Here is a 56,069-nt window from a genome sequence, read left to right as displayed (position 1 = left end):
TCCTCACCAGGATGATCGGCGCGCTGGAGGAGAGCGCCCGCGCCGACCTGTGCGAGGCCGTCCTGGAGGCGTTCCGTGCGGCCCGGACCCGGATCCAGGATGATCAGTATCGGCCGACCCCCTTCGACGTGATGACGCGTACCGCCGCCTACACGGCCAACCTGCTGGTGATCGCCCTGATCTGCCGTCCGGAGGGTCTCGGTGACATCGACGTCCGGTCCACGGTCCGGCTCTGGCGGGGCGGGCTGGACAGCACCGCGCAGACCAGCCTCTTCGCCCGCCTCGAGCGCACGGGCGACCGCGTCCGCGTCGTCGATCCCCGGCCGGTGCGCAAGCACATGGCGTCCGAGGCCGAACTCGTCGGTGACCTGCTGGCGGAGGCGGTGATCGCGGCGGGCGAGGCGACGATGCTCTCCGCGAACCTGGCCACCCGGGAGAGGCCGGAGCGGACGGCGTTCCAGCGCGACTTCCACATCCTGGTGACCCGGCTGTTCGCGTGGCGTTGGCTGATCCGGACCGACGAGAGCCTCATCCCCTTCGACGAGCGGCTCTACCACGACCTGCTGGCCTGTCTCGACGGCCAGTTCGGTGGGGTCCCGTGGCCGGCGAGCGGCACCCTTCTCAGCAACGCACTGCTGCACGACGCGTCCGCCCTCCCCACGGCCGTCACCGATCGGCTGATCCGGGAGGTCCTGATCCCGTTGGCGGTGCTGGACCGGGCCTTCAGCGTGGATCCCGCTCTGCTCGCGCTCACCCATCCGTGGCTGATGGTGCGGATCCCCCAGCTGAGGAACGTGGTGGTCGACACCAACGCGCCGGAGTTGTTGCACGAGGTCGCGGTCTTCAACCGGGCCAAGGACCCGGCGCTGATGGATCCGATCATCGAGGCCCTCTCCGTCCTCGGCGGGAAGCGCGCGATCGCCGAGCCCATTCCCTATGCGACGCCGTCCATGATCGCTGGTTTCCGCGGCATGCCCGGTCTGATGGCGGGCATCCTCGGCAAGCTCGCCGACTTCGGCGAGATCAGCTGGCAGCGGATCCGGCCGGTCGATCTCCTGGCGTCGATCGACGATTCCGGGCTGGATCCCTCCCTGGGTCTGCGGCGCTCCGCGTTCGAGATGGCGGCGGGCGGCATGAACGACGCGCTCTCCTCCTACACCGCCTACTGGGGGAGGAGGGCGCTCAGCAGCGAGGACGCGGCCGCGATGGTGCGACTGCGGCAGCTGCTCGCGGGAGGCTGACGGTGCCCTCGACGTGCATGGCGTGCCAGAGGCAGAACATCGCGACCACCGGCGTTCCGCACGGGCCGGTGACCGGGCGGCAGCCGCCGTACGTGCGCGTGCAGGGTCATCGGGTCGGGCACGTACTTCGACGAGGCGGCGCGTGGCCTCCCGGCGGTGCCGGTGAAGGTGTACTTCGGGGCTCGGCACCGCCTTCACCGTCCTCCTGCCATTGTCACCGTGCATTGTCGAGCCCTCTAAAGAGTGCTTTTCCCGGCGTTCAGATAAAGGGCGAGAAGCCGCCGTCCGCGGCTCACGTGATTGCGTACGGTGTGCAGCGGGACGTCCAATTGCCCGGCGATCTCCTCATATGATCTCTGATCCCATTCCCGCAGGCGCAGGGCGGTCCGGTAGTGCTCCGGCAGCAGGCGCATCGCGTTCTCGATATCCACCCGGGTGGCCGCGATCGAGCTCATCCGGCGCAGTTCCCCGCCGGGCGGTGACGGCTCGGGCTCGCCGCCGCGGCTCTTGCGGCGCAGCAGCTCCAGCGCCGCGTTCACGGCCACACGCTGCAACCACGCCGTGAACGCGGCCCGGCCCCGGAACGTGTGGATGCCCCGGCTCACCGCGATCAGGGTCTCCTGGGCGGCGTCCTCGACGTCCGCCGGGTCGGCCAGCACCCGCCGCAGGGCCGGGTGCGCCAGGCGGCTCACGCTGATCTCGGTGAGCAGCCGCCGTAACGCCGGTGCCGATCCGGCGGCGGCGTCGGCGGCCCAATTCTCGATCTCCTCCGGCGATTCCGTCACGCTGTAACGTCCCCTATTCTTTCAGTTACCGGGAGAACGGCGGATCATCGTGCAGGATATCGAGACCATCGGCAGATATCGCATCGTCCGCCCGTTGGGGGAGGGCGCATTCGCGACGGTGTTCCTCGCGATCGACGAGGAGCTGGAGAGCCAGGTCGCGATCAAGGTGCTCGCCCCGAAGTGGAACCTGGACGCCGGGGTCCGCGAGCGCTTCCTCGACGAGGCCCGGCTGCTGCGCCGGCTCGCCGGTGAGCGGCTGGTCCGGGTGCACGACATCGGCCAGCTCGCCGACGGCCGCCCGTACTTCGTCATGGAGTACGCCGATCGGGCTACGCTCCGCGCCCGGCTGGACCATCTGTCCGAAACCGGTCAGACCGTCCCGTTCCCCGCGGCGGTCGCGGTGGCCCGGCAGGTCGCGCTCGCCCTGGTCGAGGTGCACGAGGCCGGGGTGGTGCACCGCGACATCAAGCCGGAGAACATCCTGCTGCGCACCGGCGGCCCGGCGACCCGCGACACCACCGCCGAACCGGTGCTCTGGAGCGGCGAACGGCTCGTGCTCGGCGACTTCGGCCTGGCCAAGGACCTGACCCGGGCGCTCACCGGGCACAGCCTGGCGGTCGGCACCCCCGGATACATGGCGCCCGAGCAGGCCGCCGCCACCGCGGTCAGCCAGGCCGCCGACGTGTACGCGTGCAGCGCCCTGCTCTTCCGGATGCTGGTCGGCTTCCCGCCCGCCGCGGACTCGGCCGGAGTGCTCGCCGACAGCGCGGCCGGCCCGGCCGTCCAGGACGTGATCCGCTCCGGCCTCGACCCGGCCCCGGCGGCGCGGCAGCCGACCGCGCGGCGCTGGCTGCGCTGCCTCGACGAGGCGCTCGCCCGGGACACCGGCGGCCGGCCGCGCCGCCGCCTGCGGCCCGCCCTGCTCGCGGCGGTGGCCGGCCTGGGTGTGCTGGGCGGCGCGGGCGGGTGGCTCGCGACCCGGCCTGCTCAGGACCGGCCGGCGGCCCCCGTCGCGTACGAGAAGATCTTCGATGACAGCCGGAAGCTCTCCCTCGAAGTGCCCGGCACCTGGACGCAGCACCTCGGCAACGGATGGCATCCCGATCAGGACCCCTACTACCGGGAGCAGGGGGTGGGTCCCGGGCTGAACGCCTCGCCGAACGTCAACGACTGGTTCTCCTCGGCGGCGGTGCCGGGGATGTTCGCGGGCGTCTCCAGCCGGGTGGTGAGCGAGGCCGGATTCACGCCGGAGCTGCTGGAACGCGGGTTCGGGCCGAGCGGCTGCACGCGGGAGAGCCGGGGCGCGGCGACCCTGCCGAGGCTGGGGCTGACCGGGCTCGAGGGCTCCTGGATCTGCGGTGCGGGGGTCCGCTGGCGGTACGCGTACCTCTGGCCCGCCGACCACCGCTACCTGATGGTGCTGGAGATCAAGGAGGTGAGCGCGGCGGACGCGACGGCGTGGCAGCACATCCGGGACACCGTGACCGTGCACGGCACCCTGTAGGTTGCTCGGGTGGCGACTCTTGACGAGGTGGGTAAGCGGGACGGCTGGCGCTGCTGGGTCTGCGACGAGCCGGTCGACGCCGGCATGTCGGTGAACGACCCGCGCGGCCCCAGCGTCGACAGCCGTACGGCGGACCGGAAGGCCAAGGTGGCCGAGCGGCTCGCGCACCGCGCCTGCAACACCCGCAAGGGCGCGGTCAAGGTGGTCATCGCCTGGCCGGACCGTCTCCGGGTGATCGAACCGGCCCCGCTGACCGCGGTCGCCGAGCGCCTCGAGCGCAAGGGCGGCCGCGAACTGGTGGCCCGCTGCGCGACGAAGAGGGACGCGCAGGAGGCCGCGGACTGGCTGATCGACCGTTTCTCCCGGCTGCTGCCCGGCCTCCCGGTGACCGCGAGCGTCGACGCGGGCGGCGGCCAGTTCCTCGTCGCGCTCTCCACGGGCCGCCGGTAGGAGGTGTCCCGGGGACCGCGCCTCGCGTTCGCGTGACCCACCGGACACGGCCCCGGTCGCCGATCACCGTGGGCGGGGTGATTCGGGAGGCGGGGACCGGGCAAAAAGCGCCTGGGAAGTCCCCGGAGATAAAGGACAATGAGAGCATGAGCCCAGCCGACAGCGAGCGCAGCAGCGCACTGCTCCAGGCGGCGGACGCTGCCCGGTTCGCCCCCTCGATCCACAACACCCAGCCCTGGCGGTGGGTCGTGCACCCCGACCGGCTGGAGCTGTACTCGGTGACCGAGCGCCAGCTGCAGGCCCAGGACCCGGACGGCCGGATGCTGCTGATCAGCTGCGGCACCGCCCTGCACCACGCCCAGGTCGCGCTGAACGCCGGCGGCTGGACGTACACGCTCGACCGCCCGGCCGTTGTGCCACTGGCCGGGATCCGGCTCGACGGCCGCAAGGACGCCGACGCCGACGCGGTCCGGCTCGCCCGGTCGCTCCAGGTCCGGCACACCGATCGGCGTACGGTGGCCGACGAGCCGGTCGCGCGCGACGTCCTCGACCGGCTGGCCGCCGCGACCGAGACCGGCGGCGCCCGGCTCCACCTGCTCAGCCGGGAACAGGTCATCGACCTCGCGGTCGCCGTCGAGCACGCCGAGAAGACGCACGCCGCCGACGAGCGCATCCAGACCGAGACCGCCTCGTGGACCGGGGGCGGCCGCCCGCCCGGCGCCGGCATCCCCGCCGAGAGCCTCCCGGCGGACCTCCCCGCGACCACGGTCGCCGAGCGTGACTTCGGCACCGCCGGCACGCTGAACGCCGGTGCGGGGCACGACGGGGCGGCGACGTACGCGCTGCTCTACGGCGAGAGCGACGAACCGTCCGCGTGGCTGCGCGCCGGCGAGGCCCTGAGCAGCCTCTGGATCACCGCGACTGAGCTGAACGTGGGGTTGCTCCCGCTGAGCAGCCCGGCCGAGGTCCCGGCGACACGCCAGGACCTGCGGCGACTGCTCGGCGGGATCGGGACGCCGTACCTCGCGGTCCGCCTGGGCAACATCGACCCGGCGGACGCTCCGGCGGCCCGCACCCCGCGCCTGCCGGTCGACCAGGTCATCGAGGTCGTCGGCTGACCTGCTCCCCGATCCGGGAAAGGGGTGGCCCGCGGCTAAGGCCCGCTGCGACGCTGTCCCGATGAACACACCATCGACGGTGATCGAGGCTCGGGAGCGGGCGCGGCGGGCCGGGTTCGGCATGTCCTCGGAGGAGGAGGTGGGCCGCCTTCTCGCGGTACTCGCCGGGGCGGTCCGCCCGTCCGGCCGCATCCTCGAGATCGGCACCGGCAGCGGGGCGGGCCTGGCCTGGATCGTGTCCGGACTGGGCGCCCGCACCGACGCCGAGGTGCACAGCGTCGAGCTCGACCCGGCGATCCACGCCCTGGCCGCCTCCGCCACCTGGCCGTCCTGGACGACCCTGCACGCCGGCGACGTGCTGACGCTGCTCCCCACGCTGGGCACCTTCGACCTGATCTTCGCCGACGCCCCGGGCGGCAAGTGGACGGGCCTGACGGCGACGATCGCCGCCCTGACCCCGGGCGGCCTGCTGCTGGTCGACGACATGACCCCACCCCACTGGGCCGACGACAACCATCAGACCCAGACCCTCCGGGTACGCGACACCCTGCTCACCCACCCGTCCCTGACGTCGGTCGAGCTCGCCTGTTCCACCGGCTTGATCCTCAGCACCCGCCGTTGACATCGGCTGTTCCACCGGCCTGATCCTCAGCACCCGCCGTCGACATCGGCTGTTCCACCGGCCTGATCCTCAGCACCCGCCTTCGACGGCCTCCCGGCCGACACCGAGCGGCGTCCGACCGTCTCCGACATCCCCTGCCTCCGCTGGCATCCCCCGACCCCGCTGGCATCCCCTGACTCCGCTGGTCAATTCCGGTCGGGGCGGGCCCTGTTCCGCCGGGCTTGATCGACATTCCGCGATCGACCGCGGCTGATCTTCGTGGCTGGTGCTCACGGGTGTCTCGGCGGGCTTGAGAGACCCGTGAGCACCAGCTTTCCCGGCGTGGCTGGCGTTCAGGGGTCTCTCGGAGCGCTTGAGACACCCCGGAGCGCCAGCCGGCCGGGCTGAGACACCCCGGATCGCCAGCCGGCCGGGCTGAGACACCCCGGATCGCCAGCCGGCCGGGCTGAGACACCCCGGATCGCCAGCCGGCCGGCCCGCGCTCGCCAGCCGGCCGGCCCGCGCTCGCCAGCCGGCCGGCCCGCGCTCGCCAGCAGGCCGGCCCGCGGGTACCGCCGGTTCGGAATTGACCAGCAGGGTCACGGGTGTGTGGCGGGTGCTGATACGGCCCGCAGCGCCAGCCGGGGTGGGGAGCCGGGTTACGGGAGGGGGCCGTAGCGGCGGGTGGCGGTGGGGTCTGCGTGGGCTGTTTCGGACAGGGTGGGAGCGAAGAGGACGCGGAAATCGGACGCGGCGGTGGGGGAGGTGGGGTCCAACGGCGGGGGCGGGGTCGAACGGTCCGAGGAGGACCACGCTTCCCACTCAGGGGAGGGGGCGGGGATGGGCGTACGGGAAGAGAGGAAGGCGAAAGCGGAACGCAGAGCGGAAGCAGACTCCGGGCCGATGTGGTCCGCGTCGCGGACCAGGTGGTAATCGTGCGGGATGTCCAGGTCCCAGAGGGTGCGGTGCAGGTGTTCGGTGCCGTCGTGCATGTTGAAGACGTCGTGGTCGCCGCAGCGGAGCATGATCGGGAGGCCGGCGGCGCGGATGGCGGCGGCGTTCGAGCGGGCGCGGTGGGCGACGCTCTCGGCGGGCCAGCCGGCGGCCTCCATCTCGGTGGCCAACTGGGCGAGAACGGACATGGTGTTGCGCGGGCGGAGGTCGGTGTAGGACATCGCCGGGAGGAGGGCGGGAGAGACCGCGGCGACGGCGGTGAAGCGGGACGGGTCGGCGAACGCGATCTTCAGGGCGCCGTAGCCGCCCATCGACGCGCCGAGCAGGGCGATGCCGGACGGGTCGGCGTGGTACTCGGCGGTCAGCAGGGCCGGGAACTCGTCGGCGATCAACCGTTCCCAAGCGCCGAGGTAGAAGCCGCCGACCGTGGGCGTGGACGCGCAGGCGATCAGCGAGCGCGGGAGTGACGTCGCGAGGGGCCGCATCATCCCCAGGACGGCGGCGGAGGAGTTCGCGCCGTGCAGGACCAGGACGAGCGGCAGCCGCTCGTCCGGCGTCCAGCCGTCCGGGGTGATCACGTCATACGGGACGTCGGCGCCGATGAGTTTGCTGGCGAAGCTGAGCATGCGCCCACGCTAACCAGGCGGGCAACCCATTATCGGGCGGCGGCGAGACCCCTCCGCAGGGCGTCGATCATCGAGGCGCGGAAGGCGGTCATCGACGGGACCTTGCCGTCGAAGAGCGTGTCCGCCCCGTGGTACATCCCGGGCACCACCAGCAGCTCACAGGGTACGCCGGCCTCGCTGAGCCGGTCCGCGTACGCCACGTCCTCGGCGTGGAACAGGTCGATGTCGCCGACCCCGACCCAGGCCGGCGGCAGGCCGCTGAGATCGTCGCGGCGGGCCGGCGCGGCGTAGGGGCGCGGCTCGTCCGGCCCGGGGGTGTGCCCGAGGTACGCCGTCCACCCGTACCGGTTCGACACCGGCGACCAGGCCACCGCCCCGGTGCCCGCGTGGTCGTGGCGCAGCACGGTCCGGTCGTCCAGCATCGGGTAGAGCATCAGCTGGAAGCAGATCGGCGGCCCGCCCCGGTCCAGCGCCATCTGGGAGAGCGCTGCGGTCAGCCCGCCACCCGCGCTGTCCCCGCCGACCGCGAGGCGCCCCGGGTCGATGCCCAGCTCCTCGGTGTGGTCGTGGAGCCAGCTCAGCGCGGTCCAGCAGTCCTCCAGCCCGGCCGGGAACGGGTGTTCCGGGGCGAGCCGGTAGTCCACGCTGACCACCACGATCCCCAGCTCCCTGGCGAACCGGCTGGCCAGCTCGTGGTACGCGACCGGCTGCCCGAGCACGAACCCGCCGCCGTGGATCCAGAGCAGCGCGCCGGACGGCTTCGACCGGCGGGACGGCTGGTAGACGTACACGTCGACGGGCGGGTGCTCGCCGCGCGCGGCGAGGGTCCCCTTGGCGACCGCGACACCGGGTGCGATCCGGGTCCGGCCGGCCGGGACGCGCCGGAGCAGTCGCAGGGTACGCGGGCCGCCCAGATGCACCGGCACGAGGAGCAGCGGGCTGCGCAGCTCGGGGGCGACCGACCGCAGCGCCCGCAGACGGCGGGTCGCGGCGCGGACGGTCATCCCACCCAGCAGCAGGGAAGCGGCCAGAACCAGGGTCTTCTTCCTCACCCCGACAGTCTCTGCCGTTCCGGGGTACTCAGATGGCGGAATCGGAAAGCGGGCCCACATTCAGGACGGTGATCGCGGCGGTGCCCGCCTCGTCGGACGCGGCCAGGTCGACGGTCGCCTCGATGCCCCAGTCGTGGTCCTCGTTCGGGTCCTCGAAGACCTGGCGTACGGTCCAGACCGTCTGGCCCGCGTCGATCTGCAGGAAGGCGGGACCGCGCGCCGCCGGGCCGGTGCCGAGCGTCTCGTACTCGTCGAAGTAGTCGTCGATCGCGTCCTGCCAGCGCTCCGCGGTCCAGCCGTTCTCGCCGTCCAGTTCGCCGAGCTCGTCATAGCGGCCCAGCGCGGCCAGCTCGACCCGGCGGAACATCGCGTTGCGGACCAGCACCCGGAAGGCCCGCAGGTTCCGGGTGACCGCCGGCGGCTTGTCGTCGATCCGCACCTCGGCCGGATCGGCACCGGGGTTGCGCAGCCGCTCCCACTCGTCGAGCAGGCTGGAGTCGACCTGGCGGACCAGCTCGCCGAGCCATTCGATCAGGTCGGTGAGCTCCTCGGTCCGGGCGTCCTCGGGCACGGTCTGCCGCAGCGCCCGGTACGCGTCCGCGAGGTAGCGCAGGACCAGGCCCTCGGAGCGGGAGAGGCCGTAGAAGGAGACGTACTCGGTGAAGGTCATCGCCCGCTCGTACATGTCGCGGACGACGGCCTTGGGCTTGAGCTCGTAGTCGGCGACCCACGGGTGGCCCTGCCGGTACGTCTCGTACGCCGCGTCCAGCAGCTCCTTGAGCGGCTGCGGCCAGGTGACGTTCTCCAGCAGCTCCATCCGCTGGTCGTACTCGATGCCCTCGGCCTTCATCGCGTTGACGGCCTCGCCGCGGGCCTTCTGCCGCTGCGCCGACAGCACCTGCCGCGGGTCCTCCAGCGTGGACTCGATCACCGAGACGACGTCGAGAGGATACTCCGGCGTCTCCTTGTCGAGCAGTTCGAGCGAGGCCAGCGCGAAGGGTGACAGCGCCTGATTCAGCGCGAAGTCGAGCTGCAGATCCTCGACAAGGCGATAGACCCCTTCCCGGGTACGCTCGATGACGCCCCCGGCGAGCAGCGCCCGCGCGATCGCGATCGCCCGGCGGATGTGGCGGCGCTGGGCGGCGGGCTCCTCGTGGTTGTCGGTGAGCAGGTGGCGCATCGCCGCGAACGGGTCGCCACCGCGAGCCAGCACGTTGAGCAGCATCGCGTGGGTGACCTGGAACGACGAGGTCAACGGTTCCGGTTCGGCCTCGACGAGCCGGTCGTAGGTCGGCCGGCCCCACCCGATCTGACCCTCCGGGGGCTTCTTGCGGACGACCTTGCGCCGCTTCTTCGGGTCGTCGCCCGCCTTCGCCAGGGCTCGTTCGTTGTCGATGACGTGCTCGGGCGCCTGCACGATCACGGTGCCGATGGTGTCGAACCCGGCGCGGCCCGCCCGGCCGGCGATCTGGTGGAACTCGCGGGCCTTGAGCAGCCGGGTCTTCACGCCGTCGTACTTGGACAGACCGGTGAAGAGCACGGTGCGGATCGGCACGTTGATGCCGACGCCGAGGGTGTCCGTGCCACAGATGACCTTGAGGAGACCGGCCTGGGCGAGCGTCTCCACGAGCCGGCGGTACTTCGGCAGCATGCCCGCGTGGTGCACGCCGATGCCGTGCCGGACCAGCCGGGAGAGCGTACGCCCGAACCCCGCGGTGAACCGGAAGTTCCCCAGCGCCGCCGCGATCTTGTCCTTCTCCTCGCGGGTGCACATGTTGATGCTCATCAGCGACTGGGCCCGTTCCAGGGCGGCCGCCTGGGTGAAGTGCACGATGTACACGGGGGCCTGCCGGGTGTTCAGCAGCTCCTCGATCGTCTCGTGCAGGGGCGTCATCGCGTACTCGAAGAGCAGCGGGACCGGGCGCTCGGCGTTGCTGACCACGGAGGTCTCCCGGCCGGTGCGCCGGGAGAGGTCGTCGACGAAGCGCGTGGTGTCGCCGAGTGTGGCGGACATCAGCAGGAACTGCGCCTGCGGCAGCTCGATCAGCGGCACCTGCCACGCCCAGCCGCGGTCCGGCTCGGCGTAGAAGTGGAACTCGTCCATGACGACCTGGCCGACGTCGGCGTCCCGGCCCTCGCGCAGCGCCAGGTTCGCCAGGATCTCGGCGGTGCAGCAGATGATCGGCGCGTCCGGGTTGACGCTGGCGTCGCCGGTCAGCATGCCGACGTTGTGCGCGCCGAAGGTGGCGCAGAGGGCGAAGAACTTCTCGCTGACCAGGGCCTTGATCGGCGCGGTGTAGAAGGTGGTCCGCTCCGAGGCGAGCGCCGCGAAGTGCGCGCCGACCGCGACCAGGCTCTTACCCGACCCGGTCGGGGTGTTGAGGATGACGTTCGAGCCCATCGCGATCTCGAGCAGCGCCTCCTCCTGATGCGGGTAGAGCGTCAGGCCCTGCTCCGTCACCCAGCCCTGGAAGGCATCGAAGACGGCGTCGGGTTCGGAGGTGCCGGGGAGGCGATCGGTCAAAGTCATGATCCCGCAAGTCTGTCAGCTCGGCCCGAAGACGGCGAACAGGGTACCGGCGATCCCGCCGGTCAGCGTGACGACTCCGGCCACGACGGCGATGGTCGCGATGATCCTGGTGCTCATCCCGGCAACCCTGCCGCGTCCCGGTTGCGGTCCGGGGTGCCGACGGGTTGCATCGACGAGGTTAGGGTAGCCTAAGCTTCATCCTCGTGAAGCAGCGTACGCAGGAGTTCCTCGTCCTTCGGGTTCAGGTTGCTCACGAACCGGCGCAGGACCGAGGCCCGGTCCGCCTCCACCTCGAGCAGCCGGTGCATCCGGTCGGCCACCAGTCCGGCCGGGCCGGCCGGCGCGCCGTACCGGAATGCCCGCCCGTCCCGGTGTCGCACGGCCGAGCCTTTCTCGTACAGTCTGGTCAAGGTGGTGACTACCGTGCTGTATGAGAGCTCTCCGGAGGGATCAAGCAGCTCGCGGACCTCTCCCGGGGTCAGCGGGCGGCCCGACTCCCCGAGGACCGTCATGACTTCCTTCTCCAGCTGGCCGGGTCGGCGGCGGCCGGGCGGCTGTGTGTTCACGCTCAGACCTTAAGGCAAAAAATGTTCGACCATTTCCTCTGGTCCGTGATCGTCGTCCCGCCCCTGGTGGTGCTGGCCGTCCGGCTCGTCGCCGACCGCCTGCCCCCGGCCCGCGCCGCCGTGGTGATCGCCTGGTCGGCAGCCACGGTCGCCATCACCAGCACCGTCAACCTCTTCCTGCTCGCCGCGCACGCGCTCGCCCAGGTCCCGGCCGTCGGCCACCTCTTCGGCTGGTCCGCCTCGGTGGTCGCCGCCGACACCGCCGGCGTCGAGTGGGTGCCATGGCTCAGCCTGGCCTTCTTCGGGTACGCCGTGGTCTCGGTGGCGTGGCGCTGGCGCCGGCAGAACGAGATCCTCGCCCTGGTCCCGGACTCCGGCCCCGGCGGCGTGGTGCTGCTCGCCGACCCGGCCGCGCGGGCGTTCGCCGTCCCCGGCGACCCCGGCCACGTGGTGGTCACCACGGGCATGCGCGAGCTGCTCACCGACGACCAGTACGCCGCCCTGCTGGCCCACGAGAACGCCCACCTCGACGAGCGTCACCACCGGCTGGCCCGCGTCGCCGAACTCGCCGTCGCCGCCCACCCGGCCCTGTGGTGGGTCGGCCGCCACGTCGACTACCTGATCGAGCGCGCCGCCGACGAGCGGGCGGCCGACGCCCTGGGCAGCCGGCGTACGGTCGCCCACGCGATCGGGGTGGCGGCGCTGGCCGGCGCCGGCGCCCGCACCCCCTCCGCGCTGCACGCCGCCGTCCCGGGCTGGGTCGTCCCGAAGCGGGTGGCCCACCTGCTCAAGCCCCGCCAGGCGGCCCCGGCCTTCCTGATCGCGCTGCCGGCCTTCGTCGCCCTGACCTCGGTGATCTGGACGGGCGAGGCCACCCTGGACCTGGTCGAGCTCCTCCAGTCCGCCTGGAACTGATCCTCCGGTCCCGCACCACGGCGATGTCGGTGATCCGACCCGGCGCAGAGATCGATCTGGGTGATCATGGACCGTCCTCTGAGGATATTCTGTGAATGTGAATACGATTCGTATTTTTAGCGCGATGGGCGCCGGACTGCTCACCGTCACCCTCGCCGGATGCTCGACCGGGACCGGGACCGGGAGCACGGCCACGGACGGGCCGGCCTCGGCACCGGCGACCGCGTCGGCCGACCCGGGAACGACCGCGGACGGGGGCAGCGGGATCCCCGGGCTCAGCGGGATCCCGGCCGAGGCCCTGCTGCAGCCGGACGACGTGCGCGGCGCCACCGCCGAGCCGCTGGAGCAGGGCGAGTTCGCACACGTACGGCCACTGCGCCCGTGCGGCACCGCGAAGTACCCCAGCGACGGCACCCGCACCGACGCGGTGGCGATGCGGTACACCGTTCCCGGCAGTGAGCAGGGCAGCACCCCGTCGACGGTGGTGGAGTTCGTCGGCAGACATCAGGCCGGCGGGGCCGCCGCCCAGTTCACCGAGATCGGTGCGGCCCTCACGAAGTGCCCGGGCGGGCTGGGCGAGGACCAGAAGAGGTGGACGATCGTCGAATCCGGCGACCACTCGGTGCTGGTGAAGATCGAGCAGAGGTTCAGCTACGCCGAGGAGGCCCCGGCCACGGTCGCCCACTACGCGGCCCTGTCGAGGGTGAACGACGCGGTGGTCGTCGTCGCCGACCTGGGCTGGGAGAACATGGACGGCTCGGAGAAGCTGGTCCGCGACCTGATCGTCACGGCGGAGCAGCGGGCGGCCGTCATCAAGTGACCTGACGACGACGGGGTGGCGGCAGGGCCGCGGTCGGGGTGGCGAACAGGCCGCGGCGGGGTGAAAATCGTCGGGTGATCGGAGAGATACGGGTGTCGGATCGGGGCGCGGGGCCCTACGGCATCACCGCCGGTCCGGACGGTGCGCTGTGGTTGTCGCTGGTTCACGGTGGGCGGATCGCCCGCCTGACGCCGTCCGGTGACGTCACCGTTCACCCGCTGGACTCGCCGGACTGCGGACCCTCCGTGATCACGCCGGGCCCGGACGGGGCACTGTGGTTCACCCGGAACCGCGACCATCGCATCGGCCGGATCACGGTCGACGGCGCCGCCTCGTCCTTCGCCACACCGACGCCGGGGAGCGGGCCGTTCGGGATCGCGCCCGGCGCCGACGGCGCCCTGTGGTTCACCGAGATGACCGCCGACGCCATCGGCCGGATCGCCACCGACGGGTCGATCGAGGAGTTCCCGCTACCGGTCCGGGGCGCCTTCCCCTCCATGATCACTCTCGGTCCGGACCGGGCGATGTGGTTCACCGCGAATCAGGCTGACGCGATCGGCCGGATCAGCCCCGAGGGCATCGTGACGCTTCACCCCCTGCCCACCGCCAAGGCCGGACCGGTCGGGATCACCGCCAGCGGGGACGCCCTCTGGTTCGTCGAGATCAGCGCCGGCCAGATCGGCCGGATCACCCCCGACGGCGAGATCCACGAGTTCCCGCTCCCCGATCGCGGGGCGCGACCACACGCGATCGTCGCCGCCCCACCCGGCGGCTGCTGGTTCACCGAATGGGCCACCAACCGTATCGCGCACATCACCCCGGACGGCGAGTTCACCCACCACGACCTGCCCTCACCCGCCAGCGAGCCCCACGGCATCACCATCGCCCCGAACGGCGTCGTCTGGACAGCCCTGGAGATCGGCACAGTAGCTCACCTTCACCCATGACCTGCCCGGCGCCTCGGTCCGCGCCGAACACCCCATCCCCGTCGCCCCACCCTGGCCGTCGCCGCTGCCGTCGCCCGACCCTGGCCGTCGCCGCTGCCGTCGCTCCACCCTGGCCGTCGCCCTACCCTGGCCGTCGCCCCACCCCATCGCCGTCGCTCCACCCCACCCCCGCCGTTGCCGTTGCTCACCGGCCGACCCGAGCTGGCACGTAGGCACGGATCCCGGCACCAGGTGGCGAGGGTCCCGCGGGTTGTCGCTCACGTGCGTAACCACCCCGTCCGCCTCGGCCTTGCGGCGGGCCTGGTTGTTCGCCATCGAGGGCGGATAAGCCGACCACCCTTCGCCAGCCACTGCTCATCATGTCGGACGTCGTCGTGTTAGCCGACGCATTCATTTGACGGGCCAGAGTTGCGAATTAATTGCATGCCCAATGGTCCGGAATTTTCACCAACGGAAATTCGGGGATGATCGACAATTGGCGGATCTGATGCGGGTCGCGGGAGAATTTCGGCATGCGACAGCTTCAGTTTTTCTCCCCGGCTCAGGTGGCCGTCATGCGAGACCGCACGAAGCGTCGCAACTATTCGCCCGAGGCGGAGGAATTCCGTCGTGAGCACGCGCGGCACCGCTCGTGGGGATTGACACAACGGCACGCCCGGAAGCTGCAGCGCCTTCACGGCCATGTCCCTGACGATGCGGAGCTGATCGCGGCATGGCAGGAGCGCACCGCCGCGGCTTCCACGCCTGAAGCACCTGAGGCACCTGAGACGCCTGAGGCACCTGAGACGCCTGAGGTGTCCGGGGTGTCCGGGGTGTCTGGGGTGTCTGGGGCATCCGGGGCGTCTGAGCTGGTCCTACCCACACCTGGGATGGCGAAAAGCCGAGCAGTGGGACCCCAGCCTGCCGATGACGGACCTGCCGACCACGCGCCAGCGCCGTGCGACCCCGCCGAGCCCGAGCGGAGGGAGCCCGAATCGGCCGAGGGCGGCCCCGTCGCCCCACAGGATTCTGCGGTCGACGAGGTGGCCGAGGTAGCCGAGCGCGAAACCGGCGCCTGCGACGACGTTTTGTTTCCGGACGGAAATCAGGAGTTGCGCGCAACGGGATATGGCAAAGCGCACGGAGGAAATTGCCGAAAGGCGCGAAGAGCGCACCGAAAGTGCCCCAGCGGCGGCGACTATAACCGTGGCGTAGCCATCTGTAATTCGCGTACTCATGCGGATATGGAGGCGTCCCGGATCAGAGGTTCCCCGCACCGGGTTGGCGACCGCGTCGTGCAGGTATCCAGTGTGGTGCAGGTATCCAGTGTGGTGCAGGTAGTCAGTGCGGTGCAGGTATCCAGTCTGGGCTGGCGCCCGCGCACGGAACCCGGACGCCTTGGCGAGCACGGACGCCGGCCGAGCGCCGGGCCTGCGCGAGCCGGACCGAGCTGGCGGTCAGGGGCGGCGGGCCGGGGCCGGGCCGAGTGGGAGGGTGGGTTGCCTGGCGGAGGGCGTACGGGGAGAGGAAGCGGAAGGAAAACGGTGTGCGGGAGCGGGGGCGGTTTTGAATACTGGCCGGATGAGTGAGAGCCGGATGATCCGTGTGACCGTGCGGGGGGCCTTCGACGGGCTGAGCGACGCGCAGCGGGCGGAGTTGATCGCTGATGGTGGGGATGACCTGATGGCGGTGGAGTACACGGAGGCCGGGCATCTCAGCTATGACCTGGCGGCGCGGCCGTTCTTCACGTTCCGGTTCGGGGAGGAGGTGACCGATGAGCGGGAGATTCCGGATGTCACGGCACGTGCCGAACTCAAGGCCGAGACGTGGATGACGGAGCGGGGGTACGGCTTCAAGAAGCTGACCTCGCAGACCGTGGACATGTCGGAGGTGCCGCTCGGCAAGCGTGGGCGCAGGCTCTAGCGCGGTGCAGGCTCTAGCGCGGTGCAGGCTCTAACGTGGTGCAGGCTCTAGCGAGGGCGCTCCCGGACGTGGCGGTGGTGACCGTCGGGGTCGGAGACCAGGGGGTATCCGGCGCGGCGGGCCACGCCGCAGGAGGCCTCGTTGCCCGCGCGGTGGAGCAGGGCCAGGCTCTCCATGCCGAAGCGGGTGAATGCCCAGGTGGTGAGCTTCGCCAGTGCGCGGGAGGCGACGCCCTGACCGCGAGCGGGTGCGGCGGTCCAGTAGGCGACCTCGGCGGCCGGGAGCTTCAGCGCGACGTTGGCGATCGCGTGGCCGTCGCGGATCACCGCGAAGCTGTACCGCGTGCCGGCGGCCCGGTTCGCGTGCTGGGTCGCGATCCAGGCCAGGGCCGTCTCCTCGGTGGCGGCGGGCAGGCGGGTCCAGCTCAGCACGTCGGGGTCGGTGAGCGCGGCGGCGAGGTCGGTCGCGTCGGTGTCCGCCCACGGCCGGAGCAGCAGACTCATGATTCGACTCTACGACGATCGATGCCTGACGGATGTCATGGCGCGGAGATGACGCCCGGCTCATGGTCCGGCAACCCTCGGTTGCGAGGATTCTTTCATGACGCTAACCGCTTCACCCGATCTCACGGCCACTGGCACGGGGCAACTGGCCGTGAACCTGGACGGCGTGGTCAAGAGGTTCGGCACGGTCACCGCCGTGGACGGCCTCGACCTGCGCATCCGCCCCGGAGAGGTGGTAGCCCTGCTGGGGCCGAACGGCGCCGGCAAGACGACCACGGTCGACATGGTCCTCGGCCTGTCCAAGCCCAGCTCGGGCTCGGTGCAGGTCTACGGACGGCCGCCGCAGGAGGCGGTGGCGCTCGGCCTGGTATCGGCGGTCATGCAGACCGGGGGGCTGCTCAAGGACTACACGGTCGAGGAGACCGCCCGGCTGACCGCGGTGCTGTTCGGCCGCCCGCGATCGGTGGTCAAGGAGGTACTGGAACGCGCCGGGATCGCCGACATCGGGGACCGGCTGGTCGGCAAGTGCTCGGGCGGGCAGCAGCAGCGGCTGCGGTTCGCGATGGCGTTGCTGCCCGACCCGGAGCTGCTGATCCTGGACGAGCCGACCACCGGCATGGACGTCGGTGGGCGGCGCGAGTTCTGGGAGGCGATCCGCCAGGACGCGGAGCGTGGCCGTACGGTCATCTTCGCCACGCACTACCTGGAGGAGGCCGACGCCTACGCCGACCGGGTGGTGCTGGTCCGCCGCGGCCGGATCGTCGCGGACGGCACGGCAGCCGAGGTCAAGGCCCTGGCCGCCGGGCGTACGGTCCGCGCCACCCTGCCCGGCGCCGACCTCGACGCACTGAACCGGATCGAGGGCGTGGAGTCCGCCGAGGTCCGCGGCGACAGTGTGTACCTGCACGGCCGTGACTCCGACGCGATCGCCCGTCACCTGCTCACCCGGACCGACGCCCGGGACCTCGAGATCACCTCCCGGAACCTCGAAGACGCCTTCCTCACCCTTACGGCGGACGCATGACCACCCTCGCGCACGACAGGACCCTGCCCAAGTTCGGCGGTTTCAGCGCGGGGATGCTCGCGCTCGAGCTCCGGCGGCTGATGCGCAACAAGCGCACGGTGATCTTCACGCTGATCATGCCGGCCGCCCTCTTCCTGCTCTTCGGATCGAGCGGCGACTACAAGACCCAGCGGATCGGTGACGGCAACGTGACCGGCTACATCATGGTCAGCATGGCCGTGTACGGCGCGATGCTCGCCACCACCTCGGGCGGCGCGATGGTCTCCATCGAGCGGGCCGCGGGCTGGAGTCGTCAGCTCCGGTTGACGCCGCTCAAGCCGATCGCGTACATCGCCGTCAAACTGATCGTGGCGATGCTGATCGGCGCGGTGAGCGTGGCCGTGGCGTTCGTGGTCGGCGCGATCAGCGGTGCCGAACTGCCGGCCCACGCGTGGATCGGCTGTGCCGTGCTGGCCTGGGTCTGCGCCCTGGTGTTCGCCGCGTTCGGCCTGTTCATGGGCTACCTGCTGCCGAGCGAGAACGTCATGCAGATCCTCGGTCCGGTGCTGGGCATCCTCTCCTTCGCCGGTGGCCTCTTCGTCCCGGTCGACCAGCTCGGCCACACCTTCGCCACGATCGCCAAGTTCACCCCGGTGTACGGCGTCGGCGAGATCGCCCGGTACCCGCTCACCCAGGACGGCGACCTGGCCCTCGCGATCCTCAACGTGGTCGTCTGGACCGCGCTCTTCTCGGCCGGCGCGATGTGGCGCTTCCGCCGGGACACGGCGCGCGTCTAGCCGGTAGGTACCGTGTCCGACATGGTGACCCTCGCAGTGCCCGGCCGTGGTTTCCGCCACGGCTGGGTATTCGGCGCGGTCTGGCTCTTCTACCTCGGCGAGAACCTCGAGGCGATCCTGCGGCATCCGGCCGGGCCGTGGCGCGACATCGGGCTCGCGGCTCTGGTCGGATTCGTCGCGGTGTACCTGGCGACGACCGGGTCGATGCGGCAGATGCGACTCGTCGGGCCGACCCGGCAGAGCCTGATCCGCGTCTGGATCGGCATCTTCCTCATGCTCCTCCTCGGCGCGCTGCAGTACCCCGCCGCCGGGCAGCACATGCTCACCTGCGGCGTGTACATCGGCGCCACCGCGATGATCGGGTTGCCGATCCGCCAGGGCACGATCGTCGCCGCGGTGATGGCCGCCTCGATCGAGCTCGCCGTACGCTTCGTCCCCGGCTGGCACGCCAGCGGCCACGGGTACGCGCTCGCGGTCGTCCTGGCCGGCGTCGCCACCTGGGGCATCCGGCTCGCCTTCGACCGACAGGGCCGTCTGGTCCGGGCGCAGCACGAGCTGGCCGAACTCGCGGTCGCCGACGAGCGGGCCAGGATCGCCGCCGACCTGCACGACATCCTCGGCCATTCGCTGACCGTGGTCGCGGTCAAGGCGGAGCTGGCCCAGCGCCTCCTCGACGTGGACGTGGAGCGTACCCGTACCGAATTGAATGATCTTGAAAAGCTCGCCCGGGATGCGCTCGCCGACGTCCGCGCCACCGCGCTCGGCATGCGCGGCATCTCGCTGCCCGGCGAGATCGCCGCGGCCCGGGCCGCCCTCGCGGCCGCCAACGTCCGGGCCGACCTGCCCGGCGCCGCCGACGACATCCCGACCCGCAACCGGGAGCTCTTCGCGTGGACGATCCGCGAGGCGGTCACCAACATCGTCCGGCACAGCCGGGCCCGCCACGCCGAGGTGCGCCTGCGCCCGGACAGCGTCGAGATCCTCGACGACGGGCAGGGCCCGCCGGACGACACGAACACCGGCCAGGGGCTGGCCGGACTGCGTCGCAGGGCCGATGAGCTGGGCGCGCACCTGGTCGCCGGCGAGCGGGGGGATCGGCCGGGATTCCGAGTACGAGTGGAGGTCCCCTCATGATCAAAATTTTGCTCGCCGACGACCAGGCCCTGGTCCGCGGCGCGATGGCCGCCCTGCTGGACCTGGAGGCGGACATCAAGGTGGTGGCCGAGGTCGGCCGCGGCGACGAGGTGGTGGCCGCGGCGCTGGCCCACGAGGTCGACGTGGCGCTGCTCGACGTGCAGATGCCCGGCCTGGACGGGATCACCGCGGCACGTCACCTGCACGAGGCGATGCCCGGGTGCCGGGTGCTGATGGTGACCACGTTCGGCCGGGCCGGCTACCTGCGCCAGGCGATGGCCGCCGGGGCGAGCGGCTTCGTCGTCAAGGACACCCCGGCCCGGCAACTCGCCGACGCGGTCCGCCGGGTGCACCAGGGCCTGCGGGTGGTCGACCCGGCCCTCGCGGCGCAGAGCCTGGCACACGGGGACTCCCCGCTGACCGACCGCGAGTCCGACGTGCTGCGCGCCGCCCAGGACGGCGGCACGGTCGCCGACATAGCCCGTGAGCTGCGCCTTTCCGACGGTACGGTCCGCAACCACCTCTCCTCGGCGATCGGCAAGACGGGCGCACGCACCCGCGCCGAGGCGGTCCGCCTGGCAGTCGACAACGGCTGGCTGATCACCTGAGCCGGACGTGAGCCCGCACTTGGGCCCTGCGCCTGGGCCGCATGTGAGCCCGCACTTGGGCCGGGTGTGAGTCTGCGCCTGCGCCGAACGTGAGTATGCGCCTGAGCCGGACGTGAGCCCGCACTCGAGCTGCACGTCAGCTCGTACTTGAGAACAAATGCGGAGTGCAACCGAGCGGCAACCGAACGAAACCGGTTCTTGCACCCGTAGCCGCGAAAAGTCTCCCCTGCACGCCACACAGGGGGGATACCGCAATGACCGTTCAGACGACGCCCAAGTCCGTCACTCGTGAGCCCATCACCCGTGAGTCCGTCACTCGTGAGCCTGTCGCCCGTGAGTCCGCCGCCCGTGATTCGGCCACCCGCGAGTCCGCCGCCCGTGATTCGGTCGCGCGTGAGTCCGCCTCCCGTGATTCGGTCACCCGCGAGCCCGCCGCCCGTGAGTCCGTCACCCGCGAGCAGGAAGCGTTGATTCGCGACAACATGGCGCTGGTCGGGCACATGGTCCGCGAGATGCTCTTCAAGGTCCCCCCGCACGTCCACCGCGACGACCTGGCCTCCGCGGGCTACGCTGCCCTGGTCACCGCCGCCCAGTCCTTCGACGACTCGCGCGGCATCCCGTTCGGCCGTTTCGCCGCCGTCCGCGTCCGCGGCGCCCTCCTCGACGAGCTGCGCAGCATGGACTGGGCGAGCCGCTCGGTCCGCGCCCGCGCCCGCCGAGCCGAGGTGGCCCGCGAGGAGCTGACCGCCCAGCTCGGCCGCACCCCCACGGTCGAGGAGTTGGCCGAACTGCTCGGCGTCGCGGTCGGCGAGCTGAGCAACGTCGACGACGACGTCCAGCGCGCCGCCGTACTCTCCCTGCAGGGCTTCACCGCCGGCGCCGCCGAGGACATGGTCACCGAGACCGCGATGAACCCCGAGGAGATGCTCCTGCACCGCGAGCGCCTGGGCTACCTCCACGACGCGGTCACCGTCCTGCCCGAGCGCCTCCGCTACGTCGTCGAAGCCTCCTTCCTGCAGGAACGCCCCCTCTCCGAGGTCGCCGCCTCCCTCGGCGTGACCGAGTCCCGCGTCTCCCAGCTGCGCACCGAGGCCCTGGCCCTACTCCGCGACGGCTTGATCACCCACATGGACCAGACCGGCGCCCCCGACCCGAAGGACGGCTGCGTGGCCCGCCGCCGCGCCGCCTACACGGCGCAGATCGCCGCCCGCTCCACGATGGCCTCCCGTTTGGCCGCCACCGACGCCCACGGCATGCGCCTGGCCGCTTGACCAAACCCGGCACGGACCAGAACAAGCCGGCACAACTGGCATGACGCCTTGCGGAACCTTGCCCGAACCGGCGTATTTCAGGGAATCCCGGGACAGGCCTGCTGAGCCCACGGATTTGCCTGGCGAATATGCCGTCGTGCGAAAGTCGGGTACCGTTCGGAATGCGCCAATCGCTGCAACTTGACGATCGCTTCTCGTCGGCAAAGGAGGATCGCGCCCGCTGCGCCGGTGTAAAGGAATTCTGATTCCCGATGCCCCTGCGCCCGCATGGTTAAACGACTTGTAGATAGCTATGCGCAGGTTGCATTCGACGTCGTCGCGGTGGTCGGTTTCGCGCTCTATCGTCTCGTCGACCGCGGGGTCCCGCTGGGCGCCGGAGCCATCCTCGGCCGATTCGGGCTTGGTCGGCTCGGCTGATTCGGGCTTGGTCGGGTCGGGCGATTCGGGCTTGGTCGGCTCGGGCGCGGCGGGGTCGCACGGCGCTGGTGCGTGGTCGGCAGGTCCGTCATCGGCAGGCGGGGGTCCCACGGCTCGGCTTTTCGTCATCCCTGGTGTGGGCATAATCAGGTCGGACGCCCCGGACGCCCCGGACGCCCCGGACGCCCCGGACGCCCCGGACGCCCCGGACGCCCCGGACGCCCCGGACGCCCCGGACGCCCCGGACGCCCCGGACGCCTCAGCCGTGGAAGCCGCGGCGGTGCGCTCCTGCCATGTCGCGATCAGCTCCGCATCGTCAGGGACATGGCCGTGAAGGCGCTGCAGCTTCCGGGCGTGCCGTTGTGTCAATCCCCACGAGCGGTGCCGCGCGTGCTCACGACGGAATTCCTCCGCCTCGGGCGAATAGTTGCGACGCTTCGTGCGGTCTCGCATGACGGCCACCTGAGCCGGGGAGAAAAACTGAAGCTGTCGCATGCCGAAATTCTCCTGCGGCTCGCATCAGATCTGCCAGCAGTCGATCTTCCTTGAATTTCCGTTAGTGAAAATTCCGGACCATCGGGCGTGCAATTAGTTTGCAACTCTGGCCCGTCAAATGAATGCGTCGGCTAATGCGATGGCAAGCGACCCGAGGTGCAAATACCGTCCGCACGTGAGCGTCGGACCGAGGGGAGCCCTTGGTAGTCGGGGCCCGCTCATCCCCACGCTGGTCGAGAGGGTCGGCCCCGCGCGGAGGTGCCGGCTCGCCACCTCGGCCTGGACGCTGGCCGGTGGCCGGTGGCCGGTGGCCGGATAGGCGGCGGTGGGCGGCGGCGGTGGTGGGTGTAGGTGGGCAGCGGGTGGTGGCGGTGGTGGGTGTAGGTGGGCAGCGGGTGGTGGGGGCAAGTGGCAAGTGGGCGCTCATGGGGGTGTGGGCCGAGGTGGCCGTGAGTGCCGGCCAGGGGCGGGGGGTCACGGGGTTTCGTCGAGGCGGGTGAGGGCCCAGCGGGCCCAGGAGATGGTGGCCTCGTTCTGGTGGATGCCCAGTTCCAAGGCTAGGCGGCCATAGCGCAGACCGCCCCGAGGGTGGGTGGTGTCGGCGTCGGCGGCGGCTGCCCAGGTGCGCAGCTCGTCGAGGGAGATGAGGGCCTCGGAGAGGTGTTTCTCCAGCTGGGCGCGGGCCTCGGGTGGGTCCAGGGCGGAGATCAGCATGATGCGGAGCATGCGTTCGTCGCGGACGGCGTGGGGCTTCGGCTCGGAGAGTAGCCATGTGCGCAGGGCGGTGCGTCCGGAATCTGTCAGTGCGTACGTCCGGCGGCCACGCGGGCCCTCCTCGGCGACCTCGATCAGGCCCTCGGTGGCCAGCCGGTTCAGCTCCGGGTAGATGTGGCTCTGCTGTGCTGACCAGGCGAAACGGCGGAGCGAACGGTCGAAACGGCCGGTCAGGGTGTAACCGCTGGCCGGGCCGTCCTCCAGCAGGCCGAGCAGGGCGTAGCGCAGTGACATCGTCTGATACCTCCAATTGGACAGGTACCATTGTAGGTATGGATGTCGAGGTGCTCATCGCCGGGGCCGGGCCCACCGGTCTCGTGCTCGCCATTGACCTGCTGCGACGCGGTGTCAGCTGCCGGATCGTCGATCGCCTGCCGGAGCCCGCCGCGGGGTCCCGGGGGTTCACCCTCAAGCCGCACACGCTGGGGCTGCTCGACGGGCTCGGGGTGGCCGACCGGATCCGGGCCGCGGGCAGCTCGGACGGGCGCAGCCGGATCCACATCGGGCCCCGGAAGCTGTGCGACCTCGCGGTGCCGCCCGACCCCGATCCGGCGCGCAACGCGGTCGGTCTGCCGGAGTTCCGCACCGAGCGGATCCTCCGGGAGCGGCTGGCCGAGCTCGGTGGGCGGGTCGAGTTCGGGGCCGGGCTGGTGGATTTCAAGGATGAAACCGGCGCAAGCGGTGACGACGATGGAGACCAAGCGGTCACCGCGACACTGGCCGACGGCTCGACCTGCACCGCGCGGTTCCTGGTCGGTGCGGACGGCGGGGGCAGCACGGTCCGGGGTACGCTCGGTGTCGCGTTCGAGGGGCGTACCGACGAGGACACCCGGGCCCTGATCATGGACGTGCCGATCGCGGGGCTGGACCGCGCGGCCGGTACGCATCTGTGGTTCCTGGAGCGCGGGATGGTGGCGGCCAGGCCCATTCCGCACGACGACCACTGGCAGCTCTCGATGGGCGGCGGTCCCGCGTCCCGGGGCGGGGACGTGCAGCGGGCGCTGACCGAGGCGACCGGGCGGACCGACATCCGGGTCGGCACGCCCCGGTGGCAGTCGATCTGGCGGTACAACGTCCGGCTCGCCGCGGCGTACCGGAAGGGAAGTGTCTTTCTCTGTGGTGATGCCGCCCATGTGCACAGTCCGTTCGGCGGGCACGGGATGAACACCGGGATCCAGGACGCGATCAACCTCGGCTGGAAGCTGGAGCTCGTGCTGCGCGGGTACGCGAGCCGGGCGCTGCTGGAGACCTATGAGAGCGAGCGGCGGCCGGTCGGCGAGGCCATTCTCGCGGACAGCGACCGGCAGAAGTCTTCGCTGCTCCCGCCGCGTCTCCTGCGCCCGCTGATGCGTTTCGTGCTGCCGCGCCTGCTGACCCGCAACGCGATCCGCGACCGGGCGACATATCCGAAATATACGGGCAGCCCGCTCACCGCTACGAGCGGCGAAGTCACGCCGAGCAGCAGGGTCACGCCGAGCGGCAAGGTCGCGCCGACCGGTGAAGTCGCGCCGAGCGGCAAGCTTGTGCCGAGCGGCGAGGTCGTGCCGAGCGGTGAAATCGCGCCCGCGCTTCCCGACGCCCACGACGGCCGCCTCTTCACGGCGCTGACGTTCGGGCCGTCGGTGCCAGAGCTGGGCCCGTTGACCGATTTTACCCAGGTGATTCGATCCGACGATCTTGCTTTGGCGTACGCCGCGGCTCCCGGCGCCGTGGTCCTCATCCGCCCCGACGGCTACCTCGCCCTGACCACGAACGACCCCGCCGCGATCGAGTCCTACGCCACCGTTCTGTGCGGTCCCGGCCGACCCTAGGCGCGGCCGGATGCCGCCCGGTGGGGACGACCGAGAAAGCGGCGGGCACAGCGGGACAGTGGTTTCGAGGGCGGACCAATTCCGGGACCAATCGAGGAGGCGGGGCGGGCAGGGCCGTGCCTAGGGTGGTGGTGTCGCCTTGACCAGGTGGCGTCCCATGCTGGTGCGTCGGGGGCACGACCGTCCGAAGTGCGTGTGCAGGAATTGTGTCTGCGGTACGACGGAACGGAAACGGTCATGACCAGTCAGAGGCTTGCTCAGGTGGCCAGCTCGCCGGTGCGCGATCTCCTCGCGTTGATCGAGCGGCCGGAGGTGATCTCCTTCGCCGGTGGGCTGCCGGCGCCCGAGCTCTTCGACGTCGACGGGTGGCGGAGCGCGTTCGACGAGGTGCTCGGATCGAACCGGGCGCGGCGGGCGCTGCAGTACGCGCCGACCGAGGGGGATCAGCGGCTGCGGGAGCTGCTGGCGGTGCGCAGCTCCGGGCGCGGGCTGCCGGCGAGCGCCGGCGACCTGCTGATCACCACCGGGTCCCAGCAGGCGCTGACGCTGGTCGCGAGCGCGCTGCTGGACCCCGGGGCGGTGGTCGCGGTCGAGGAGCCGACCTACCTCGCGGCGCTGCAGTGCTTCGCGATGGCCGGAGCGCGGGTGGTCACGCTGCCCGGAGGCGACCCCCTCGCAGGGGGAGCGGCCGGGGACGACCGCGCGGCAGGGAGAGCGGCCGGGGACGACCCCGCGGCCGGGGGAGCGGCAGGGGGCGAGGCCTGGGAAACGGCCTGGGAAGAGGTGATCGCGCGGGAGCGGCCGGCGCTGATCTACCTGGTGCCGACGTTCGCGAACCCGACCGGGCGCACCATGGACGCCGGGCGGCGGGCCCGGGTCGCGGCGCTCGCCGAGCGGTACGGCACCTGGGTGGTCGAGGACGATCCCTACGGTGAGCTGCGGTATCGCGGGGAGGCCGTGGCGCCGATGGCGGCGGCGAGCGACCGGGTGATCTACCTGGGCAGCCTGTCGAAGATCGGGGCGCCGGGACTGCGGCTGGGGTGGCTGCGCGCGCCGGCCGAGCTGCGCGGCGCGCTGGTGGTCGCCAAGCAGGCCGCCGACCTGCACACCTCGACCATCGATCAGGCGGCGGCGGCGACCTATCTGGCACAGCGGGATCTCGACGCGCACGTGCGGATGCTGTGCGGCGAGTACCGGGTGCGGCGGGACACCATGCTGGCGGAGCTGGCCGGGATCCTGCCGGAGGGCAGCACCTGGACCGAGCCGGACGGCGGGATGTTCGCCTGGGTGCGGTTGCCCGGCGAGGTCGACACGGCGGATCTGCTGCGCGAGGCCCTGGAGTACGACGTGGCGTTCGTGCCGGGGGCGCCGTTCTACGCGGGCGAGCCGGACCGGGCCACCATGCGGCTCTCGTTCACCACCACCGGACCGGAAGTGATCACCGAGGGGCTGCGCCGGCTCGGGAAGGCCCTGAGCTGATCCGGTTGCGGTGCGGCCGGGTCCGGGGCATGGTTGGTCCCGGACCCGATGCCGAGCGCGAGGAGCACGAACCGCACATGTGAGAGCTATGCCGACCCCAGGAACGATGTCGGTGTCAGCGAAACGTGTGGAGGCCCCCGTGCAACATCACCTCAAAGCCGCTCATCTCGGGCAGACCTACGACGGTGAGCTGCTCTTCGGCGAGTTCGACCTGGTGCTGCGGGACGGTGACCGGATCGGGGTCGTCGGCCCCAACGGCGCCGGCAAGAGCACCCTGCTGCGCGTGCTCGCCGGAGAGCTCGCCCCGAGCCGCGGCGGTCTTTCGGTCGACGCGGGGACGCGCGTCGCGTACGTACCGCAGGAATTGCCTGATCAGACCGGAAGCGTGGCGGCCTTCCTGAGCGGTGGGCTCGGTGAGCTGGCGGAGGTGACCGCGGCCATGCGCGCGCTGGAGGCGCGGCTGGCCGCGGGCGAAGAGGTGCTGGACGGGTATGCGGCGGTGCAGGAGCGGTGGACGGCCCTCGAAGGGTGGACCGCCGAGACGCGGCTGACCGAGATTCGTCAGCGGCTGGACATCGATCATCTGCCGGACGACCTTCCGGTGCGGTCGGTGAGCGGTGGCGAGCAGGCCCGGCTGCTGCTCGCGCGTGCCCTGCTGGACGCGCCCGACCTGCTGCTCCTCGACGAGCCGACGAACCATCTGGACGCGGAGGGCACCGCGTGGCTGCGCGCGTGGCTGCGGGACTTCCCCGGCGGCGTGCTTGCGGTGAGTCACGACCGGGACTTCCTGGACGCGTTCGCGACGCGGATCATCGAGCTGGACGGCATCGACGAACGGCCGCAGGACTACCCAGGGTGTGGTTACACGGCGTACCGGGAGGAGAAGCAGCGGCGCTGGGAACGGCTGCTGCTCGACTACGAGGCGCAGGAGAAGGACCGGGTTCGCTGGGAGGCCGACATCGAGCGGACCAAGGGCTTCGCGCGCGGCGTGGAGGACACGGTGCGTTCCGGCGCAACCGCCCCTCACCTGCGGAGAGTCTCCCGGCTGGTGGCCCGCAAGGCGAAGGTCCGGGAGCGGCGTCTGCGGCGGCAGATGGCGTCCACGTCGTGGATCGCCCGGCCGCGGACCCGTCCGCCGCTGACCCTCGCCTTCCCCGGCGACGACGGCGGGAAAGGCGAGATCCTGCTTGAGGTACGCCACCTGGCTGTCACTCATGGTGAGCGTCGCCTGCTCGAGAACGTCGATCTCGACGTGGCGCGCGGTGACCGGATTCTGATCACGGGGCGTAACGGATCCGGTAAGACCACCCTGCTGCGGGCGATCGCCGAGCGTCATCCCGAGGTGGCCGTGCTGCCGCAGACCGACGACGGGCTGCGCGACGACACCACGGTGATGGGCTTCTTCCGGGGCCGGGTGCCGGTCTACGTGGACGACGCGGAGCGGCTGCTGGCCGGGCACCAGTTCGAGGCCGACCAGTGGGACGCCCGGATGCGCGAGCTCTCCGCCGGTGAGCTGCGCCGGCTGCTGCTCGCGGTGCTGGTCAACAGCCCGGCGCGGGTGCTGCTGCTGGACGAGCCGACCAACTTCCTCGACTTCGCGGCGCTCGACGTGATCGAGGAGGCGCTGCGGCGCTATCGGGGGACGCTGCTCTTCGTCAGCCACGATCGTTACTTCGCCCGTGCGATCGGCAACACCCGGCACTGGCATGTCGCAGACGGCTACGTGGCAGAAGACTGAGACGATGGGCGTATGTCGTACACCTCGTTCACCGAGGCGTGGCTGGCGCGCTTCTCCGGGCACACCCGGGAGGCGTACCGGCGGGACGTGGCCTCGTGGATGTCCTGGTGCTCCGGCCGGCGACTCGACCCGTCGGGCGCGTCGCCGGGGGACGTCAACGCGTACGCGAAGGATCTGGAGACCCGCCCGATGGCCGCCTCCACCGTGGCGCGCAAGCTCTCCGGCCTCTCCAGCTGGTATGACCACCTGGTCGAGCGGGACGTCGTGGCGGCCAACCCGGTCTCCGGTGCGGACCGGCCGTACGTCGACCGGGAGCACTCGGCGACCGTGGGCCTCAGCCCGGACGAGGTCGGCGCGCTGCTCGCCGCCGCCGAACGCCAGGACGGCCCGGCCGCCGTCCGGCACCGCGCCGTGCTGACCCTGCTGACCGACCTCGGGCTGCGCGTCGGCGAGCTGGTCGGGCTGGACCACGACGACCTGGGCTGGGAACGCGGGCGCCGGACCCTCCGGTTCGCCGGCCGGGGTGGCCGGCCGCGGTGCCGGGCGCTGACCGCCGGGGCGGGTGCCGCGCTGGACCGCTACCTCGCGGTCCGCGGCGACGGCAGGGGCCCGCTCTTCGAGACCGCGACCGGCGCCCGGCTCGACCGGCACGCGGTCTTCCGTCTGGTCCGCCGGCTGGCCGCGGAGGCGGGCATACCGGCCGCCGAGCGGCTGTCGCCGAACTCGCTGCGGCACGCCTTCGCGACCACCGCGCGTGCCGGTGGGATGCCGCTGGCGGACGTCCAGGACGCCATGGGACACGCCGATCCGCGGACCACCCGGCGCTATGAGCCCCATCCGGGACCGCCGTCGCTCCGCGTGACTCGTCCCCCTATGCTCTGACCCGGTCAGGTAGGGATCGGCAAGGGCGGGGACAGGGTTGAACATCTTCGAAGCGGTGTTGCTCGGCGCGGTTGAGGGAGTCACCGAGTTCCTGCCGGTCTCCAGCACCGGTCACCTGACGATCCTGGAGAAGCTGCTCGGCTACCGGATCGACGATCCGGACATCACCGCGTTCACCGTGATCATCCAGTCCGGCGCGGTCCTCGCCACCGTCATCTTTCTGATGAAGGACATCCTGCGGATCGTTCCGGCGTTCTTCAAGGGCCTGGTCAACAAGGAGGCCCGGCAGCACCAGGACTTCCGGTTCGGCTGGTCGGTGATCCTCGGCTCGATCCCGATCGTGATCATCGCGCTGCTCTTCAAGGACACCATCGAGACCACGCTGCGTAGTCTCTGGTTCGTCTCCGGCGCGCTGATCCTCTGGAGCGGCGTGATGGCCTTCGCCGACCACGCCGCCACCCAGGTCCGCCACGAGGAGGACGTGACGTGGAAGGACACGCTGATCATCGGCTTCGTCCAGTGCATGGCCCTGATCCCGGGCATCTCCCGCTCCGGTTCCACCATGTCGGCCGGCCTGCTGCGCGACTTCGACCGGGTCACCGTCACCAAACTGTCGTTCTTCCTCTCCATCCCGGCCCTGATGGGCGCGTCGATCCTGCAGGGCTATGAGGAGTACGACCGGATCGCGGGCGGCGTCGGCTGGACGAACACGCTGGTCGCGACCGGGGTCAGCTTCGTGGTCGCGTACTTCTCGGTGACCTGGCTGCTGAAGTTCGTGGCCAAGCACTCGTACAGCATCTTCATCTTCTACCGGCTGGTCCTCGGCGCCCTGCTCGCGCTGCTGCTGGCCACCGGCACGATCACGGCCCAGTGAGGTTCGGCTCCGCCGCTCCCGGTCCGCGCAGGAGGATCCGGTGAGGTTCGGCGCGGTCGTCGCGGTCGTGGTGATGGCCGTCGCCGTGGCGAAGGATCACCGGGCGATCGGCCTGGCCGCCGCCGCGGTGGCGCTGGTGCTGCTCGCGGTCCCGGCGGCCGAGGCGGCGCCCCGGTTCTGCCGGGAGCTGTTCGGCGGCGGGCTGCTCGCCGTGGCGCTGGCCACCCTGGTCCACCTCCGCGAGTCGCGGGAGTACTACGCGGACCTGGTCGAGGTCGTGTGCATCGGCGCGGCCGCGGTCTGCCTGATCGGTTCGGTCCTCCGGTACGCCCCGGTCCCCGCGGTGCTCGCGTCGCTGATCCTGGGCGGGTCGGCCTGGACGGCGGCGTACGGCCACGCGCTGACCGCGACGGGTCCGCTGATCGCCGCGGTGCTGGTGCTCTTCGCCCTGGTCAAGACCGACACCTACCGGTCCGTGCCGGAGGAGTAGCCGATCGGGGCGGCCGTCGTCGGGTCTGAGTCACCGCCTCCAGAAGTCCGGGGGCAGGGACTCGACCTCCGTCGCGGACTGCTCCAGGTTGGCGGCGATCGGGAGCAGGGCCGGGGCGGCGGGATGACCGGCCTCGGCCATGCCGCGGATCACCGTGGCCTGGGTGCGGGCGCGCTGCACGATCACGCCGGCGAACGCGAGACGGTCGCCCTCGTAGCCGTACGCGTCGAGCAGCAGATGCAGGCGGCGGGAGCGGTCCTCGGGCTGGTGGAAGCCGAAGTGGTGTGCCGCGCCGGGCGTGTACAGCGGCACCCAGGAGAGCGCCGGGAACGCCAGGTCGAACTCGCGCGTCGACGGGCCCGCGGTGTCCCAGTCGAAGAAGCCGCCCAGCGTGTCGCCGAACATCACGGCGTTGTACGGCGCCGCGTCCTGATGGCCGATGATCATGCCGGGCCGCATCGGGCGGCCGGCGAACCAGCGCTCGCCGTCGGGTGGCGGGAAATCGGCGGTCAGATCGTGCAGGCGGCGCAGCCACTGGCCGACCTGGATCAGCGTACGGTCGGCGAACGCCCAGCCGGGCCAGGGGACGCGGTCGCCGATCACGTCGCCGGGCAGGAAGGTCAGCATCTCGCGGCCCCGCTCGTCGAAGCCGAGCGCCCGGGGCGCACCCTCGAAGCCGGCCTCCTCCAGATAGCGCAGCAGCGCGTGCACCGTGGGAGTCCACGGTGAGGCCGGCTTGTGGACGACCTCGCCGATCCGCACCGCGCCGACGGTGTTGCCGCCCGGTAGCACCTCTTCGCTCACCGCTCGTTCATACCGTCCGGCCGCCCGGGGCGACACCGGATATTGCTCCGTACGGGCGGCATTCTCAGCCTTCCGGGCGGCTCGCCGTCACCATCGCCGGACGCGGTTCCGCGCTTGCGCCGCACTGCTACGGTCCAGCGTCATGATCGACAAGACGGCGGCACACGGCTCCAACGGCGTCGGATTCCTGCTCTCCTGGGCGGCACTCCTGCTCGCGGTGAGCGGCCTCCTGCTCTACACGCTGGTGATCGACGAGCCGTACCTGGGCTTCGACACCGACGCCGCGGTGGAGACCACGCTGGCCGTCGGCATCCCGGCGCTGTCCGGCCTCGCGATCGCGACCCTGGCTCTCCGCCGCCTCCGCCGCCGCTGACCGGTCAGCCCACGCCGGGCCCTGCCCACGCCCGCCCTGCCCACGCCGGGCTGCCCACGCCCGCCCTGCCCACGCCGGGCTGCCCGCGCCGGGCCCCGCGACCGCTTGCTGAGCGGTCAGCGGGCGGTGACCTCGCGGGCCAGCGCGACCAGCGACGGTACGGCCGGGTGGCTGAGCGGCTCCCGCCAGGCCAGGTGGACCGGGACCGGTGGGGCGCCGGTCAGCGGGATGTAGCGGACGGCGGGGTTGGCGTACATGACCACGGTGGAGACGACCGTGACGCCGATGGCGCGTCCGGCGGTGACCGCGGAGAGCCAGTCGTCGGTGTTGGTGACCTCGACCGTCCGGGTGGGAGCGGCACCCGGCGGCCAGAGGCCGAGCGTGGTGATCCCGGCGACGGTGTTCACGCAGATCGTCTCGCCGGTCAGGTCGTCCAGGGTGAGCCGATCCTTCTCGGCCAGCGGGTTGTCTGAGGGCAGCGCGGCCACCCGGGGCTCGGCCAGCAGCAGCTCGGCGCGGACCCCGGGCAGCTCGTCGACCGGGCCGCGGATCAGGGCCACGTCGACGCTGCCCTGCGCGAGCCCGGCGGTCCGGTCGTCGACCCGCAGCATCTCCAGCGGGACCGTGGGATACCGGTCCCGCCAGGTACGCAGCAGCACCGGGGTGTGCTCGCCGAGCGCGCCCCACGCGTGACCGAACCGCAGCGGCGACGTACCGGCGCGGGCCGGGTCGAGCACGTCGTCGACGGCGGCGACAGCGGCGGCGGCCCGGGACCGGTAGGCGGCCCCGGCCTCGGTGAGCCTCAGGTGGTGGGTGGAGCGGTCGACGAGGCGTACCCCCAGATGCTCCTCCAACTGGCGCAGGGTGCGGGACAGGGCGGGCTGGGTCATGTGCAGGCGCGCGGCCGCCCGGGTGATCCCGCCCTCGTCCGCGATCGCCAGGAAGGCCCGGAGATGCCGAAGCTCCACGGTCATGACTCGGCAGCATAACCGCAGGCGGATCGGCATTTCCGTGCCGAGTGTCCGGCTCCTAGTGTCGAGGTGTGCCCATCGGACTCGTCCTCTCCTCGGTGCTTTCCCTGCAGTTCGGCGGCGCCGTCGCGGCCCTGCTCTTCCCGCACGCCGGCGTCGGCGGCGTGGTCGCGCTGCGCCTGACCATCGCAGCCCTGCTGATGCTGGCCGTCTGCCGGCCCCGGTTCCGGGGGTACGGCCGTGCCGACTGGCTGCTGGTCGGCGGCTTCGGGGTGGCGCTCGCCGGTCTGAACACGCTCTTCTACCACGCGATCGACCGCATCCCGATCGGCCCGGCGGTGACCCTGGAGGTGCTCGGCCCGCTCACCCTCTCGGTGCTGACCTCCCGCCGGGCGGGCGGCTGGCTCTGGGCGGGCCTGGCGCTCTGCGGCGTGGCCCTGCTCGGCCGGGCCGGTTTCGGCCGGCTCGACCCGATCGGCGTCGCGTTCGCGCTGGCGGCCGGCGCGATGTGGGCCGCGTACATCGTCTTCAGCGCCCGGGTGGGCCGCCGCTTCCACCGGGCCGACGGCCTGACCCTCTCGATGCTGATCGCGGCCCTGCTCACGCTCCCGTTCGGTGTCCACGCGTTCACGTCGCCGTCCAACCTGGCCTGGGGCACCATGGTCGCGCTGCTCGCCTCGGTGCTGCCCTACACGCTGGAGATGCTGGCCCTGCGCCGCCTGCCCACGTCCACGTTCGCGGTGCTGATGAGCCTGGGCCCGGTCGCCGCCTCGCTGGCCGGCTTCCTCCTGCTGGACCAGCACCTCGCCGCCCTGGAGATCTTCGCCATCGCGCTGGTGGTCACCGCCAACATCGCCGCCGTCCTGACCACCACCCGTCCACCCGCGCCGCGTGTGCCCTCCCCGGCAGACCGGCGCCCCCTCTCCGGGCGCCGGTCCTCCAGGATCCGCACTGATTCGTGATTCTCGATCGCCGGGCGGGGTGCCCGGGGCGGTCCGAGTTCACGATCATGGCCGGGCGGGGGCGGCGGGAGTCCCCGATCGCTGGTCGAGTCGTTCCGGCGCCCCTCTGGCGGCTGTGCGGGTCCACGATCGCGGATCGTGGGCGCGCCGCCCCTTCTCGCGGTTGATCGTGTGCGTTCGGCGCCCCGCTCGTGTGCACGCGCCGTCCCGGGCCGGATGCCGCGGCGGTGGGTGGGTCAGGCGCGGGCTCGGCGTGGATGGCGGGTGGAGCGGTGGGCGGGCTCGGCGTGGATGGCGGGTGGAGCGGTGGGTGGGTCAGGCGCGGGCTCGGCGGGCCAGGCGTTCGATGTCGACGATGATGACGCTCTTGCCGTCGAGGCGGAGCCAGCCGCGGCCCGCGAAGTCGGCCAGAGCCTTGTTGACCGTCTCCCGGGAGGCGCCGATCAGCTGGGCCAGCTCCTCCTGGGTCAGGTCGTGCGTGACGCGCAGGACGCCGCCGTCGCGGCTGCCGAAGGGGCCGGCGAGCTGTAGCAGCTTCTTGGCGACCCGGCCCGGGACGTCGGTGAAGATCAGGTCGGCGAGCGCGTCGTTGGTGCGGCGCAGGCGCCGGGCGAGCACGTGCAGGAGCTGTTCGGCGATCTCCGGGCGGCGGTTCAGCCAGGTACGCAGCGACGGCTTCGCCAGCTTCGCGACCCGGCTGTCGACGACGGCGGTGGCGGTGGCCGTACGCGGACCGGGGTCGAAGAGGGCGAGCTCGCCGACCATGTCGCTGGGTCCCATGATCGCGATGAGGTTCTGCCGCCCGTCCGGGGCGCGGCTGCCGAGCTTGATCTTGCCGGACATGACGATGTAGAGGCTGTCGCCCTGATCGCCCTCGTGGAAGATCGCCCCGCCCTTCGGTATCTCCAGGTAATCCAGGCTGGTGGCCAGCTCCTCGGCGGCCTCGGCGTCGATACCCTGCATGATGCCGCTACGCGCGAGGACCTCTTCCACGAACGAATCCTCCTCGATCATGGTGTTTTACGGTCAGCGTCGTGCGCTGACCGGTGTGGCGCCGGTTACCCCGAAAGATACCGCGCCGCCGCCGTCACCGTGTACCGGCAGCCCGGGCCGGACTTTGACCGTTTTCGGCCAGAGCCACCGGGACGGGGCCGTTCACCACTCGCGCCACGGGTCGGTGATCGCGTACTCGTCCAGGTCACGGCGGGCGGCGAGGGTGGCCACGTCGACGCCGGCCTCCTTCAGGACGACGTACACGTACTCCGCCAGGGACTCGCGCTCACCGGTCTCGATGGCGCCGTGCTCCTCGTCGGCGTCGTTGAGCGCGGTGACCACCCGCTCGACGGCGGCCCAGACGGTGTCGTCGTCGGCGCCGGCCAGCGAGCGGGCCTCGGTCTCGTAGGCGGCGAGCGCCTCGTCGACGGCGGTGATGAAGGCGGCGGGCCAGAGCTCGGCGGCGTAGGCCTCCGACGGGTCCAGGGTGCGGGCGGCGACCGCCGCGGCCTGCTCGTCGACCTGCTTGCGCCACACCCGGCTGGGACGTTCGATCATGCCGCGTACCTTAGAGTCACCCACCGACGATTTCCGGCGGTCGGTCAATCCTCGGAGAGGCGAACGGTGACCGACGGTCCGACGATGTCGGTCTGGACGTCCTGCAGGAGGCATACCCAGTCGCCGGGCGCGTCGCAGCTGAACTCGCTGTCGTCGTAGTACGGGTTGTTCCAGAAGATGCGCATGTCGCCCTCGGCGGTCCGGTAGGTGATCGAGCCGGAGACCCCGCCCCTGCTGGTGGAGGACTCGCTCTCCAGCGTGCCGGTCCGGAACGACCCGATGCTCTTGGGCGGCTTGAACGACCAGCGGCCCTCGGCGAGACCGCCGCTGACCAGGGAGAGCGTGCTGCGGGTGTCGTTCGCGACGGTGATCAGGACGCTGCGGTCACCGGTCTCGGACGGGCTCGCCAGGGCCGGCGCGGGCAGGGTCACGGCGGCCAGGGTCACGGCGGCCAGGGTCACGGCGGGCAGGGCCACGGCGGCCAGGGTCGCCGCGGTCGTGATGGATACGGCGAGCGGACGGGCGGGAATGGACGGCATCGACTCTCCTGACAGGGCTGAATGGACGAACCGAGTATCACGGCCCGCCGTCCAGCCCGTCCGTGGAATGCCCGGAAGTCAGGCGTCAGGGTAGTTCCAGCGCCGCCCGGACGAGGGCGAGCGCGGTCTCCGGCGGGATTCCCAGGGCACGCGTCCTCTCGGCGTACGCCGAAGCGGCCTGTTGTGCCTGAAGAGAGGTGCCCGCCGCGCGCGACGTGATCACCGTGCCCAGCCGTCCCCGGGTCTCGACCAGACCGGCCTGCTCCAGCTCGCGGTAGGCGCGGGCGACCGTGTTGGCGGCCAGCCCCAGCTCGGTGGCGAGCTGCCGGACCGGCGGGAGCTTCGTCCCGGCGGCGAGCGCCCCCGAGGCGGCCAGTTCGGCGATCCGCAGCCGCACCTGTTCGTAGGGTGCGACCGCGGAGTCCGGGTCGATCGTGATGTCCATCAGAGCAGTGTGGGCGGCGTGTTGCCCGCGGCGACGATGGCTCGCCGGACCGGTACGAGGGCGAGCAGCACGCCGCCGACCAGGAAGAAGACGACCAGCGAGATGATGCCGAGCCGGTAGCTGTTGGTGACCTGGAAGATCAGGCCGAAGAAGAGCGGGCCGAGCCAACTGGTGCCCTTGTCGCTGATCTCGTAGAAGCCGTAGTACTCGCCCTCCTTGCCTTCCGGGATCAGCTGGGAGAAGAGGCTCCGGCTCAGCGCCTGGCTGCCGCCCATCACCAGGCCGATCCCGGCGCCGAGCAGCATGAACGGGACCGGCGCGCCCTCCGGCAGGAAGTAGCTGGCGACCACCACGCCGAGCCAGAGCGCGAGGCTGACCAGGATCGTCTTGTGCGAGCCGATCCGGTTGGCGAGCGCGCCGAGCAGCAGGGCGCCGCCGAACGCGAGGAACTGGACGATCAGGATCGTGATGATCAGCGTGGTCTGCTCCAGGTGGAGCTCCTCGGTGCCGAACTGGCTGGCGAGGGAGATGACGGTCTGGATGCCGTCGTTGTAGATGAGGTACGCACCGAGGAACGCGAGGGTCAGCGGGTACGCCCGCATCGCCTTCACGGTGTGCCCGAGCTGCTTGAACCCGTCGGTCAGTACGTTGCCGCGCGCGCCCTCGACCGCCTCGGAGCTGGGGTGGTCGCGGAGCCAGAGCAGCGGGAAGAGGGTGAACGCCGCCCACCAGACACCGGCGGAGACGATCGACCAGCGGGCCAGGTCGAGGGTCCGCTGCGGGTTGCCCTCCTCGGTCAGCAGGGTGACCGCGACCAGGTTGAGCAGCAGCAGGAGGCCGCCGCCGAGGTAGCCGACCGCCCAGCCCCGGCTGGAGATCCGGTCGCGCTCGTCCGGGCCGCTGAGCTGGGGCAGGAACGAGTTGTAGACGACCACCGAGGCGCCGAACGCGATGTTGGCGATCAGGAAGAGCACGCCGCCGAGCAGGTAGCGCTCCCCGGTCACGAAGGCCATCGCGATGGTGGCGGCGGCACCGACGAACGCGGCGCCGGCGAGCAGTGGCTTCTTGCGGGGCGCCCGGTCGGCGACCGCGCCCATCACCGGGAGCACGAAGACGGTGAGCAGCACCGAGAGCGAGACGAGGTACGGGAAGTACGACCCCGCGGCGACCGTGATGCCGAGCGGGTGGACCGAGGCGGTGCACTCGTCGGCGTCGATGGCGCACCCGGCGGCCTGCTCGGTCACGCTGGTCAGGAACGGCCCGAGGAACACCGTGATCACGGTGGTGGAGAACGCGGAGTTGGCCCAGTCGTACAGATACCAGCCGGTGCGTTCCCGCTTACCTGCCGGAACGGGTGTCGGTGTGCCGGTGACGGCCATCGTGTGCGCTCCAAAATGTGGGTCGGTGCGCGGTCATGATGCCATCACGGGCTCGTTTACGGGAGACGGGCGTCACTGTTCACCCGGCGTCCACCAGCGGGCAAGGGCGCTGACGGCCGGGTCCTCCGAGGAGGCGAGGGTGGCCCAGGCGTCGGCGCCGGGCGGGACCTCGACACCGGCGTAGGAGGCCAGGTCGTACGGGTCGACCGTCTGGACCGGTGCGGCGTAGGTGTCCGCGGCGCCGAGGGTCGCCGGGTCGGTCCAGGGGAAGCCGTCGACGGGCTCCGGGAGATCCACGATCTCCAGCGACGGCGGGAAGTGATCTTCGTGCGCTGATATCTCCGACATCTCCGAGATGTCGTGCAGATCGACCGCCTCGACGTGGTCGTGATCCGGGATGTCCGGCAGATCCGGCAGATCCGGCAGATCCGGCAGATGGCCGTCGTCGATCGGGGAGTCGTCGACGGGTGGTGGATCGTGGTGGTCGAAGTCGTCGTCCCAGTGGTGATCGGTCATCTCATCCCTCCAGAGGAGCCGGGGTCAGCGCCCGTGCCCGCAACAAAGCCTCGTCCACCTGCCGCAGCCTGCCCCGCACCGCGTCGAGCTCCTGGTTCGCCGCCGCCCGTCGTCGTGCCCGGCCGGCCGCGTCCTCGCCGGCCGCCGCGTCCACCTCGGCGATCTGCGCGTCCAGTTCCCGCAGCCGCCGCTCGGCCACGTCGTCGAGCGCCACCGAGAGGGCGTACTGCAGGTCGGTGTACCGGGTGGTGATCTCGTCGGCGAGCGCCGCGCGGGCCTCGCCGAGCACGTCGCGCAGCCACACCCGGGCGTGCTGGCGGTCGGTGTGCTCGCGGCGACGGTGGAGCACGTACCCACCGGCGGCCAGGCCCAGTCCGATTCCGGCGACCGGGATCAGCAGCCCGCCGGCGGCGCCCAGGATCGACAGGCCCAGGGCCGCGCCGCGCCCGGCCATGAAGGCGATGCCGCCGGCCGAGAGCGCGATCAGCAGGTTGTCCGAGGACCCGTCGCGCGGCGGGGCGGCGGCCAGCGTGTGCCGGAGCGTGGCGTTGAGCCGGCCCAGCACCCCGGCCAGCTGTTCCTCGTCGAACGCGCTGGCGAGGACCTTCTCGGAGACCTCGGCGAAGCTCTGTTCCAGGCGTTCGGAGAGGTCGGCGGCGACGGCCTGGAGCCGGATGTCGACGGCCTCGGGTAACCCGGTCAGCGGCAACTCGAGCTGCTGAATCTCCCCGATGGACGTTCGCAGGTGACCGATCGTGGACACCCGGGCGCGCTGGACCTCGGCGTTCAGCAGCAGCGTCCACTGCCGGGCCTCGGTGCGCCGCCGGGCGGCCAGCTCGTTGCGCCGGGTGCGCAGCGCGGCCTGCCGGGCCGGATCGCCGGTGGCGGCCGCGACCCTGGCCTCGGCGAGCGCGTCCAGCCGGGCCAGCTCGCCCCGGGCGGCCCGCAGCACGTTCGCGAGCTGCAGCTGGTGTCCGCGCCCGGCCAGCTCGATCAGCGCATGCTGCAGGTCGGGGACCTTCGACGCGTCGGCGAGCACGCCCTGCCGTTCGCCCTGGGCGCCCAGCGCCAGCTCGGCGAGGCGCGCGGAGACCGGGTACCAGGGCGCCTGCGCGAAGCGCGGCGCGTGCGACTGCAGCAGGCCGCGGTCGTCCTCCAGGATGCGGCGCCATTCCGGGTACGCGTCGATCTTGGTGAGCGCGAACACGACGCCGTCGACGCGCTCGGTCGCCTCGGCGAGGAAGTCCAGCTCCGGCTTGGAGAGGGGAGCGGAGGCGTCGGCGACGAAGAGCAGCGCGGTGCCGCGGCGGACCGCGTCCAGCGCCACCGTGGCGTGCACCGGGTCCAGCCCGCCGGCGCCCGGCGTGTCCAGCAGGGTCAGGTACTCCAGCAGCGGCGCCGGGTGGGTCACCTCGATCCGGCGGGCCCGGTGCCGCCCGGTCGCCCAGGCGGTCAGGTCGTCGACCGGGACCGGATCACCGCCCTCCGGCAGCCAGGCTCTCATGGAGAGGGAGGAGCCGGGAACGAAGCTCAGGTACGCCGCGGTGGTCACCGCCGCGTCCACGGGGGAGAGCCCGGGCACCCCGAGCAGCGCGTTGATCAGCGAGCTCTTGCCGCGCTTGGTCTCGCCGACCACCACCACGCCGGGCCGGGTCAGCCGCATCCGGCGCAGCTCGGCGAGGTCCGCGGCGGCGTCCATGTCCACGGTCCGGAGATGAACCAGCGCATCCCGTACGGCGGCGTCCAGCACCGAGGTCAGATCACGCACCGTGCACCTCCGCAGAGAGCCGGCGTACCTCCTGGGCGAGCAGCTGGAAGCCGCGGTGGGCGACGTGCGCGATCCGGGCCTGGGCCGGTGCGGCGCCGTCCACGGCATAGGCCCGCCAGCGCCCGGCCGCCGCGACCGCCGCGGTGGCCAGCTCCGGGATCGCGGCTCCGGGGAGCGCGAGGATCCAGCGCGGATCGTCCGAGGTGGCCAGCCGGATCAGCTCCTGTTCGCGGTCGGCGGGGAGGCGGACCGCGCCGGTGGCGGCCCGCTGCGCGGCGTCGAGCAGCCGCAGCCGGTGGTACGCGGGTTCGCGCAGGGTCCGTTCCAGCGCGTCCCGGATGGTCTCGCGGACCAGGGGGTCGGCGGTGTGCCCGGCGATCCGGTCGAGCCGGGTCAGCGCCCAGCCCGCCTTGATCGCGTCCGACCGCCAGCCGAAGCTCTGTTCGAGTGTCTGCCGCAGCCGTGGAAAACCCGATGCGGCGAGCAACTGCCGGACCAGCTCACCGGTGCTCAGCCGGGGAGAAGCGGTCAGCAGCGCGCAGGCGAAGCCGATGCCGTAGAGGTCGAGCCGGGCCAGCAGGCGCTCGCGGATCCCGGGGGAGACCGGGGCGGGCAGCGTGCGGAACAGGTCGACCGAGGTGAGCAGCAGGGTCAGCTCGGCGGCGGGCAGCCCGGCCAGCACGGCGAGGGCGTCCCGGTCGGCGGCGGTGAGGCGCCCGGCCTCGGCGGTCTCGGCGAGCAGTCCGGCGACCGGGACCACGTCGCCGACCGTACGGGAGAGGAGGGCGGCCTGACCTGCGGCGAGCGGACCGGCGATCGGCCACGGATCGCCCGCGCCGCCGGCCAGGGTGTCCACCTTGGCGAGGACGCCGAGCGCGTTGATCGGGCTGGCCGCGAGCTTGGCCGAGGCGTCGTGGAACGCGTGCAGCGCCTGCAGGTCGTCGGCCCGGACCGCCTGGGTGAAGACGTAGATCACGGCCTCGGCGGTGGCGACCGCGTCGGCGGAGTCCACGTCGATGTCGTCGTCGAAGGGCGCGTTCCCGATGAGCATCGATGCCCTGGCGCTCGACGCGACGTCCGTCGAGGAGAGGCCGGGGGTGTCGACGACGGTCAGGTCGCGCAGGCTGTCGCTGGTCAGGGTCACGTCGAGGTAGGCGATGTCGCGCGCCGGAACCCCCAGCCGGGCGGGCACCATGCCGTCGTCGTCAAGCGGCCGGGATTGCCTCTCACCCGTACGGGTGACAATATCGACCCTGTCGGCCGGACCGTACCGGAACCGGGTCACGACGCGGGTGCACTCACCGGCCGCGGTGGGCGCGACGCGCCTGCCGATCAACGCGTTGACTAGTGTCGACTTTCCGGCTTTCAGGCGACCCGCGATCGCGACGCGAAGTGGTTCGTGTAGACGATCGCCGATCTGTCGTACCTGGCCACCAGCGTCGGAACCGATTTCCGTGACGATCTCGTGACACAGCGTTGCGACGCCGGCACTCAGGGGGCCGGTCACCACGACTCGTCAGCCGAGCACACTGTCGGCGACAATGTGCGTATCGCGGCAGTCGACGTCACGAAAGGCCTTTCGGTCGCGGCGGGGGATCAGGATCCATCACCTGTCCGCAGCACAGCCTACGGACGCGGGTGCCGCGTGGGGGATCCCGTGTTCGTGCCAGTGAAGGAGGAAACAGGTGGCGGACGAGCCTTTCCTGGCCGCATCCTCCACTCTGCGTCACGGTCCGGCCCTCGTCGTGGTCACCGGCCCGCCCGGCTGCGGGCGCAGCACGGTGCTGCGCCGTCTCGCCACGGCGGTGCCCGGACCCGTGTACGCCGGTGGCGGTCTGGCGATGCTCGCCACGGTTCCGGCGCTCGCGCTCTCGCGTGCGGTGCGTGCCCGGCTGCCCGCCGACGACGTGCACCTGCTCGCCGAGGCGGTGCGCTCCCGGGTGCGGGGCGGCCTGCTCATTCTCGACGACCTCCAGCACTGTGACCCGGCGACGATCGAGGCGATCCCGCACCTGGCCCGCACGTGCAGGGTGGTCGTCGCGCTTCGCACGCCGCATCGGATCGGCGACGGATCGTACGAGAGACTCCGCGAAGCGGCGACGGCCTGGCTGCCGGTCCCCCCGCTGGACCACGACGCTGCCGTCGCCCTCGCCCGGCACACCGCGACGCGCCTCGACGAGGCCGCGACGCAGGCGGTCGTGGCGCGCGCCGGTGGCAACCCCCTGGCGATCACCGCGCTGGCCCGGCAGGCTGCGGCCGGTCGCTCTCCGGCGCATCAGGAGACCGATCAGCTCGCGTACGCCCTGGCGACCGCCCTCGCCGATCTCCCCCGTCCGGCACGGACCGCCCTGGCCGCGCTGGGCCTGCTCGGCCGTCCGGCCCCGGCATCGCTGCTGGGCGCCGGTGCGAACGATCTGATCGCCGCCGGTCTCGTGGCCCCCGAGCCGGGTGGTGCGCTGGTGCCGGTGTCGGCCTACGTCGCCGAGACCGCCGCCGGCCTGCTGGACCAGGAGTCGCGGACGGTGCTGCACGTCCGCCTCGCCGAGCTGACCCCGCCGTCCGAGGCCGCGCGACATCTGGCGGCCGCCGGTGACACGGCCGGGGCGTACCGGGCCGCGCTGGTCGCCGCCGACCAGGCCGCCGGTGGTGAGCGGGCCGCCCTGCTGCTCTTCGCCTGCCGTCTGGACACCCCGGTCGACCTGCGGGTACGCCTCGCCGCCGCGGACGCCGCGCTGACCGCCGGCCGTCCGGCCGAGGCGGCGTCGGTGCTGGCCGCGGCCGGTGCGCGGGCGACCGGTGCGGCCGCACCGCTCGCGCTGGAGGTCGCCGTCCTGCACGGCGAGGCCCTGCTGCAGGCCGGTGACCCGGACGCGGCGCGGGACGCCGTACGCGGCGTGCCCGACGCGGCCGCGGCGCCGGTGGTGGCCGCCCGCGATCGGGTGCTGCTGCTGGCCGGGCTGGCCACCGAGCCGATGAGCGCCCTGGAACTCGCCGAGAAGCTCTCCGCCCGGCACCCGGCGCCGCTGCCCGGGCTGGCCGCCGCGCTGGCCGCGGTCCGCGCCGCGCACCGCGCGCCGGGCTGGGACGAGGAGCTGGGCGCGGCGGCGGCGCCGGGCGGCGATCCGCTGATCATGCGGTGGAGCGCGTGGCTGCTCGTCGAGCACCTGGCCGAGGACGGTCGCCTCGTCGAGTCGGCCTCGGCGGCCCTGCGGGCAGCCGAGTCGTGCCGCTCGGCGCTCGCGTTCGGCTGGGAGACGCGTTTCAGTGCGGCCGCCGACTGGGCACTAGCCCTTCATGGTCATCGATCTCCGGGCGCGTCCTCCGATGCTCCCGCCGGTTCGCCGGGGGCGCCGGGCGGTGAGGAGACCGTCGACGACGCGGGGATCGGCGGGGACGGGGCGGAGGGCGTGCTGCGGCGTGCCGCGAATCTGACCGATCTCGCACTGCCCGACGACGCCCGCGCCTACGCCGTCGCGGCGACCGCGCTGATCGAGGCGGACACCGGACTGCTGGCGGCGGCCCGCTCCCGGCTCGACGGCGCGCCCGCGCACCCCGCGCCGGCCTGGGTCGCCCGCGAGGCCGCCTGGCTGGACGGCCAGCCGGACCGGGCCGTCGCGGATGAGGCCCTCCCGACGGGGATCGGCCTGCTCGCGGGACTCCATGCGATCACCGGGCGGTGGGCGGCGCATGACATGGGCGTACGCAAGAACGCCGCGATGCCGGTGAACCTGCCCGGACCGGCGCGGCGCACCCTGACCGCCTGGACCATGGGCTCCGGGTTCCCGGCCGCCGCCGACAGCTGGCAGCCGGTCGCCCTACGGGAGCAGATCCGCTGCCTGATCGCCGCCGGAGTGACCGACACCGATCGGGACAGGGCGGTCGCCGCGCTGCTCCGCGCCGAGGAGCTCGCCGACGCCGCCGGCCTGACCGTGCTCGCCGGCCGGGCCCGCCGTGGCCTGCGCCGTCACCAGATCCACCGGGACGTCCGCAGCCCCCGCTCCGGGGGCCGCCTCACCCAGCGGGAGATCGACGTGCTGCGCCTGGTCGCGGCCGGCGAACCGACCCGGCGCATCGCCGGCCAGCTGGGCATCTCCACCGAGACCGTCGACACCCACATCCGTGCGAGCATGCGCAAGCTCTCCGCCCGCACCCGCACCGAAGCCGCCGCCCTGGCCTTCGCCGCGCCCACGGCACGGCCCGACCACATCGAAGACAAGGATGGCCGGTGACCAGACAGCTCGACGTTCCACTCCACGTAGTCCCCTCCGCGCCCGACGCCGACACGATCCTGCGCCGCCTCGCCCGGGACGGCTGGACGGCGCGAGCAGGTTTCGCCCTCCCCGACCCGACGTGGGACGTGGGCGGCGCCCGGATAGTCCTCTACGGCCGGATCGCCGACGAGGAGACCGACGCCGTCCGCCTGGCCGTCCTGGCCGCGGCTCGCGGCGCCGGAGTCGTCGCGATCTGCGACGCCGACTCCCCGGCCGGCCGCGCCCTCATCGACGACCTGGCCCGCCTCGGCCAGGTCCACCGGGGCGTCGCCGACGCCGACCCGGTCGCCAGCCTGATCCCCGAGCAGCGCGCCCTCCTCGACCGCCTCGCCGCCGGCGACACCATCGCCGCGGCCGCCGCCGCCGAATTCCTCTCTCTGCGTACGGCCAACCGCCGCATCGCCGAGGCCCGCGCCCTCTTCGGCGTCCGCACCACCCGAGAGGCGGTCCTGGCCTACCTCCGCCAACGCCAGCCCGACTGACCCTCCGCCGCCCACGTGACAACCGCCTCGTCAGGTGGACCAGGCGTGGACGATGTCGTCCGGGCCCCAGATCAGGTCCGCGGAACCGGCGGGGAGGTCGGTGCCGGAGCGGCTGACGACGACCAGGCCACTGGTGCCGGGCTCGAAGCCCGGGATCAGCGGGGCCTGGTGGCGCAGCTCGTCGAGATGGTGCCGGTCGAAGGGGCCGTCCTGCCATTTGATGGAGCCGGCGAACGCGATACGGGAGGCGATCGGGGCCCGGTCCGCTCCGACCAGGTCGATCTCCGGATTGGCCTGCCGGTTCCACCAGCCGCCGACCTCCCAGGTGTCGGCCCACGGCAGCCGGCCGGAACCGGCGGCGATGGCGAGGGCGTCCCGGATGATCGGCTCGACCGCGGTGCCCCGCCACGAGGACCAGCGGGCGTCCAGTGTGGCGCGGGCGGCCTCCGTCCGGTCGCGCAGCGCCAACTGGTGCGCATCGCGGAGTATCGCCAGGTAGAGACGGAGATTACTGTCCGCGATCCGGTACTGGGCCAGCTTGCTGGGCGTGGTCGAGAGCGGTTTGTCGACGGCGAGGATTCGCTTCTCGTCGACGAGCCGGTGCAGCAGTGGCGACAGCGTGCCGGAGCTGACCGGACCGCCCCGATCGCCGGCGGCCGCCGCGATGTTGCTGAAGGTACGGCCACCGCCTCCGCCCACCGCCTCCAGAACACGCCGGGCGGTATCCGGGACGGGGAACTCCGACGCCAGGGACTGTTCAGGAACGGTGAACAGCACCGATGTCTTGTTGGCGATCTCCGTACTCAGAAAATCGAGGGGTGGGGTCCCCGGCGACCATTCCAGACAGATGCCGGGCAGGCCGCCCGTGATCAGATGGGCATCGACGGCATCCGCACCGCTCAGCCCGGTCACCGCGGCGGTCTCGGCGAGATTGAAGGGTCCGAGGATCATGTTGGTGGCCCTGCCGTAGAACGGCCGGTCGTACTCGGTGAACCGCTGCATCATGTGCAGGTCACTGCCGAGAAGCAGCAGCAGAACGGGCTTTCGGGACAGGATCCGATCCCAGGCGACCTGCAGATGCCCGTCGAACGTCTGATCCTGCTCGGAGAGCCAGGGCAGTTCGTCGAGGACCACGATGCTCGGCGTGTCCGGCAGTACCCCGGCGAGGACGCGCAGCATGTCACCCCAGCCACCCGACGGCGGTTGTGACGGCAAGAGATCCCGCCCGGCGGGGGTGGGCAACGACGAGTCACGCAGGGCGGCCAGGAATTGGCCGACCGCTTCTGTGCTCGACGCACCCTTGACCGCGGTGTAGAAGCAATACGGCAGTTCAGTGCGGTCGCACAGCTCCTGAACCAGCCGTGACTTGCCCACCTGCCGTCGCCCGCGGATGGCGACGGATCGCCCCTCGCCGCCGCCACGGATACGGTCGAGGTTCTGGGTGAGCAGATCGAGCTCGGCACGCCTCCCGACGAACATCGGCGACTCCGAAGTTAGATTGAATCTTACTTAGGGAGCCTACCAAGCTCGCCGGAGTCGGGGCTGAGGCCTGCGAGGAGGAGGCGGGCACGATCACCGCGATCGAGGCGATGCGCGAGCACGGCGGCCACATCGTCAACGTGGTCTCCCTGGCCGGTCTGGCCTCGGTGCCCGGCGAGGCCGTCTACGCCGCGTCCAAGCACGCCGCGCTCGGTTTCAGCCTCAGCACCCTCGCCGACCTGCGCCTGGCCGGCATCCACGACATCGACATCTCCTGTGTCTGCCCGGCCGGCATCTGGACCCCGATGCTCTACGACAAACTCACCGACCCGGCCTCCGCCCTCTCCTTCTCCGGCCGCCTCCTCCAGCCCGCCGAGGTCGTCGCCGCGGTCCGCCGGGTGCTGGACCACCCGCGCCCGATCACCGCGGTCCCGGCCTGGCGCGGCTGGCAGTCCCGGGTCAGCGAGCTCTTCCCCCGCCTGGGCCTGCGCCTGCTGCCGCTCTTCGTCGCCCAGGGCCGCCGGGCCCAGCACCGCCTCGCGCGACAGTCCCGCCGATGACGCTCACCCGCCGATGACGCTCACCCGCCGATGACGCTCACCTGCCGATGACGCTCACCCGCTGAGTCCGGTTCAGCTGGTGGTGAGGGGTGTCTTGAGCCGGTCGAGGCACCCCTCACCACCAGCCGGGTCCTAGCGGCCGAGGCGGGTGGCGGCCTGGCGCAGGACGCGGGGGATCAGGGCGCGGTGGACGGTGGAGAGCGGCCGCCACCACGATCCCGCCCCCGGGCGCCGGTAGGTCAGGAAGGTGCCGACCCCGACCCGGCCGTCACCGGTGTGGACGATCAGGTTGGCGCGGTAGAGCGTGGACGCCTGCTCCATCCGCACCCAGCCGTCGCCGCCGCCGGTGACCGGCCATCCGGCGATCGTGTCCGGTGACGGGTGCGCGACCAGGGGGAATCCGAGCAGACCACGCCAGATGAACCACTGCGCGGCGTTCGGGGCGTCCCCGAACATCGCCCGCGCCCACTCCGGCGCGGTGGCCGTGAGCGTGGTCGGCAGGGTGAACCAGTCGGCGTAGGAGATCGGGTCGAGGGAGCTCAGGGCGCGGACCGGGGCCGGGACATCGAAGCTCATGGTCCCATCGTGCCGTGCGGTGAACGATCCGTGAACCGGGATCGTCGTGGAGGCGGGGCCATCGAACGATCACAGGAGATTGTTGATGAGTAGGTTCGTCCGGCTGGACGAGGACGCGTGGGTCGTACCGCAGGCGTGGCGGGAGGGGCTGCATCCCCGCCGGGGCGGCGTCCGGGCCGAGCGCGTGATACCGGACGACGCGGTGGAGCGGCTGCGGGACCATCTGGGGTCGGAGCGGTACGCCAAGATCCAGGCGAAGGTGACCGGGGACCGGGCGGTGCTCTACGACGCCGGGCTGACGAGGCGCGTGCACGACGACGGCGACCCGGTCGGTGCGGCCGTGGCGGCGCTGCTCGGCTTCGTCTGGTGGGACATCGAGTACGCGACCCTGCTCGCCGACGCCTGGGTGGCCCGGTTCGGGGTGGTCTTCGCGGCGCGGGCGACCGGTGAGATGGCGCGCCTGGTCGCCGGGTGCGGACTCTGGCGGGTGGATCCGGAACCGGCGAAGACGTACGAGGAGCTGTGGCGCGGCGACGACCTGAAGTCGCTCTGCGCGGTGGCCCGCGAGGTGCGGGCCCATCTGGCCGTGGCGTCCGAGAACGATTACCGGCAGGCCGGTGTGGCCCTCGCGGAGTTCCGGACCAGCCCGGTCGAGCGGATCGTCACCTCCTACCTGGCGCCGGCCGAGACCGCCTGGGTGGACGAGGACTGCGCGGCCGCCGCCGGGTGGGGCGACGGGCCGCACGCCCTGGTCCGCGGCGACCACCGGGTGCTGCGGGTGCTCCTGCTGCTCGCGGCGAGCAGCGTCGGGCACCTGCGCCTGCTCAGCGGGAACGTCACCGGGTACCTGCTGCCCTACGAGCCCATCGGCGAGGTCGGCACGATCATGGACGGGGTCGGGCCGGCCGCGGCGGCGATCCTGGCCGGGCCGTTCTACCGTGAGCTGCTGCGGGTGCTGCACGAGCGCAAGTCCTACGTCCGCGGCACCCGCCTCGGCCCCGGCGGTCTCCGGCTGCTCGCGAACACCCCGGACGACGAGGCTTTCCGGACGATGTGCCGGGTGACCATCGGTGCGCCCGCGACCCGGCCGGGCGCGCTGCTGAAGTCCGGGGTGCTGAACCGCTATCCGGTACGCGCGGCGCGCATCCTCCGCGAGCTGGTGGCCGACCATGCGGGAACCGTCGAGGGGGCGGTCTACCAGGACATCCTGGGCGCCGTGGCCACCGGCGTACCCGAAGAGGATCTGGGGAAGGGCTGGGCGGCGCTGCTCGATCGGCACTGGCGGGAGCCGTGGCGGCACCTGGTGGACGGCTCCGATGATGAGAAACGAGTGATCGGCGCCCTCGCCGCCATCCCGACCGAGCAGGCTCTCGGGCTGCTGGTGGACCGGATCGAGCACAGGCACGTCCGGCCGGCGCTGCTGGCCGCCGCCAAGCGCGATCCGGAGCTGGCCCGGCGGGTGCTGACGGAAAAGGCCGAAAACGACCAGGTGATCGCCGAGCTGTTGCGCAATCACGAACTGGCCTATCCGGCGTCGGCGCCCGCGGAGGACGGGCTCACGCCGAAGGTCCTGGACGGGCCGCTGCGGCGCTCCGACGGCCGCCTGATGCGCGCGCCCGCACTGCCCGAATGGCTCGTCATCGCCTCACTGCCCGAGGTCCCGTTGCTCGACGGCAGTGGTCACCTCTCCCGCAAGGCGGTGCGCCGGCTCTGTGAGATGCTCGCCGCCTCCACGATCGGGAACGGCCACACCGGCATTGCCAAAGTGCGCCTTCTCGGCCATCCGGCCAGCCTCGCGGCGCTGGCGTGGGCGATCCTCGACCAGTGGCGGGCCGCCGAGTACCCGGCGCCGAGCAAGCTCGCCATGGTGGCGCTCGCCCAGCTCGGCGACGACACCAGCGTCACCGGGCTGACCGCGCTCTTCCCCGGGTGGGCCGGCAGCAGCATGCGCGTGCGTACCGGAATGGACGTCCTGGCGGCGATCGGATCCGACGTCGCACTGACGCACCTGCACCGGCTGGCCGGGAAGGCGCGGACCGAGGGCTTCCGGCGGCTGGCGCAGCAGCGCCTGGACGGCATCGCGCAGGAGCGCGGGCTGAGCCCGGAGCAGCTGGCCGACCGGATCGTCCCGGACTTCGGCCTGGACGTCGACGCCCGGATCAGTCTCGGACATTTCATGGTCGCGTTCGACAATCAGTTCCGGCCCTGGGTGACCGACCGGAACGGCGCCCGGCTCGCCCGGCCGACCACCCCGGCGGCACAGCGGAGGCTCACCGACCTGAAGCGCGAGGTGCAGGCCGTCGTCGCGGACCGCACCCGCGCGCTCGAGGAGGCGATGGTGACCGGCCGCCGCTGGACCGCCGCCGAGTTCCCGCAGCTCATGGTCGAGCACCCGCTGATGTGGCAGCTGACCCAGCGCCTGGTCTGGGCGGTCTTCGACGAGCGCGACACGGTGATCGCGACGTTCCGGGCGGCCGAGGACCGCAGCCTCGCCGACCTCGACGACAACGCCTGGAAGCTCGATCCGGACACCACCGTCGGCGTCGCCCACCCCTGGCATCTCGGCGCCGACCGGGCGCGGTGGGCCGCGATCTTCGCCGACCACGCGATCGTCCAGCCGTTCCCACAGCTCGGCCGGGAGCTGCTCGACCTGTCCGAGAAAGATCTGCGGGCGGCGACCGGGACGGAGGTCGCCGGCCGCCGTCTCTTCATGCTCAGCCACCGCGGTTGGACGTTCAATCAAGGACACACCGCTCTGGTACGCCGATGGCCGGGCGACCGCACCGTCGAGATCGGATTCCGCCCCGGCTACGTCTGGGACGACCCGGAGCTCCCCCAGCATCTCGCCGCCGTCCGGGTGGCTGCCGGGCTGGACCCGGTGGCGCGTTCGGAGGTCGCCCGGGACCTGCGCATCCTGACGGACGGAGCGTGTTGACGGACGGAGCGTGTTGACGGACGGAGCGCTCAGCCGGCCGCGGGCTGGCGTGCGGTCACGCAGTACTCCCGGCCGGCCGGGTCGCGCAGGGTGGACCAGTCGCCGGGGACGCGGCGGATGACCGTCGCGCCCCGTGCGACGTGGCGGGCCACCTCGGCGTCGGTGTCGTCGCAGGCCAGGTCGAGGTGGACACCCGCGACGCCGGAACCGGTCCGCTGCAGCAGGACGCGGAGCGGCAGGCCGGCCGGCGGGTTGAGGCGTTCGAACTCCGGCTCGCCGACGTCGGTCCGCGGCCAGCTGGTCAGCTTCTCCCAGAAGGCCGACTCGTGCGCGTAGGACCCATCCGGGATGTCGAGACAGATCTGGTCGACGACGCTGCGGTGCCCGCCGGGCCAGCTGACCGGCGCGGGCACGGCCGACTCGCCGTGCCAGGTGTTCAGGCAGAACGGGATCCCGGCGGGGGAGCGGAGCACGATCAGCCCGTCCTCGCGGTGCGTGACCCGGGCACCCAGCGCGACGGCGCGATCGGCGGACCCCGGGACGTCCTCGACGTGCAGGTCGATATGGCCCCGGGCGGGCGGATCGCCGACGATCTGGAAGCGCAGGTAGGGGTCCCCGGCGGCGGGCACCAGGGTGGCATAGGTGCCGTCACCCCGGCGGCGGGACGGCGTCGTGCCGGTCACGGCCAGCCAGAACTCCTCGGCCCCGGTCGCCGGGGCGGCGGGTGTGTCCAGGAAACCGGTCACCCAGCGGATCGTCATGGGCGCAGCACCACCTTTCCGCAGTTCTCGCGAGCCTCGACGATCTCATGGGCCGTCGCCGCCGCGTCGAGCGGGAACTCCCCGTGTACGACAGGTCGCAGCCGCCCGTCGAGGGCCAGCTCCCACAGCTCCCGGCCGTGCGCGGCGTACCGGGCCGGGTTGCCCCGGGCCAGGTTCGCGATGCCGAACCCGGTGACCGTCTTCGACCCGGCGAGCAGTGCGGACGCGTCGATCGTGCCGCCGCCGCTGCTGTAGAAGACCAGGCGGCCGCCGGGGCGCAGCGCCTCGACGCCGCGGGTGAACGCGCCGCCGCCGGCGCCGTCGAGGACCACGCACTGCTGGGGCCAGGGGCCGTCGGTGTAGGACAGCACCTCGTCGGCGCCCAGGTCGTACAGGAAAGAGGCCTTGCCCGGACCGGCGACCGCGACCACCCGGCCGGCGCCGCGCAGGCGCGCGAGCTGCACCAGCAGGTGGCCGACCCCGCTGGCGGCGGCCGTGACCAGCACCGACTCGCCGCCGGTGAGCGCCGCCGCGTCGAGCACGCCGAGAGCGACGTGACCGCTGCGGACCAGGGCCACCGCCTGCGCGTCGGCACCGCCGTCCGGGATCCGCTCGGCGGTCATCACGGCGGCCGTGACCACCTCGGCATAGGCGCCGCCGAACGGCAGTGCGCTGACCCGGTCACCCGGCGCCCAGCCGGTCACCCCGCGACCGGAACCGATCACCTCGCCCGCGACCTCGCCGCCGGGGAGCGTGGGCAGCTCGGTGCCGGGACCGGTCAGCCGCCGCAGCGCGGGCAGGGTGACGCCGATCGCCCGGGTGCGGATCAGCAGTTCGCCGTCGCCGGGAACGGGCTCGGGCGCCTCTTCGACGCGGAGTCCGTCGCGGTGATATCTGACGCGTTTCACAGGGATACCGCCAGGATGCCCCGTCCTTCAGGGCGGGGAGGAGTGGTGGCTCCGGTGGGAGCGGCCCGGTGGGGCCGGGGCGGTCTGAGGACGTGGTCCGGAAGTGGGACCACAACGACTTCACTCACGGTCACCTCTCGTGTGAGGTTCGTACATGCGTTCGGCGTACAAGTGTCGGGCCTACCCGACCCCCGAGCAGGTTGCGGCGTTCAACCGCATCTTCGGGTGTGTGCGCCTGGTCTGGAACAAGACCCTGGCCAAGGCCATCTCCGACGCGAGCTGGGCCGAACTCCGGTCCCTGCTCGAATGCAAGGCCGCCCGCGCCGGACGGCACCTGATCGTCATCGACCGCTGGTATCCCAGCTCGAAGACCTGCTCCACTTGTGGGTACCTGTTGCCCAAGCTGGGCCTCGGGACACGCCACTGGACGTGTCCCGCCTGCCGTACCCGGCACGACCGGGATATCAACGCGGCGAAGAACATCCTTGCGGCTGGACGAGCCGTAGCCGGAGAACCCTCCGGCGATGCCTGCGGAGCTGATGTCAGACAGCAAGGGAAAACCCTTCTGCAATCGGCGATGAAACAGGAAACCCCCGCCGCGAGGCGTCCGGCGTAAGCCGGTTCGGCCGCAAGGCTGAAGGGAATCCCCCTCTCCTTCAGGAGGGGGAGGAAGTCAAACCCGTCCTGTCCGGAACATGGCCGCCACATCGGGCCGTCCGTAGCCGAGTGCCCGCTCGGCGGCCCGCTCCCAGGGATAGTCGACGGAATGGAAGGACGCCACCCATTTCCCGGACGCGTCGTCGACCACCGCATAGCGCGCGTGCGGGGTCCCGGCCTCCATTCTGTGCGAGTACGGCTCCGCGTCGTCGTAGGCGGCCCAGCCGACGCTTCCGGGGTTCACCACGAGCGCTCCGGACGGCAGCGTCATCTGTCCGGCGAGGTGCGTGTGCCCGCAGAGCAGTAGGTCATAACCGGACACGTCGCCGAGTCGGGTGATCACCTCGTCCACCGTCGCGGGCCGCACCGCACCGGTCGACTCGACGGTGTGCATCAGGTACTGGAGGTCGTCGGTGGGCGTACCGTGGAAGGCCAGCGCACCCGGCACCGGCTCCAGCGTCATCGGCAGTGAGCTCAGCCAATCGCGGTGTTCGGCCCGGATGGCGTCACTCGCCACGCCGTCGGCCATGCCCATCTTCTCGCGCGGGAACGTGAGCACCTGGCGCTCGTGGTTGCCGGCCACGGTGAGCAGGTTCAGCTCGATCAGGCGGTCCGCGGTCTCGGCCGGCTGAACGTAACCGGACAGCAGATCGCCCAGGTTGACCGTCAGGTCGACGCCGTCGCCGGCGATCGCCGCCATCACCGCGTCGAGCGCCGGCAGATTTCCATGTACATCCGAGATGAGCGCTATCCGCATCCGTCCCACTTTAGGGGCCGGTTCCGATTCTCAGCGTCTACAAAGGATCGCGGGGCGTCCGCTGCGGTAGCGTCGGCGCACCGGACACATCGACAACGGGGAGTATCAACGTGGCCGAGGACGCCCTCGCGGGTCTGGACACCAACACCGTTCATCCCGCCCGTCGCTACAACTACTGGCTGGGTGGCAAGGACAACTTCGCCGCCGATCGCGCTTCCGGCGACCTGATCGAGCGCGCCCATCCCACCGTACGCGTCTCGGCCCGGGAGAATCGCGCCTTCCTGCAGCGTGCCGTCCATCATCTGGCCACCGGGGCGTCCATCGGCCAGTTCCTCGACATCGGCACCGGACTGCCCACCGCGGACAACACGCACCAGGTCGCCCAGCGCGCGAATCCGGCCGCCCGGGTCGTCTACGTGGACAACGACCCCATGGTGATGACCCATGCCCGCGCCCTGCTCAGCGACGCCGGCCGGGGCGCCACCTGCTACATCGAGGAGGACCTGCGCAACCCCGGCAAGATCCTCGCCCACCCGCACCTGCGGGAGACCCTCGACCTGTCTCAGCCGGTGGCCCTGACGCTGGTCGCCGTCCTGCACTTCCTGCGCGACCACACCCAGGCCCGCGAGATCGTCGCCGAACTGCTCGACGCGCTCGCGCCCGGCAGTTTCCTGGTGCTCTCCCACGCGACCCTGGACTACGCGACGCCGCAGGAGGCCGCCTTCGCCTGGCAGATGGTGGAGAAGGGGATGAGCGACGCCTTCCCGCGTACGCACGCCCAGGTCGCCGAATACCTGACCGGACTGGCGCCGGTCGACCCGGGCATCGTCCCGGTCTCCGAGTGGCATCCCCGCACGCCACCGGCGGAGCGCCCCACCCCGCACGACGTGGCGATCCTGGGCGCGGTCGCCCGGAAACTCTGAGGCGCTCTCCGGCCGGCTTTCACTAGGTTCTCATCCGTGAGCAACGAGATGTGGCGTCTGACGGCGGTGGAGCAGGCGGCGGCGGTACGGACGGGTGACGTCTCCGCGGTCGCCCTGACCGAGCGGCACCTGGCCCGGATCGCCGAGGTCAACCCGGTGGTCAACGCGGTCACCCAGCTGCTCGCCGAGCGGGCGCTGGCGGACGCCGCCGCGGTCGACCGGAATCCCACCGGGCCGCTCGCCGGGGTGCCGGTCACCGTCAAGGAGAGCATCGCCGTCGGCGGGGTGCCGACCACGCACGGGGCCGCCCGGCTGCGGAACCTGGTCGCCGCGGCCGACGCGCCTCCGGTGGCCCGGCTGCGTGCCGCCGGAGCGGTGATCGTCGGGCACACCAACATGCCGACGCTGACCCTGGCCGGGATGCACAGCCGCAGCGAGCTCTTCGGCGACACCGTCAACCCGTGGCATCCGGCGCGGACGCCCGGCGGCTCCAGCGGCGGGGACGCCGTCGCGGTCGCCACCGGGATGGCCGCGGTCAGGCTGGGCAACGACGCGGGAGGGCCGTGGATCGCCGACGAGCGACTGGCCGCGTTGGTGCGGGAGGCTGCCGCCCAGCCGGTGAGCGCGGTTCCCGATCCGGTGACGCTGCGCGGTGCGGCCCGGGCCCGTGCGGCGGCCCGGCGACCGGGTCCGGCCATGACGGCCGAAGACCGGCGGCTCGACGGCGTCCCGGTGCGGGTCTATCAGCCGGGTAGCGCGGTCACCGTGGTCTACCTGCACGGCGGCGGCTTCGTGTTCGGTGATCTGGAGACCCACGACGCACAGGTCAGGCGGCTTGCGGCGGCGACCGGGACGACCGTCGTCGCGGTCGACTACCGCCGAGCGCCGGAGCACCCGTGGCCCGCGGCGATCGACGACGCGGTCGCGGTCATCCGGCAGCTGTACGCCTCGACGGGCCCGGTCGCGCTCGCCGGTGACTCCGCCGGCGGCCTCATCGCGATCCAGGCCGCCCTCCGGCTGCGGGACGAGACGCCGTTCCTCGCCCAGCTGCTGATCTGCCCGAACACCGATCTCTCGCTCTCCTCGCCCAGCATGACGACCAAGGGCGCGGGGTGGCTGCTCGACGCCGCCGCCCTCCGTCAGTGGCGGGACATGTGGCTGCCCGACCCCGAACTCTGGCACGCGCCGTCCGTCGACCCGGCCGCATCGGACCTGCGCGGCCTCCCGCCCGCGCTGATCGTCACCGCCGAGCACGATCCGCTGCGCGACGAGGGCGAGGCCTACGCCGCTCGCCTGCGTCATGCCGGCGTCGAGGTACGGCACCGCCGCGAACCCGGGCTGGTCCACAACTTCCCCACGCTGCGCGACGTCTCCCCGGCCGCGGCCGCCGCGGAGGACCGCTTCCTCGCCGCAGCGGCGGCATTCCTGTCAGGGGGTCCCGCTACTCTCCCGGCATGACCTCTCCCCGCGTGCCGTCCGTCGTTGAAGAAGACCGATTCTGGTCATTGCTGGAGTCTGCCTGGGAGGCCTGCGGGCCCGAGGCGCAGCGAGCGCGGGAGGCGCTGGTCTCCCGGGATCCCGCTGCCGACGAGGATGGTGTCGACGCCCTCGACACGTGGATCAAGCAGTTCCTGGCGAACCTGGAGTCGCTCAGCGTCGATCTGTCGAGCGACGAGCTGACCGATCTGGATCGGGTGCTGGAGCGCCGGCTCTACGACATCGACCGTGAGGAGATCCACGAGTTCACCGACGGCTCCGACGACGGCTTCCTCTACTGCCGGGGCTTCATCGTGGCGGCCGGGCGGCGCTTCTACGACGCGGTCGACGCCGCGCCGGGCATGGCCGTCCTCGACGCGGAGTGCGAGTCCATGTGCTACTTCTTCGCGAACATCCACCACAAGCGCTTCGGCGACTACCCGGACACCGGCTCCGGCATCTCCCGCGAGTCGGGCAGCAACCCGACCGGTTGGTAACGCCCGCCCCGCCCCCGCCCCGCGCTGCCCCTGCCCCGCGCTGCCCCCGCCCCGCCCCCGCCGCGCTGCCGCCCGCCGCCCCGCCCCCCCCCCCCGCAGCCCCCCCCCCCCCCCCCCCCCCCCCCCCCCCCCCCCCCCCCCCCCCCCCCCCCCCCCCCCCGCGGGCCCGGGGTGGGTCGGGTCCCGGGTGCC

At 72.0% G+C, this 56,069-nt stretch carries 55 protein-coding genes (1 of these 55 running past the window's edge); 32 read left to right on the top strand and 23 right to left on the bottom strand.

Features of this window, described 5'->3' with window-relative positions:
* Positions 1 to 1,241, top strand: partial view of an ATP-binding protein gene (locus tag AB0M08_RS25940; protein WP_364498166.1) — the final stretch only. The gene continues 2,074 nt to the left of window position 1, outside the view; the window shows 1,241 of its 3,315 coding nt (coding positions 2,075-3,315); the start codon falls outside the window, past its left edge; it ends in the stop codon at positions 1,239 to 1,241.
* 236 nt (positions 1,242 to 1,477) lie between these two features.
* On the opposite strand, the gene AB0M08_RS25935 is transcribed toward AB0M08_RS25940, so the two are convergent.
* A complete protein-coding gene (locus tag AB0M08_RS25935) occupies positions 1,478 to 2,026 on the bottom strand; it encodes an RNA polymerase sigma factor (RefSeq protein ID WP_364498163.1) in 549 nt (182 codons plus the stop codon).
* Between the two features lie 49 nt (positions 2,027 to 2,075).
* On the opposite strand from AB0M08_RS25935, the gene AB0M08_RS25930 reads away from it, so the two are divergent.
* The 4 genes from AB0M08_RS25930 to AB0M08_RS25915 all read left to right on the top strand — a co-directional run bounded on the left by AB0M08_RS25930 (position 2,076) and on the right by AB0M08_RS25915 (position 5,720).
* Positions 2,076 to 3,530, top strand: coding sequence for a serine/threonine-protein kinase (locus AB0M08_RS25930; RefSeq protein WP_364498160.1), 1,455 nt, complete (start codon positions 2,076 to 2,078; stop codon positions 3,528 to 3,530).
* A 9-nt stretch (positions 3,531 to 3,539) separates the two neighbouring features.
* Positions 3,540 to 3,980: a hypothetical protein gene (locus tag AB0M08_RS25925; RefSeq protein ID WP_364498157.1), complete on the top strand. Its 441-nt coding sequence runs from the start codon at positions 3,540 to 3,542 to the stop codon at positions 3,978 to 3,980.
* Positions 3,981 to 4,126: 146 nt separating this feature from the next.
* A complete protein-coding gene (locus AB0M08_RS25920; RefSeq protein WP_364498155.1) occupies positions 4,127 to 5,098 on the top strand; it encodes a nitroreductase in 972 nt (323 codons plus the stop codon).
* Between the two features lie 61 nt (positions 5,099 to 5,159).
* The gene (locus AB0M08_RS25915; protein WP_364498152.1) at positions 5,160 to 5,720 is read left to right on the top strand and encodes a class I SAM-dependent methyltransferase; all 561 of its coding nucleotides are present in this window, start codon (positions 5,160 to 5,162) and stop codon (positions 5,718 to 5,720) included.
* Positions 5,721 to 6,358: 638 nt separating this feature from the next.
* Here the strand turns inward: AB0M08_RS25915 and AB0M08_RS25910 are convergent.
* From AB0M08_RS25910 to AB0M08_RS25895, 4 genes are all read right to left on the bottom strand, one after another.
* Positions 6,359 to 7,279, bottom strand: a complete 921-nt coding sequence (locus AB0M08_RS25910; protein WP_364498149.1) for an alpha/beta hydrolase-fold protein — start codon at positions 7,277 to 7,279, stop codon at positions 6,359 to 6,361.
* Between the two features lie 29 nt (positions 7,280 to 7,308).
* Complete coding sequence (locus tag AB0M08_RS25905; protein ID WP_364498146.1) at positions 7,309 to 8,331, bottom strand: alpha/beta hydrolase; 1,023 nt, start codon at positions 8,329 to 8,331, stop codon at positions 7,309 to 7,311.
* Between the two features lie 28 nt (positions 8,332 to 8,359).
* Positions 8,360 to 10,861: a DUF3516 domain-containing protein gene (locus AB0M08_RS25900; protein ID WP_364498143.1), complete on the bottom strand. Its 2,502-nt coding sequence runs from the start codon at positions 10,859 to 10,861 to the stop codon at positions 8,360 to 8,362.
* Positions 10,862 to 11,049: 188 nt separating this feature from the next.
* Entirely contained in the window at positions 11,050 to 11,427 is a 378-nt protein-coding gene (locus AB0M08_RS25895; RefSeq protein ID WP_364498141.1) for a BlaI/MecI/CopY family transcriptional regulator, read from the bottom strand.
* Between the two features lie 21 nt (positions 11,428 to 11,448).
* Here AB0M08_RS25895 and AB0M08_RS25890 point away from each other — a divergent pair, with 21 nt between their 5' ends.
* The 3 genes from AB0M08_RS25890 to AB0M08_RS25880 all read left to right on the top strand — a co-directional run bounded on the left by AB0M08_RS25890 (position 11,449) and on the right by AB0M08_RS25880 (position 14,109).
* Complete coding sequence (locus AB0M08_RS25890; protein ID WP_364498138.1) at positions 11,449 to 12,342, top strand: M48 family metalloprotease; 894 nt, start codon at positions 11,449 to 11,451, stop codon at positions 12,340 to 12,342.
* Between the two features lie 124 nt (positions 12,343 to 12,466).
* The gene (locus tag AB0M08_RS25885; RefSeq protein WP_364498136.1) at positions 12,467 to 13,162 is read left to right on the top strand and encodes a hypothetical protein; all 696 of its coding nucleotides are present in this window, start codon (positions 12,467 to 12,469) and stop codon (positions 13,160 to 13,162) included.
* A gap of 74 nt (positions 13,163 to 13,236) precedes the next feature.
* Positions 13,237 to 14,109: a virginiamycin B lyase gene (locus AB0M08_RS25880; protein ID WP_364498134.1), complete on the top strand. Its 873-nt coding sequence runs from the start codon at positions 13,237 to 13,239 to the stop codon at positions 14,107 to 14,109.
* Positions 14,110 to 14,486: 377 nt separating this feature from the next.
* Here AB0M08_RS25880 and AB0M08_RS25875 read toward each other — a convergent pair whose 3' ends face one another.
* Positions 14,487 to 14,792: a hypothetical protein gene (locus AB0M08_RS25875; protein WP_364498132.1), complete on the bottom strand. Its 306-nt coding sequence runs from the start codon at positions 14,790 to 14,792 to the stop codon at positions 14,487 to 14,489.
* Positions 14,793 to 15,669: 877 nt separating this feature from the next.
* On the opposite strand from AB0M08_RS25875, the gene AB0M08_RS25870 reads away from it, so the two are divergent.
* Positions 15,670 to 16,011: a DUF6204 family protein gene (locus tag AB0M08_RS25870; RefSeq protein ID WP_364498130.1), complete on the top strand. Its 342-nt coding sequence runs from the start codon at positions 15,670 to 15,672 to the stop codon at positions 16,009 to 16,011.
* Between the two features lie 47 nt (positions 16,012 to 16,058).
* Here AB0M08_RS25870 and AB0M08_RS25865 read toward each other — a convergent pair whose 3' ends face one another.
* A complete protein-coding gene (locus AB0M08_RS25865; RefSeq protein WP_364498128.1) occupies positions 16,059 to 16,514 on the bottom strand; it encodes a GNAT family N-acetyltransferase in 456 nt (151 codons plus the stop codon).
* Between the two features lie 97 nt (positions 16,515 to 16,611).
* On the opposite strand from AB0M08_RS25865, the gene AB0M08_RS25860 reads away from it, so the two are divergent.
* The 7 genes from AB0M08_RS25860 to AB0M08_RS25830 all read left to right on the top strand — a co-directional run bounded on the left by AB0M08_RS25860 (position 16,612) and on the right by AB0M08_RS25830 (position 22,293).
* Positions 16,612 to 17,538: an ABC transporter ATP-binding protein gene (locus AB0M08_RS25860; protein ID WP_364498125.1), complete on the top strand. Its 927-nt coding sequence runs from the start codon at positions 16,612 to 16,614 to the stop codon at positions 17,536 to 17,538.
* Entirely contained in the window at positions 17,535 to 18,314 is a 780-nt protein-coding gene (locus AB0M08_RS25855) for an ABC transporter permease (protein WP_364498123.1), read from the top strand. Before AB0M08_RS25860 ends, AB0M08_RS25855 begins: the two co-directional genes overlap by 4 nt.
* A 21-nt stretch (positions 18,315 to 18,335) precedes the next feature.
* Complete coding sequence (locus AB0M08_RS25850; RefSeq protein WP_364498120.1) at positions 18,336 to 19,448, top strand: histidine kinase; 1,113 nt, start codon at positions 18,336 to 18,338, stop codon at positions 19,446 to 19,448.
* Entirely contained in the window at positions 19,445 to 20,056 is a 612-nt protein-coding gene (locus tag AB0M08_RS25845) for a response regulator transcription factor (protein WP_364498118.1), read from the top strand. The genes AB0M08_RS25850 and AB0M08_RS25845 overlap by 4 nt, the downstream gene beginning before the upstream one ends.
* A 467-nt stretch (positions 20,057 to 20,523) precedes the next feature.
* Positions 20,524 to 21,327: a sigma-70 family RNA polymerase sigma factor gene (locus AB0M08_RS25840; protein WP_364498115.1), complete on the top strand. Its 804-nt coding sequence runs from the start codon at positions 20,524 to 20,526 to the stop codon at positions 21,325 to 21,327.
* Between the two features lie 553 nt (positions 21,328 to 21,880).
* Positions 21,881 to 22,078 carry a hypothetical protein gene (locus AB0M08_RS25835; protein WP_364498113.1) on the top strand — a complete coding sequence of 66 codons (198 nt, stop codon included), beginning with the start codon at positions 21,881 to 21,883 and terminating at the stop codon, positions 22,076 to 22,078.
* Positions 22,069 to 22,293, top strand: a complete 225-nt coding sequence (locus AB0M08_RS25830) for a hypothetical protein (protein ID WP_364498110.1) — start codon at positions 22,069 to 22,071, stop codon at positions 22,291 to 22,293. The genes AB0M08_RS25835 and AB0M08_RS25830 overlap by 10 nt, the downstream gene beginning before the upstream one ends.
* A 420-nt stretch (positions 22,294 to 22,713) precedes the next feature.
* Here AB0M08_RS25830 and AB0M08_RS25825 read toward each other — a convergent pair whose 3' ends face one another.
* Positions 22,714 to 23,247 (bottom strand): PadR family transcriptional regulator, encoded by a 534-nt coding sequence (locus AB0M08_RS25825; protein WP_364498107.1) that lies wholly within the window; start codon positions 23,245 to 23,247, stop codon positions 22,714 to 22,716.
* Positions 23,248 to 23,285: 38 nt separating this feature from the next.
* On the opposite strand from AB0M08_RS25825, the gene AB0M08_RS25820 reads away from it, so the two are divergent.
* From AB0M08_RS25820 to AB0M08_RS25795, 6 genes are all read left to right on the top strand, one after another.
* Positions 23,286 to 24,824, top strand: a complete 1,539-nt coding sequence (locus AB0M08_RS25820; protein ID WP_364498104.1) for an FAD-dependent monooxygenase — start codon at positions 23,286 to 23,288, stop codon at positions 24,822 to 24,824.
* 237 nt (positions 24,825 to 25,061) lie between these two features.
* The gene (locus AB0M08_RS25815; RefSeq protein ID WP_364498101.1) at positions 25,062 to 26,303 is read left to right on the top strand and encodes a PLP-dependent aminotransferase family protein; all 1,242 of its coding nucleotides are present in this window, start codon (positions 25,062 to 25,064) and stop codon (positions 26,301 to 26,303) included.
* A gap of 139 nt (positions 26,304 to 26,442) precedes the next feature.
* Positions 26,443 to 28,041, top strand: coding sequence for an ABC-F family ATP-binding cassette domain-containing protein (locus tag AB0M08_RS25810; RefSeq protein ID WP_364498098.1), 1,599 nt, complete (start codon positions 26,443 to 26,445; stop codon positions 28,039 to 28,041).
* Positions 28,042 to 28,053: 12 nt separating this feature from the next.
* Positions 28,054 to 28,923 carry a tyrosine-type recombinase/integrase gene (locus AB0M08_RS25805; RefSeq protein ID WP_364498095.1) on the top strand — a complete coding sequence of 290 codons (870 nt, stop codon included), beginning with the start codon at positions 28,054 to 28,056 and terminating at the stop codon, positions 28,921 to 28,923.
* A 37-nt stretch (positions 28,924 to 28,960) separates the two neighbouring features.
* Positions 28,961 to 29,797, top strand: a complete 837-nt coding sequence (locus tag AB0M08_RS25800) for an undecaprenyl-diphosphate phosphatase (RefSeq protein ID WP_364498092.1) — start codon at positions 28,961 to 28,963, stop codon at positions 29,795 to 29,797.
* A 40-nt stretch (positions 29,798 to 29,837) separates the two neighbouring features.
* Positions 29,838 to 30,287 (top strand): hypothetical protein, encoded by a 450-nt coding sequence (locus AB0M08_RS25795; protein WP_364498089.1) that lies wholly within the window; start codon positions 29,838 to 29,840, stop codon positions 30,285 to 30,287.
* 30 nt (positions 30,288 to 30,317) lie between these two features.
* Here AB0M08_RS25795 and AB0M08_RS25790 read toward each other — a convergent pair whose 3' ends face one another.
* Positions 30,318 to 31,091, bottom strand: a complete 774-nt coding sequence (locus AB0M08_RS25790; RefSeq protein WP_364498086.1) for an aminoglycoside phosphotransferase family protein — start codon at positions 31,089 to 31,091, stop codon at positions 30,318 to 30,320.
* Between the two features lie 142 nt (positions 31,092 to 31,233).
* Here AB0M08_RS25790 and AB0M08_RS25785 point away from each other — a divergent pair, with 142 nt between their 5' ends.
* Positions 31,234 to 31,464, top strand: a complete 231-nt coding sequence (locus AB0M08_RS25785) for a hypothetical protein (RefSeq protein ID WP_364498084.1) — start codon at positions 31,234 to 31,236, stop codon at positions 31,462 to 31,464.
* 116 nt (positions 31,465 to 31,580) lie between these two features.
* Here AB0M08_RS25785 and AB0M08_RS25780 read toward each other — a convergent pair whose 3' ends face one another.
* The gene (locus AB0M08_RS25780; protein WP_364498081.1) at positions 31,581 to 32,438 is read right to left on the bottom strand and encodes a LysR family transcriptional regulator; all 858 of its coding nucleotides are present in this window, start codon (positions 32,436 to 32,438) and stop codon (positions 31,581 to 31,583) included.
* 68 nt (positions 32,439 to 32,506) lie between these two features.
* Between AB0M08_RS25780 and AB0M08_RS25775 the strand changes: the two genes are divergently transcribed.
* Positions 32,507 to 33,397 carry an EamA family transporter gene (locus AB0M08_RS25775; RefSeq protein WP_364498079.1) on the top strand — a complete coding sequence of 297 codons (891 nt, stop codon included), beginning with the start codon at positions 32,507 to 32,509 and terminating at the stop codon, positions 33,395 to 33,397.
* Positions 33,398 to 33,712: 315 nt separating this feature from the next.
* Here the strand turns inward: AB0M08_RS25775 and AB0M08_RS25770 are convergent, their stop codons facing one another.
* From AB0M08_RS25770 to AB0M08_RS25735, 8 genes are all read right to left on the bottom strand, one after another.
* Positions 33,713 to 34,390, bottom strand: coding sequence for a Crp/Fnr family transcriptional regulator (locus AB0M08_RS25770; RefSeq protein WP_364498314.1), 678 nt, complete (start codon positions 34,388 to 34,390; stop codon positions 33,713 to 33,715).
* 162 nt (positions 34,391 to 34,552) lie between these two features.
* Positions 34,553 to 34,948: a hypothetical protein gene (locus AB0M08_RS25765; RefSeq protein WP_364498076.1), complete on the bottom strand. Its 396-nt coding sequence runs from the start codon at positions 34,946 to 34,948 to the stop codon at positions 34,553 to 34,555.
* Between the two features lie 44 nt (positions 34,949 to 34,992).
* Positions 34,993 to 35,487 (bottom strand): hypothetical protein, encoded by a 495-nt coding sequence (locus AB0M08_RS25760; RefSeq protein WP_364498073.1) that lies wholly within the window; start codon positions 35,485 to 35,487, stop codon positions 34,993 to 34,995.
* Between the two features lie 85 nt (positions 35,488 to 35,572).
* Positions 35,573 to 35,932 carry a GntR family transcriptional regulator gene (locus AB0M08_RS25755; RefSeq protein WP_364498071.1) on the bottom strand — a complete coding sequence of 120 codons (360 nt, stop codon included), beginning with the start codon at positions 35,930 to 35,932 and terminating at the stop codon, positions 35,573 to 35,575.
* Entirely contained in the window at positions 35,932 to 37,311 is a 1,380-nt protein-coding gene (locus tag AB0M08_RS25750; RefSeq protein ID WP_364498068.1) for an MFS transporter, read from the bottom strand. Before AB0M08_RS25750 ends, AB0M08_RS25755 begins: the two co-directional genes overlap by 1 nt.
* Before the next feature lie 72 nt (positions 37,312 to 37,383).
* Positions 37,384 to 37,827, bottom strand: a complete 444-nt coding sequence (locus AB0M08_RS25745; protein WP_364498066.1) for a hypothetical protein — start codon at positions 37,825 to 37,827, stop codon at positions 37,384 to 37,386.
* Between the two features lies 1 nt (position 37,828).
* Positions 37,829 to 39,595: a dynamin family protein gene (locus AB0M08_RS25740; RefSeq protein ID WP_364498063.1), complete on the bottom strand. Its 1,767-nt coding sequence runs from the start codon at positions 39,593 to 39,595 to the stop codon at positions 37,829 to 37,831.
* Positions 39,588 to 41,102 carry a dynamin family protein gene (locus tag AB0M08_RS25735; protein ID WP_364498062.1) on the bottom strand — a complete coding sequence of 505 codons (1,515 nt, stop codon included), beginning with the start codon at positions 41,100 to 41,102 and terminating at the stop codon, positions 39,588 to 39,590. Before AB0M08_RS25735 ends, AB0M08_RS25740 begins: the two co-directional genes overlap by 8 nt.
* Positions 41,103 to 41,280: 178 nt before the next feature.
* On the opposite strand from AB0M08_RS25735, the gene AB0M08_RS25730 reads away from it, so the two are divergent.
* Positions 41,281 to 43,824: a LuxR C-terminal-related transcriptional regulator gene (locus AB0M08_RS25730; RefSeq protein WP_364498060.1), complete on the top strand. Its 2,544-nt coding sequence runs from the start codon at positions 41,281 to 41,283 to the stop codon at positions 43,822 to 43,824.
* The gene (locus tag AB0M08_RS25725; protein WP_364498057.1) at positions 43,821 to 44,348 is read left to right on the top strand and encodes a LuxR family transcriptional regulator; all 528 of its coding nucleotides are present in this window, start codon (positions 43,821 to 43,823) and stop codon (positions 44,346 to 44,348) included. The genes AB0M08_RS25730 and AB0M08_RS25725 overlap by 4 nt, the downstream gene beginning before the upstream one ends.
* 30 nt (positions 44,349 to 44,378) lie before the next feature.
* On the opposite strand, the gene AB0M08_RS25720 is transcribed toward AB0M08_RS25725, so the two are convergent.
* Positions 44,379 to 45,827, bottom strand: a complete 1,449-nt coding sequence (locus AB0M08_RS25720) for an ATP-binding protein (protein ID WP_364498055.1) — start codon at positions 45,825 to 45,827, stop codon at positions 44,379 to 44,381.
* A gap of 23 nt (positions 45,828 to 45,850) precedes the next feature.
* Between AB0M08_RS25720 and AB0M08_RS25715 the strand changes: the two genes are divergently transcribed.
* Positions 45,851 to 46,387, top strand: a complete 537-nt coding sequence (locus tag AB0M08_RS25715) for an SDR family NAD(P)-dependent oxidoreductase (RefSeq protein WP_364498311.1) — start codon at positions 45,851 to 45,853, stop codon at positions 46,385 to 46,387.
* A gap of 132 nt (positions 46,388 to 46,519) precedes the next feature.
* Here AB0M08_RS25715 and AB0M08_RS25710 read toward each other — a convergent pair whose 3' ends face one another.
* Positions 46,520 to 46,963: a hypothetical protein gene (locus AB0M08_RS25710; protein ID WP_364498052.1), complete on the bottom strand. Its 444-nt coding sequence runs from the start codon at positions 46,961 to 46,963 to the stop codon at positions 46,520 to 46,522.
* 85 nt (positions 46,964 to 47,048) lie between these two features.
* On the opposite strand from AB0M08_RS25710, the gene AB0M08_RS25705 reads away from it, so the two are divergent.
* The gene (locus AB0M08_RS25705) at positions 47,049 to 49,898 is read left to right on the top strand and encodes a DUF4132 domain-containing protein (protein WP_364498051.1); all 2,850 of its coding nucleotides are present in this window, start codon (positions 47,049 to 47,051) and stop codon (positions 49,896 to 49,898) included.
* A gap of 29 nt (positions 49,899 to 49,927) precedes the next feature.
* On the opposite strand, the gene AB0M08_RS25700 is transcribed toward AB0M08_RS25705, so the two are convergent.
* A complete protein-coding gene (locus AB0M08_RS25700) occupies positions 49,928 to 50,659 on the bottom strand; it encodes a VOC family protein (protein ID WP_364498049.1) in 732 nt (243 codons plus the stop codon).
* Positions 50,656 to 51,567, bottom strand: a complete 912-nt coding sequence (locus AB0M08_RS25695; RefSeq protein ID WP_364498046.1) for a zinc-binding alcohol dehydrogenase family protein — start codon at positions 51,565 to 51,567, stop codon at positions 50,656 to 50,658. Before AB0M08_RS25695 ends, AB0M08_RS25700 begins: the two co-directional genes overlap by 4 nt.
* 154 nt (positions 51,568 to 51,721) lie before the next feature.
* Here AB0M08_RS25695 and AB0M08_RS25690 point away from each other — a divergent pair, with 154 nt between their 5' ends.
* Complete coding sequence (locus AB0M08_RS25690) at positions 51,722 to 52,183, top strand: zinc ribbon domain-containing protein (RefSeq protein ID WP_364498044.1); 462 nt, start codon at positions 51,722 to 51,724, stop codon at positions 52,181 to 52,183.
* Between the two features lie 57 nt (positions 52,184 to 52,240).
* Here AB0M08_RS25690 and AB0M08_RS25685 read toward each other — a convergent pair whose 3' ends face one another.
* Positions 52,241 to 52,981 carry a metallophosphoesterase family protein gene (locus AB0M08_RS25685; RefSeq protein ID WP_364498042.1) on the bottom strand — a complete coding sequence of 247 codons (741 nt, stop codon included), beginning with the start codon at positions 52,979 to 52,981 and terminating at the stop codon, positions 52,241 to 52,243.
* A 110-nt stretch (positions 52,982 to 53,091) separates the two neighbouring features.
* Here AB0M08_RS25685 and AB0M08_RS25680 point away from each other — a divergent pair, with 110 nt between their 5' ends.
* Genes AB0M08_RS25680 through AB0M08_RS25670 form a run of 3 tightly spaced genes read left to right on the top strand, consistent with a single transcriptional unit; the run spans position 53,092 to position 55,877 of the window.
* Positions 53,092 to 53,904, top strand: coding sequence for an SAM-dependent methyltransferase (locus AB0M08_RS25680; RefSeq protein ID WP_364498039.1), 813 nt, complete (start codon positions 53,092 to 53,094; stop codon positions 53,902 to 53,904).
* Positions 53,905 to 53,940: 36 nt separating this feature from the next.
* Complete coding sequence (locus AB0M08_RS25675; protein WP_364498037.1) at positions 53,941 to 55,362, top strand: alpha/beta fold hydrolase; 1,422 nt, start codon at positions 53,941 to 53,943, stop codon at positions 55,360 to 55,362.
* Positions 55,359 to 55,877: a hypothetical protein gene (locus AB0M08_RS25670; protein ID WP_364498034.1), complete on the top strand. Its 519-nt coding sequence runs from the start codon at positions 55,359 to 55,361 to the stop codon at positions 55,875 to 55,877. The genes AB0M08_RS25675 and AB0M08_RS25670 overlap by 4 nt, the downstream gene beginning before the upstream one ends.
* Positions 55,878 to 56,069 lie beyond the last annotated feature (192 nt).

This window comes from Actinoplanes sp. NPDC051851, from assembly GCF_040681165.1.
Classification (GTDB): domain Bacteria; phylum Actinomycetota; class Actinomycetes; order Mycobacteriales; family Micromonosporaceae; genus Actinoplanes.
This window is presented reverse-complemented; position numbering and strand designations above follow the sequence as displayed.

Coding starts and splice junctions, on each gene's coding strand:
- AB0M08_RS25860 (WP_364498125.1), top strand. CDS start 16,612: ATGACGCTAACCGCTTCACCCGATCTCACGGCCACTGGCACGGGGCAA.
- AB0M08_RS25690 (WP_364498044.1), top strand. CDS start 51,722: ATGCGTTCGGCGTACAAGTGTCGGGCCTACCCGACCCCCGAGCAGGTT.
- AB0M08_RS25825 (WP_364498107.1), bottom strand. CDS start 23,247: ATGTCACTGCGCTACGCCCTGCTCGGCCTGCTGGAGGACGGCCCGGCC.
- AB0M08_RS25815 (WP_364498101.1), top strand. CDS start 25,062: ATGACCAGTCAGAGGCTTGCTCAGGTGGCCAGCTCGCCGGTGCGCGAT.
- AB0M08_RS25745 (WP_364498066.1), bottom strand. CDS start 37,827: ATGACCGATCACCACTGGGACGACGACTTCGACCACCACGATCCACCA.
- AB0M08_RS25850 (WP_364498120.1), top strand. CDS start 18,336: ATGGTGACCCTCGCAGTGCCCGGCCGTGGTTTCCGCCACGGCTGGGTA.
- AB0M08_RS25875 (WP_364498132.1), bottom strand. CDS start 14,792: ATGGCCGTGAAGGCGCTGCAGCTTCCGGGCGTGCCGTTGTGTCAATCC.
- AB0M08_RS25820 (WP_364498104.1), top strand. CDS start 23,286: ATGGATGTCGAGGTGCTCATCGCCGGGGCCGGGCCCACCGGTCTCGTG.
- AB0M08_RS25750 (WP_364498068.1), bottom strand. CDS start 37,311: ATGGCCGTCACCGGCACACCGACACCCGTTCCGGCAGGTAAGCGGGAA.
- AB0M08_RS25780 (WP_364498081.1), bottom strand. CDS start 32,438: ATGACCGTGGAGCTTCGGCATCTCCGGGCCTTCCTGGCGATCGCGGAC.
- AB0M08_RS25915 (WP_364498152.1), top strand. CDS start 5,160: ATGAACACACCATCGACGGTGATCGAGGCTCGGGAGCGGGCGCGGCGG.
- AB0M08_RS25855 (WP_364498123.1), top strand. CDS start 17,535: ATGACCACCCTCGCGCACGACAGGACCCTGCCCAAGTTCGGCGGTTTC.
- AB0M08_RS25785 (WP_364498084.1), top strand. CDS start 31,234: ATGATCGACAAGACGGCGGCACACGGCTCCAACGGCGTCGGATTCCTG.
- AB0M08_RS25755 (WP_364498071.1), bottom strand. CDS start 35,932: ATGGACATCACGATCGACCCGGACTCCGCGGTCGCACCCTACGAACAG.
- AB0M08_RS25830 (WP_364498110.1), top strand. CDS start 22,069: ATGGCCGTGAAGGCGCTGCAGCTTCCGGGCGTGCCGTTGTGTCAATCC.
- AB0M08_RS25700 (WP_364498049.1), bottom strand. CDS start 50,659: ATGACGATCCGCTGGGTGACCGGTTTCCTGGACACACCCGCCGCCCCG.
- AB0M08_RS25870 (WP_364498130.1), top strand. CDS start 15,670: ATGAGTGAGAGCCGGATGATCCGTGTGACCGTGCGGGGGGCCTTCGAC.
- AB0M08_RS25845 (WP_364498118.1), top strand. CDS start 19,445: ATGATCAAAATTTTGCTCGCCGACGACCAGGCCCTGGTCCGCGGCGCG.
- AB0M08_RS25920 (WP_364498155.1), top strand. CDS start 4,127: ATGAGCCCAGCCGACAGCGAGCGCAGCAGCGCACTGCTCCAGGCGGCG.
- AB0M08_RS25890 (WP_364498138.1), top strand. CDS start 11,449: ATGTTCGACCATTTCCTCTGGTCCGTGATCGTCGTCCCGCCCCTGGTG.
- AB0M08_RS25885 (WP_364498136.1), top strand. CDS start 12,467: ATGGGCGCCGGACTGCTCACCGTCACCCTCGCCGGATGCTCGACCGGG.
- AB0M08_RS25760 (WP_364498073.1), bottom strand. CDS start 35,487: ATGCCGTCCATTCCCGCCCGTCCGCTCGCCGTATCCATCACGACCGCG.
- AB0M08_RS25910 (WP_364498149.1), bottom strand. CDS start 7,279: ATGCTCAGCTTCGCCAGCAAACTCATCGGCGCCGACGTCCCGTATGAC.
- AB0M08_RS25685 (WP_364498042.1), bottom strand. CDS start 52,981: ATGCGGATAGCGCTCATCTCGGATGTACATGGAAATCTGCCGGCGCTC.
- AB0M08_RS25705 (WP_364498051.1), top strand. CDS start 47,049: ATGAGTAGGTTCGTCCGGCTGGACGAGGACGCGTGGGTCGTACCGCAG.
- AB0M08_RS25720 (WP_364498055.1), bottom strand. CDS start 45,827: ATGTTCGTCGGGAGGCGTGCCGAGCTCGATCTGCTCACCCAGAACCTC.
- AB0M08_RS25865 (WP_364498128.1), bottom strand. CDS start 16,514: ATGAGTCTGCTGCTCCGGCCGTGGGCGGACACCGACGCGACCGACCTC.
- AB0M08_RS25765 (WP_364498076.1), bottom strand. CDS start 34,948: ATGATCGAACGTCCCAGCCGGGTGTGGCGCAAGCAGGTCGACGAGCAG.
- AB0M08_RS25805 (WP_364498095.1), top strand. CDS start 28,054: ATGTCGTACACCTCGTTCACCGAGGCGTGGCTGGCGCGCTTCTCCGGG.
- AB0M08_RS25670 (WP_364498034.1), top strand. CDS start 55,359: ATGACCTCTCCCCGCGTGCCGTCCGTCGTTGAAGAAGACCGATTCTGG.
- AB0M08_RS25710 (WP_364498052.1), bottom strand. CDS start 46,963: ATGAGCTTCGATGTCCCGGCCCCGGTCCGCGCCCTGAGCTCCCTCGAC.
- AB0M08_RS25900 (WP_364498143.1), bottom strand. CDS start 10,861: ATGACTTTGACCGATCGCCTCCCCGGCACCTCCGAACCCGACGCCGTC.